Origin of the sequence: Plesiocystis pacifica SIR-1 (assembly GCF_000170895.1) — a bacterium.
In the GTDB taxonomy this organism is placed as follows: Bacteria; Myxococcota_A; Polyangia; order Nannocystales; family Nannocystaceae; genus Plesiocystis; species Plesiocystis pacifica.
On record NZ_ABCS01000044.1, the window covers coordinates 1 to 57,671 of the forward strand.

General features: G+C 70.8%; 42 protein-coding genes. 24 read left to right on the forward strand and 18 right to left on the reverse strand.

Going from position 1 to position 57,671, the window contains the following annotated elements:
* Positions 1-134: 134 nt before the first annotated feature.
* Both PPSIR1_RS21605 and PPSIR1_RS21610 read left to right on the forward strand, forming a co-directional pair.
* Complete coding sequence (locus PPSIR1_RS21605) at positions 135-1,541, forward strand: sensor histidine kinase (RefSeq protein WP_006973284.1); 1,407 nt, start codon at positions 135-137, stop codon at positions 1,539-1,541.
* Positions 1,538-2,092, forward strand: coding sequence for a response regulator transcription factor (locus PPSIR1_RS21610; RefSeq protein ID WP_006973285.1), 555 nt, complete (start codon positions 1,538-1,540; stop codon positions 2,090-2,092). The genes PPSIR1_RS21605 and PPSIR1_RS21610 overlap by 4 nt, the downstream gene beginning before the upstream one ends.
* A gap of 32 nt (positions 2,093-2,124) precedes the next feature.
* Here PPSIR1_RS21610 and PPSIR1_RS21615 read toward each other — a convergent pair whose 3' ends face one another.
* Complete coding sequence (locus PPSIR1_RS21615) at positions 2,125-3,789, reverse strand: GspE/PulE/PilB domain-containing protein (protein ID WP_198154578.1); 1,665 nt, start codon at positions 3,787-3,789, stop codon at positions 2,125-2,127.
* Positions 3,790-3,997: 208 nt separating this feature from the next.
* On the opposite strand from PPSIR1_RS21615, the gene PPSIR1_RS21620 reads away from it, so the two are divergent.
* The gene (locus PPSIR1_RS21620; protein WP_006973287.1) at positions 3,998-5,197 is read left to right on the forward strand and encodes a cysteine desulfurase family protein; all 1,200 of its coding nucleotides are present in this window, start codon (positions 3,998-4,000) and stop codon (positions 5,195-5,197) included.
* On the forward strand, positions 5,197-6,300 hold the full coding sequence (mnmA, locus tag PPSIR1_RS21625) for a tRNA 2-thiouridine(34) synthase MnmA (protein ID WP_006973288.1): 1,104 nt from the start codon (positions 5,197-5,199) through the stop codon (positions 6,298-6,300). Before PPSIR1_RS21620 ends, mnmA begins: the two co-directional genes overlap by 1 nt.
* A gap of 12 nt (positions 6,301-6,312) precedes the next feature.
* Here the strand turns inward: mnmA and PPSIR1_RS21630 are convergent, their stop codons facing one another.
* Complete coding sequence (locus PPSIR1_RS21630; protein WP_006973289.1) at positions 6,313-6,726, reverse strand: tellurite resistance TerB family protein; 414 nt, start codon at positions 6,724-6,726, stop codon at positions 6,313-6,315.
* Positions 6,727-6,798: 72 nt separating this feature from the next.
* Here PPSIR1_RS21630 and rnc point away from each other — a divergent pair, with 72 nt between their 5' ends.
* On the forward strand, positions 6,799-7,593 hold the full coding sequence (gene rnc / locus PPSIR1_RS21635) for a ribonuclease III (RefSeq protein WP_198154580.1): 795 nt from the start codon (positions 6,799-6,801) through the stop codon (positions 7,591-7,593).
* A gap of 1 nt (position 7,594) precedes the next feature.
* Here rnc and PPSIR1_RS21640 read toward each other — a convergent pair whose 3' ends face one another.
* Positions 7,595-8,500, reverse strand: a complete 906-nt coding sequence (locus PPSIR1_RS21640) for a LysR family transcriptional regulator (RefSeq protein WP_006973291.1) — start codon at positions 8,498-8,500, stop codon at positions 7,595-7,597.
* A 78-nt stretch (positions 8,501-8,578) separates the two neighbouring features.
* Between PPSIR1_RS21640 and PPSIR1_RS43430 the strand changes: the two genes are divergently transcribed.
* Positions 8,579-9,460: a hypothetical protein gene (locus PPSIR1_RS43430; protein ID WP_157595809.1), complete on the forward strand. Its 882-nt coding sequence runs from the start codon at positions 8,579-8,581 to the stop codon at positions 9,458-9,460.
* 38 nt (positions 9,461-9,498) lie between these two features.
* Here PPSIR1_RS43430 and PPSIR1_RS21650 read toward each other — a convergent pair whose 3' ends face one another.
* Genes PPSIR1_RS21650 through PPSIR1_RS21660 form a run of 3 tightly spaced genes read right to left on the reverse strand, consistent with a single transcriptional unit; the run spans position 9,499 to position 15,664 of the window.
* Complete coding sequence (locus PPSIR1_RS21650) at positions 9,499-11,685, reverse strand: ABC transporter ATP-binding protein (protein ID WP_006973293.1); 2,187 nt, start codon at positions 11,683-11,685, stop codon at positions 9,499-9,501.
* Complete coding sequence (locus PPSIR1_RS21655) at positions 11,682-14,474, reverse strand: ATP-binding cassette domain-containing protein (RefSeq protein WP_006973294.1); 2,793 nt, start codon at positions 14,472-14,474, stop codon at positions 11,682-11,684. Before PPSIR1_RS21655 ends, PPSIR1_RS21650 begins: the two co-directional genes overlap by 4 nt.
* Positions 14,471-15,664 carry an HlyD family secretion protein gene (locus PPSIR1_RS21660; protein ID WP_006973295.1) on the reverse strand — a complete coding sequence of 398 codons (1,194 nt, stop codon included), beginning with the start codon at positions 15,662-15,664 and terminating at the stop codon, positions 14,471-14,473. The genes PPSIR1_RS21655 and PPSIR1_RS21660 overlap by 4 nt, the downstream gene beginning before the upstream one ends.
* Positions 15,665-15,982: 318 nt before the next feature.
* On the opposite strand from PPSIR1_RS21660, the gene PPSIR1_RS21665 reads away from it, so the two are divergent.
* Complete coding sequence (locus tag PPSIR1_RS21665; protein ID WP_006973296.1) at positions 15,983-16,189, forward strand: hypothetical protein; 207 nt, start codon at positions 15,983-15,985, stop codon at positions 16,187-16,189.
* Positions 16,190-16,306: 117 nt separating this feature from the next.
* Positions 16,307-17,638, forward strand: coding sequence for a radical SAM protein (locus PPSIR1_RS21670; protein WP_157595810.1), 1,332 nt, complete (start codon positions 16,307-16,309; stop codon positions 17,636-17,638).
* A 23-nt stretch (positions 17,639-17,661) separates the two neighbouring features.
* Here PPSIR1_RS21670 and PPSIR1_RS21675 read toward each other — a convergent pair whose 3' ends face one another.
* Entirely contained in the window at positions 17,662-17,991 is a 330-nt protein-coding gene (locus PPSIR1_RS21675; RefSeq protein WP_006973298.1) for a hypothetical protein, read from the reverse strand.
* Entirely contained in the window at positions 17,988-19,778 is a 1,791-nt protein-coding gene (locus PPSIR1_RS21680) for a DUF6178 family protein (protein WP_006973299.1), read from the reverse strand. Before PPSIR1_RS21680 ends, PPSIR1_RS21675 begins: the two co-directional genes overlap by 4 nt.
* A 91-nt stretch (positions 19,779-19,869) precedes the next feature.
* Between PPSIR1_RS21680 and tilS the strand changes: the two genes are divergently transcribed.
* The 5 genes from tilS (at position 19,870) to PPSIR1_RS48125 (ending at position 29,653) form a co-directional block, all read left to right on the forward strand.
* Positions 19,870-20,958, forward strand: a complete 1,089-nt coding sequence (gene tilS, locus PPSIR1_RS43435) for a tRNA lysidine(34) synthetase TilS (RefSeq protein ID WP_006973300.1) — start codon at positions 19,870-19,872, stop codon at positions 20,956-20,958.
* A gap of 175 nt (positions 20,959-21,133) precedes the next feature.
* A complete protein-coding gene (gene ftsH, locus PPSIR1_RS21690) occupies positions 21,134-23,089 on the forward strand; it encodes an ATP-dependent zinc metalloprotease FtsH (RefSeq protein WP_006973301.1) in 1,956 nt (651 codons plus the stop codon).
* Positions 23,090-23,142: 53 nt separating this feature from the next.
* On the forward strand, positions 23,143-23,850 hold the full coding sequence (locus PPSIR1_RS43440; protein WP_157595811.1) for a hypothetical protein: 708 nt from the start codon (positions 23,143-23,145) through the stop codon (positions 23,848-23,850).
* Between the two features lie 5 nt (positions 23,851-23,855).
* On the forward strand, positions 23,856-25,370 hold the full coding sequence (locus tag PPSIR1_RS21700) for a TIM44-like domain-containing protein (protein ID WP_157595812.1): 1,515 nt from the start codon (positions 23,856-23,858) through the stop codon (positions 25,368-25,370).
* Between the two features lie 176 nt (positions 25,371-25,546).
* The gene (locus tag PPSIR1_RS48125) at positions 25,547-29,653 is read left to right on the forward strand and encodes an SIR2 family protein (protein ID WP_006973304.1); all 4,107 of its coding nucleotides are present in this window, start codon (positions 25,547-25,549) and stop codon (positions 29,651-29,653) included.
* Between the two features lie 55 nt (positions 29,654-29,708).
* Here the strand turns inward: PPSIR1_RS48125 and PPSIR1_RS21710 are convergent, their stop codons facing one another.
* A complete protein-coding gene (locus PPSIR1_RS21710) occupies positions 29,709-30,215 on the reverse strand; it encodes a TlpA family protein disulfide reductase (RefSeq protein WP_006973305.1) in 507 nt (168 codons plus the stop codon).
* A gap of 145 nt (positions 30,216-30,360) precedes the next feature.
* The gene (locus PPSIR1_RS21715; protein WP_006973306.1) at positions 30,361-30,930 is read right to left on the reverse strand and encodes a sigma-70 family RNA polymerase sigma factor; all 570 of its coding nucleotides are present in this window, start codon (positions 30,928-30,930) and stop codon (positions 30,361-30,363) included.
* 154 nt (positions 30,931-31,084) lie between these two features.
* On the opposite strand from PPSIR1_RS21715, the gene PPSIR1_RS21720 reads away from it, so the two are divergent.
* A complete protein-coding gene (locus PPSIR1_RS21720) occupies positions 31,085-33,223 on the forward strand; it encodes a HEAT repeat domain-containing protein (RefSeq protein ID WP_006973307.1) in 2,139 nt (712 codons plus the stop codon).
* A gap of 21 nt (positions 33,224-33,244) precedes the next feature.
* Here PPSIR1_RS21720 and PPSIR1_RS21725 read toward each other — a convergent pair whose 3' ends face one another.
* Positions 33,245-35,077, reverse strand: coding sequence for a serine/threonine-protein kinase (locus tag PPSIR1_RS21725; protein WP_006973308.1), 1,833 nt, complete (start codon positions 35,075-35,077; stop codon positions 33,245-33,247).
* Between the two features lie 212 nt (positions 35,078-35,289).
* Positions 35,290-36,639, reverse strand: coding sequence for a HEAT repeat domain-containing protein (locus PPSIR1_RS21730; RefSeq protein WP_006973309.1), 1,350 nt, complete (start codon positions 36,637-36,639; stop codon positions 35,290-35,292).
* Positions 36,640-37,055: 416 nt separating this feature from the next.
* Here PPSIR1_RS21730 and PPSIR1_RS21735 point away from each other — a divergent pair, with 416 nt between their 5' ends.
* The 7 genes from PPSIR1_RS21735 (at position 37,056) to PPSIR1_RS21765 (ending at position 47,254) form a co-directional block, all read left to right on the forward strand.
* Positions 37,056-38,438: a VanW family protein gene (locus tag PPSIR1_RS21735; protein ID WP_006973310.1), complete on the forward strand. Its 1,383-nt coding sequence runs from the start codon at positions 37,056-37,058 to the stop codon at positions 38,436-38,438.
* Positions 38,439-38,735: 297 nt separating this feature from the next.
* On the forward strand, positions 38,736-39,461 hold the full coding sequence (locus PPSIR1_RS21740; RefSeq protein WP_157595813.1) for an SPOR domain-containing protein: 726 nt from the start codon (positions 38,736-38,738) through the stop codon (positions 39,459-39,461).
* A gap of 195 nt (positions 39,462-39,656) precedes the next feature.
* Positions 39,657-42,449: a DNA mismatch repair protein MutS gene (mutS, locus tag PPSIR1_RS21745; protein ID WP_006973312.1), complete on the forward strand. Its 2,793-nt coding sequence runs from the start codon at positions 39,657-39,659 to the stop codon at positions 42,447-42,449.
* 310 nt (positions 42,450-42,759) lie between these two features.
* The gene (locus tag PPSIR1_RS21750; protein WP_157595814.1) at positions 42,760-43,479 is read left to right on the forward strand and encodes a hypothetical protein; all 720 of its coding nucleotides are present in this window, start codon (positions 42,760-42,762) and stop codon (positions 43,477-43,479) included.
* A 92-nt stretch (positions 43,480-43,571) separates the two neighbouring features.
* Positions 43,572-44,081 carry an EVE domain-containing protein gene (locus PPSIR1_RS21755; protein ID WP_006973314.1) on the forward strand — a complete coding sequence of 170 codons (510 nt, stop codon included), beginning with the start codon at positions 43,572-43,574 and terminating at the stop codon, positions 44,079-44,081.
* A 102-nt stretch (positions 44,082-44,183) separates the two neighbouring features.
* Positions 44,184-45,170 carry a hypothetical protein gene (locus PPSIR1_RS21760; protein WP_006973315.1) on the forward strand — a complete coding sequence of 329 codons (987 nt, stop codon included), beginning with the start codon at positions 44,184-44,186 and terminating at the stop codon, positions 45,168-45,170.
* Positions 45,171-45,592: 422 nt separating this feature from the next.
* Positions 45,593-47,254 (forward strand): hypothetical protein, encoded by a 1,662-nt coding sequence (locus PPSIR1_RS21765; RefSeq protein WP_006973316.1) that lies wholly within the window; start codon positions 45,593-45,595, stop codon positions 47,252-47,254.
* Here PPSIR1_RS21765 and PPSIR1_RS21770 read toward each other — a convergent pair.
* The 5 genes from PPSIR1_RS21770 to PPSIR1_RS43450 form a co-directional block, all read right to left on the reverse strand.
* Positions 47,251-47,586: an RNA polymerase sigma factor gene (locus tag PPSIR1_RS21770; RefSeq protein ID WP_006973317.1), complete on the reverse strand. Its 336-nt coding sequence runs from the start codon at positions 47,584-47,586 to the stop codon at positions 47,251-47,253. The two genes, PPSIR1_RS21765 and PPSIR1_RS21770, sit on opposite strands and share 4 nt — an antisense overlap.
* Before the next feature lie 112 nt (positions 47,587-47,698).
* On the reverse strand, positions 47,699-48,091 hold the full coding sequence (locus tag PPSIR1_RS21775) for a hypothetical protein (RefSeq protein ID WP_006973318.1): 393 nt from the start codon (positions 48,089-48,091) through the stop codon (positions 47,699-47,701).
* A gap of 65 nt (positions 48,092-48,156) precedes the next feature.
* A complete protein-coding gene (locus PPSIR1_RS21780; protein WP_157595815.1) occupies positions 48,157-48,786 on the reverse strand; it encodes a hypothetical protein in 630 nt (209 codons plus the stop codon).
* Between the two features lie 473 nt (positions 48,787-49,259).
* A complete protein-coding gene (locus tag PPSIR1_RS21785) occupies positions 49,260-51,659 on the reverse strand; it encodes a penicillin-binding protein 1A (RefSeq protein ID WP_006973320.1) in 2,400 nt (799 codons plus the stop codon).
* A 91-nt stretch (positions 51,660-51,750) separates the two neighbouring features.
* Positions 51,751-52,941 carry a hypothetical protein gene (locus PPSIR1_RS43450; RefSeq protein ID WP_157595816.1) on the reverse strand — a complete coding sequence of 397 codons (1,191 nt, stop codon included), beginning with the start codon at positions 52,939-52,941 and terminating at the stop codon, positions 51,751-51,753.
* 855 nt (positions 52,942-53,796) lie between these two features.
* Here PPSIR1_RS43450 and PPSIR1_RS21795 point away from each other — a divergent pair.
* The gene (locus PPSIR1_RS21795; protein ID WP_006973322.1) at positions 53,797-54,627 is read left to right on the forward strand and encodes a hypothetical protein; all 831 of its coding nucleotides are present in this window, start codon (positions 53,797-53,799) and stop codon (positions 54,625-54,627) included.
* A 256-nt stretch (positions 54,628-54,883) separates the two neighbouring features.
* Positions 54,884-55,687: a ribulose phosphate epimerase gene (locus PPSIR1_RS21800; protein ID WP_232296526.1), complete on the forward strand. Its 804-nt coding sequence runs from the start codon at positions 54,884-54,886 to the stop codon at positions 55,685-55,687.
* A gap of 29 nt (positions 55,688-55,716) precedes the next feature.
* Here the strand turns inward: PPSIR1_RS21800 and PPSIR1_RS21805 are convergent, their stop codons facing one another.
* Positions 55,717-56,316 carry a hypothetical protein gene (locus PPSIR1_RS21805; protein WP_006973324.1) on the reverse strand — a complete coding sequence of 200 codons (600 nt, stop codon included), beginning with the start codon at positions 56,314-56,316 and terminating at the stop codon, positions 55,717-55,719.
* A 396-nt stretch (positions 56,317-56,712) separates the two neighbouring features.
* Here PPSIR1_RS21805 and PPSIR1_RS21810 point away from each other — a divergent pair, with 396 nt between their 5' ends.
* Entirely contained in the window at positions 56,713-57,657 is a 945-nt protein-coding gene (locus PPSIR1_RS21810; RefSeq protein ID WP_006973325.1) for a hypothetical protein, read from the forward strand.
* The last annotated feature ends 14 nt before the right edge of the window (positions 57,658-57,671 follow it).

Sequence of the window (57,671 nt, forward strand, 5' to 3'; positions counted from 1 at the left end):
GCGGCGGCGACGAGCACGAGCACGACGACCACAACCACAACCATAGCCACAGTCCCTGAGCACGCATCTTCTTCGGGCGTCCAGGGAGGGCGCCCGTTGGCGGACCTGGCCGAGATTTGGGACAACCCACGACGATGACGCCGATCGGGGTCGAAGACGAGGGGCGGGCGAGCGCCCGGATCACCATGCGCAACGCGATCGCGGCGCGCTGGGTGTTGGTCGGCCTCGCGGCCTCGCTCGCGGCCCTGGTCTACCTCGCGGGCGACGCCCTCCCGGCGGGCTTGCTGCCCGGGAGCCAGCGCCCCTGGGGCGTGCTGGTGACCATCGCGTGTTGGGCCGGGCTGAACCTGGGCAGCTCGTGGGCGGTCCGCCAGGGGCACGCGAGCGAGCGCCTGGCCGGGGCGCACCTGCTCGTCGACGCCTCCGCGCTGACCGTGCTGCTCGCGCTCTCGGGCGGCCCGGCCAACCCCTTCACGGTGCTCTATTTCTTGCCCATCACCCTGGCCACGCAGGTGTCGCCGCGGTGGACCTGGGCGATCGCGGGGGTGTGCGTGCTGAGCTTCGCCAGCTTGTTCGCGCTCAGCCCCGTGTTGGAGGGAGGCCTCGCCCACGCCGAGCACGGCCACGCCGCCATGGGCCACGGCCACGATCATGGTCATGGTCATGGTCACGGCCACGCAGCCGCGCCGACCGACGCCTCGCCCTTCGAGGGCCACATGCGCGGGATGTGGGTCGCCTTCGGCCTCGCCGGGCTGCTGGTCACGGTGTTCGTGCATCGCATCGCCCTGGCCCTGGCCCGTCAGCGCAGGGAGCTGGCCCGGCTGCGCCGCGTCGCCTGGGAGGACCGCCACCTCACCGCGATCGGGACCCTCGCGGCCGGGGCCGCCCACGAGCTCGGGACCCCGCTGGCGACCCTCAAGGTCCTGACGGGCGAGCTCACCCACCTCGAGGGGCCACAGCTGCGCGAGGCCCAGGCGGCCATGGACGCGGCCCTCGATCGCTGCAAGCTGATCGTCTCGAAGATGGCCAGCCCGGAGCTGCGGGTCAGCGCCCTGCCGGCGGGGGAGGGCTGGCCGCTGGTCGACCTCGCCGGCGCCGTCGAGGGCGAGCCCCTCGTGGTCCCGGTCCACTTCGAATTCGACGCAGACGCCGAGGCCCGGCGCTCGCTCCAGCCCTTCGAGGTCCTCGCCCAGCTGCTCCGCGAGCTGATCCACAACGCCGTCGAGGCCTGCCGCGGGGCCGAGGGCGAGGCGGCGGTCACGGTCCACTTCGGGCTGCGCGACGACGAGCGAGGCGCGACGACCCTCGCCGTCGAGGTCGTCGACTCCGGGGTGGGCATGGACGCCGACGCGCTCTCGGCTGCCTTTGATCCTTTCCGGACGACGCGGGCCGAGGGCGCGGGCATGGGCCTGGGCCTCTACCTGGCGCGGGCGCACCTGCGTCAGCTCGGCGGGCGCATCGCGCTGAGCTCGACCCTGGGCGCTGGGACCCGGGCGCGCTTCGAGCTGCCTCTACGCGAGCCGCGGGAGGCCAAGGCATGAGCGCGCCGAGCGTGATGGTCGTCGACGACGACCGAGACTTCTGCGCGGCCCTGGCCGCGGCCCTGCGCCGGCGCGGGCACGCGACCGTCGTCGCTCATGACTACGCCGAGGCCCTCGCCGAGGCCAAGGCGTGGCGGCCGGAGCGAGCGGTCATCGATCTGCGCATGCCCGGCCCGAACGGCCTCGAGCTCGTCGCGGCCCTGCGCGAGGCCTTGCCCGAGCTGCGCATGGTCGTGCTCACGGGCTTCGGCTCCATCGCGACCGCGGTCGAGGCCATCAAGCTCGGCGCGGTGCACTACCTGACCAAGCCCGTCGCCGTGGACGAGCTGCTTGCGGCCTTCGAGCGCACCGAGCCCGCGCTGGTCTCGCCCCCGGACTCCACCCAGCCCGCGCCCCTCGACACCGTCGAGTGGGAGCACCTGCAGCGGGTGCTCGTGGACGCGGGCGGCAACGTGTCCGAGGCCGCCCGGCGCCTGGGCATGCACCGGCGCAGCCTCCAGCGAAAGCTCGCCCGGGGAGCGCCGGGCGAGCGCCGCGGCGGGGAAGACTAGTCGGCCCCGTAGCGAGGCCGCCCCTAGCCTCGCTAGCCTCGCCGGGAGGCTGCGATGATCCGCAGGATCGCAGCGCTGACCGCGTTGGACAGCTCCTTGATCGAGTGCGGGTCGACGGCGTGCGCGGTGCCGTGGGCCCACAGCAGCAGCGGGATCTTGCTGCCGACCTTGATGGGCAGGATCAGCACGTTGCCCTTGACCCCGCCCAGCGCCGCGGCGAAGGCCACGTCGATCTTGTTGGTCGTCGGCGTGGGCCCAAAGAAGGGCATGCCGCGCTCGATCACTTGGGAGAAGATCGACTTGCCGGTGCTGGGGATCCGGACCTGACGCACGGCCTCGACGAGCAAGTCCTTGCCGCGGGCGTCGAGGCCCCGGAGCTCGTCGCGGCTGTGCACGAAGAGGATCACCCGGTTGAAGCCCGCGCCGAGGAAGTCGAGCAGCAAGGTGGTGATGTCGTCGCGGTTTTGCGCGGCCTCGACGGCCGGGAGCACCTGGGCGAAGGCCTCGGGGGACAGCGGCGTCGGGGTGGTGTTGAAGGCGCGCAGCGGGGGCGACCAGCCTGGCGAAGCCTGGGGCGCAGCCGGAGCGGCGGGGGCTGGGGCGGGGGCTGGATCCGGGGTCGCCGCGGGCTCGGCCGAGCCCATGGGCGGCGTGTGCCGCGGCGGCGTGCGCCGGTGGACCTGCATGGCGCTCGCGCGCTGGGTCTCGACCACGGTCGGGCGCTCGTGCTCGTCGATGTCGGCGATCACCGTGGGCGAGAGGCCGGCCTCCGTCGCGGAGGGGTCGGCGGGCGGATCGGGATCGGGCGGCACGACGGGGGCCGCGACGCCGGCGTTGGTCGGGCTGCTGATCGGCCGCTCCTTGGGCTCGGGGGGCTCGGCGAGGCCCGCCGCGGGCGTCATGTAGGGCGCCATCGGGGGGCGTCCGGGCGCAGGCTGGGCTGTTGGAGCGGGAGCGGGCGCGGGCGCGGGCGCTTCGGGTTCGAAGGGCGCGTCGTCGTCGTCGGAGGGGATGCCGTAGGTCCCCGAGGGCTCGCGGCGAGGCGCCGGCGCGTCCGCGGCCGGTTGTTCGGGGGGGCTGGCGAGGGGCGGGGCCGCAGCCGGGACGACCTCGGCGGGCGCGCTGGGCTGCTCGGCCTGGACCGGGACCGGGACCGGAGCTGGTTCGGGGCTCGGGGCTGGCTCGGGGCTCACGGCCGCCATCGCCGGCTGGGTCGGTCGTCCGGCCTCGGTCGTCGCCGCCGTCGCGGCCGCGGCCGCGACCGCCTTCTCGTCGCCGTAGATCCGCTCGAGCGCCCGGCGCAGCTCCGAGGGCTTGGCGACGGCGCGCACGAGGTAAGACCCGCACTCGGCCGAGACCGCGCGCACGGCAGACGCGCTCGTCGGGTCGGCCATGGCCAGGGTCAGGTTGCCCGCGTCGTCCGAGCTGACCGGCAAGACCTGCTGCTCCCACGCGAGGGTCGGGGACACGCGCCCCGCGGTCGCCGCGTCCACGCGCTCGAGCACGTTGCGCCGGACCCGTGGAATCATCAGCTTGCTGGCCAAGAAGGCGACGAGGGTGTCCTCGTCGGCGAGTCCGAGCTCGAGCAGCGCGTCCACGTGGGAGACGGCGCGGCTCGAAGCGTGCTCGTTGACCGCGTCGGCTTCCCCGTCGGAGAGCAGGCCTGCGCGAAGCATCAAGGTTCCCAGCACACTCATGGAGGCTGGGGTGATCATCGTTCGAAAGGCGGCGAGAGGTCAAACGAATCCGGCGAGCAAAATCCGTGCTCGGGTCCACGCCCCTGGACTCGGGTGCCGGGGAGGGCGGTCGCCTCCGCCCCCCTGGCTGGACGAGTGCACAGGCTCTGGCCGATCCACGATGGCCGAGGCTCCGAGTTCAGGTGCGAACGCGTGCTAAAGGGAGGGGGTGATCGACCTCGACCACAACGCGACGACGCCCCTCGACGCGCGCGTGCGGGCAGCCATGATCGAGCTCCTCGGGGATCCGCTCCTCGATGGTAATCCGTCCAGCGTCCACGGCCGAGGTCGCCGCGCCCGGGCCGTGGTCGAAGATGCGCGCCGGGCCGTGGCTCGGGCTGCCGGCTGCGAGCCCCTCGGGGTGACCTTCACCAGCGGCGGGACCGAGGCCGACGCCCTGGCGCTGCTCGGCTCGTGCCGGGCCCTCCAGGCGGCCGGGCGGCCGAGCGCGCTGATGCACACCGTCATCGAGCACCCGGCGGTGCTCGGGGCAGGGGAGCGCCTGCTCAGTGAGGGCATCGGCCGGGTCCACCTGCCCGTCGACGAGCAGGGGCGGTTGAGCCCCGAGGCGCTGACCGAGGCCCTCGCGCGCCACCCCGAGGTGGGCGTGGTGTCCATCGCGACCGCCAACCATGAGCTGGGCAACCGCTACGCCATCGCGGAGCTCGCGGCCGCGGCTCGCTCGGTCCGCGCCGACCTCGTGATCCACACCGACGCGGTCCAGGCCTTGGGCAAGGTGCCCGTGGACTTCGCGGCCTGGGATGTCGATCTCATGAGCGTGTCCAGCCACAAGATTTACGGGCCCAAGGGCGTGGGCGCGCTCTTGCACCGTCCGCACCACGGCGCCGAGGCGCTCTCGACCCTGTGGATCGGCGGCTCCCAAGAGCGCGGGCGCCGGGTCGGGACCGAGGCCGTGCCGGCCATCCACGGCTTCGGCGTGGCCGCGGGCCTGGTCCACGCCGAGCTCGGCCAGCGCATGGAGCACATCCAGGGCCTGCGCGCGCGCTTGCTCGCCGGCGTCCAGGCCCTCGAGGGCGTCACCGTCCACGGCGACGACCGGCCCGGGGCCAACCTCGGCAACACCGTGCTGATGAGCATCGAGGGCTGCCTGGGCGAGCTGATGCTCATCAACCTCGACCTCGAGGGCATCTACGTGTCCACGGGCTCGGCCTGCAACAGCGGCAAGTTCGCGGCCAGCAAGGTGCTCGTCGCCCTCGGTCGACCCCCGGCGGTGGCGGGCTCGGCCCTGCGCCTGTCCCTGGGCAAGGGCAACACCTCCGCCGACGTCGAGGCCGTGCTCGAGCGCCTGCCCCCGCTGATCGAGCGGGTGCGCGCGGCCAGCAAAGACGCCCTGGGAGCGGCGGGCTGATGCGGGTCGTGTGCGCCATGTCTGGAGGCGTCGACTCCTCCGTCGCCGCCGCGCTCATGGTCGAGGCCGGCCACGAGGTCATCGGCCTGACCATGGCCCTCTACGACGCCAAGGGCGAGCGCAAGGGCCGGGGCGGCACCTGCTGCTCGCCGGCCGAGATCGATCTGGCGCGCCGGGCCTGCGACCTGCTCGGGGTGCCGCACTACACCGTCGACGAGCGCGAGCGCTTCCAGGCCGCCGTGATCGACGACTTCGCCCGGGAGTACCTCGCCGGCCGCACCCCCAACCCCTGCGCGCGCTGCAACGAGCACGTCAAGTTTGGCCCGCTGCTGGCCCGCGCGCGGGCCCTGGGTGCCGAGCTGTTGGTCACTGGACACTACGCGCAGATCGTCGACGGGGAGGCCGGTCCGGCCCTGCACCGCGGCGTCGATGCGAGCAAGGACCAGAGCTACTTCTTGTTCGCGATGGGCCGCGAGACCCTGGCCGAGGTCGCCTTCCCCCTCGGGGCCTGGTCCAAGGCGCAGGTGCGCGAGAAGGCCCGGGAGCTCGGCATGCCCAACGCCGACGCGCCCGACAGCCAGGAGCTGTGCTTCGTGCCCGGGGGCGACCACGGCGAGGTCGTCGAGGCGCGGGCGAAGGCGCTGGGTCTCGACACCGCGCGCCTCGAGCCCGGTCCGATCCGCGACGAGAGCGGGGCCGTGCTGGGCGAGCACCGCGGCATTCACCGCGTGACCGTGGGCCAGCGCCGCGGCCTCGGCGTATCCGCCGATCGTCCCCGCTACGTCCTGCGCGTGCTCCCGAGCGAGCGCGCCGTGGTCGTCGGCGATCCCGAGGGCCTCGAGGTCCGCGAGCTGATGGTCGGCGACTTTCGAGCGCTCGCGGACCTGCCCGTCGGCGAGCCGATCGCCGCGCGCGTGCAGGTCCGCCACCGCAGCGCCGCCAGCCCGGCGACGGTCGAGATCCTGGGCGAGGGCGCGCTGAAGGTGCGCTTCGACCAGCCGATCCGCGCCGTCGCGCCCGGCCAGGCCGCGGTCGTCTACGCGGGCGAGCGCGACGCGGGCGATCGAGTCCTCGGCGGCGGCTGGATCCGCAGCGCGAGCTAGCTCGCTGAGGGCCTACAGCCCCAGGGTCTCGCCGAGGATGCCCTCGAGCTCGTCGATCTCCTGGAAGTCCACCAGGAGGTCCCGAAAGCGCTTCTCCGCCAGGCCCATGGCCTCGGCCAGGCGCCGCAGGTAGCGGTCCTCGGCCAGATCGATCTCCTCGTCGGACTCGGACACCGCCGCGACCATCTCGAGCACCTTTCGCCGGTCACCGCCGAGGGTCGAGAGCGTGCGCCCTGCGGCCTCGACGTCGAAGGCGGCCGGCGAGAAGGACTTGAGCCGGGCCTCGATGGTCGGCGGCAGCTCCTTGCCACCGAGGAGCTTGGACAGCAGCGAGCGGATGGTGTCGAGCTCGCGGCCGGCGAGGTGCTTGTCGGCGAAGGCGGCTCCGAGCAGGCAGTCGGTGATGGTCTCGATGTGACGTTTCATGGCGGCGGCCCGGTCTTTATATCGAATTTGGCGCGCTCAGCGGGTGTTCATCGGGCGAGAGTTGGCTCCATCGTGATAGGGTCCGAATCCGTGGCGTCGAGCTTGCCCGAGGTGTTGCGCAGTCTCCCCGGAGTGTCGGGCGAGGAGGCCTCGCAGCTCGATCCCTTGATGGCCACCCTCGGCCACGCCTTCGCCCAGCCCCAGCTGCTGCGGGTCGCGCTGACCGTCGGGTCGTGGGCCAACGAGAACCGCGACGCCGGCTGGCCGAGCAACGCCTGCCTCGAGTTCTTCGGCGACGCGGTCCTCGACCTGGTCGCCGCCGATGCGCTGTGGCGCCGCTTCCCTCGCCTGGGCGAGGGCGCGCTGACCCGCCTGCGCGCCTCGTTGGTGTCCGAGCGCTCCCTGGCCAAGGCGGCGCGGAGCATCGATCTGGGCCGGTGGATCTACCTGGGCCGCGGCGACGAGCAGCGCGGCGCCCGGGAGCGCGACGGGACCCTCGCCGACGCCCTCGAGGCCGTGCTCGGGGCCGCCTTCCTCGACGCGCGGGAGGCCGGGGGGGACCCCTCGGTCGCGGCCGCCCAGGTCTTCGAGCGTCTGTTTGGCGAGCGCGTCCGCAGCCTCGCCCCCGAGGACGGCCTCGACCCCAAGTCGCGCCTGCAGCAGCTGGTCCAGGCCGAGCGCCGGCTGACGCCGGTCTACGTGGCGATCGGCGAGCCGCCCCCGGCCGACGATCCGCACTGGCGGGCGCGGGTCGAGCTGCGCCCGGCGGGCAAGCCCGTCGAGGTCTTGGGCGAGGGCGAGGGCCGGAGCCTGCGAGCGGCCGAGCGCGCCGCCGCCCGAGCGGCCCTGGCTGCTCTCGAGCCTTGAGTTATTGAAGCGGTCGGGCGCGGAAGGCCTCGGCGAGCTCGAGCAGGGCCTCGCGGCGGGGATGATCGCTGCGCCACACGAGGCGAAACCAGTCGCTGGCCAGGCGCACCTTGGCCATGGCCTGGACCATCGCGCCCGCGTCGAGGTCGGCCTGGACGAAGTAGCGCGGGAGCACGGCCACGCCGGCGCCGTCGAGGACCCGGTGGCGCACGGCCGCGATCGTGCCGAGGTACTCGTGGGCGCCAAAGGTCCAGGTCTGGCGGGCCGGGGCCGCGTCGACGAAGTAGCGAAACAGCGGCAGGTCCGGGAGGGTGTCGAGCAAGGTGTGGCCCGGCGCGTCCTCGGGCTTGCGCAGGGGCTGGGCGTCGAGGCGTTCGGCCGAGCCCACGAGCACGTAGCGCTCTTCGTGGAGCAGGGCGTAGGACAGGTCGGCCTGGGTCAGGCGAATGCTGGCGATGAAGCAGTCGATGCTCCGGCCCAAGGTCGCGGCGATGAGCTCCGGTCCGTCGGCGAAGTGGATGTGCAGGGTCCGGCGGGGCTGCTCGTCGCGCAGCTCGGCGAGGGCCGGCACGATCCAGCTCATGCCCAGCTCGAAGCGCGTGCCGAGGGTGAGCTCGAAGGGCGGCTGCGCGTCGAGGTCGTGGATGTGCTCGCGCAGGCCTCGGGCGTCGCGGAGCAAGGCCTCGGCCCGCGGGCGCAGGCGCAGACCCGCCGCCGTGATCTCGACCTTGCGAGTCGTGCGGCGAAACAGCTCGGCCCCGAGCTCGTCCTCGAGCCGACGGATGCGCTCGCTGAAGGCCGCGGAGGACAGGCCGACACTGCGCGCCGCGGCGCGGAAGCTGTGGTGTTCGGCGAGCGCCACGAAGCAGCGCAGGGAGTCGAGATTGGGCAGCCAGGTGTCGCGCATGGTCGTTCGGGATTCCCTGACGATAACTTTCGCATTGTTCTGATTATCTTGGTTGGAGGGCTGCGCTAGGTTGGGTACATGAAGCTTTGGATTGGGTCTCAGGTGGCCGTTTCGGCCGTATTCGTGATGTTTGGAGCTGCTTGTGCGGACGACGGGCTCTTGCCCAACGACGACGGTGGCGCTGATGGCGGCGATGAGGTCGGGACGGAAGAGGAGTCCGAGGAAGAGGAGTCCACGGGCTCCGAGGAGGCGGGCACGAGCACCGAGGAGGAGTCGAGCACCGAGACGTCCGAGGGGGAGGAGGAGTCCGAGGAGGAGTCGAGCTCGGACGACACCTCCACGGAGGACGAGGGCGAGAGCACTTCAGAGGAGGAAGGCGAGGAAGAGTCGACCACCGGCGAGCCCCTGCCCGAGGGCTTTTGCGAGGACGCGTGCACCATGTTCGCGCAGGGCGGGTGCTTGACCGAGGAGGCCTGCGCGGACCACTGCGCGGCCGAGAGCCCGGGCTGGAGCGAGGCCCTGGGCGAGGCCTTCGTGACCTGCGTCGAGACCAACCCGCTGTGCTTCATGACCATCGACGACTGCATGCTCGAGGAGCTCCACCCCCCGGGCAGCGCCTTCGACCTGGCCCTCACCGGGGCGGGCTTTGGCGACTATGAGGGCCGCACGATCCTCGCGTGGCACGACTCCGGCCCGCTCGACCCCTTCGAGGGGGAGGCGCAGATCGAGGCCGGGGCCTTCGCCCTCGAGTGGTCCGAGGACTTCAACGGCTTCGGGGTCATGGGGCCCCTGGTGCTCTACTACGTCGACGTGGACGACGACGGCGGCTGCGACCCGGAGGTCGATCTGACCGGCTCGCAGCAGCTCGAGTGGGACGGCGACTTCGTCACGCCGCGCTTCGCCCTGGAGGTCACGCCGGCGACCAACCCGGCGCCCTTCGTGTGCAGCTTCCTGCCCTGACCCCTGCCCCCGTAGGGGCGAGGGGTCGGCCCCGGCGGTCAGGGGTGGGCGATCACCAGCAGCGTGGGCGCGTGCTCGAAGGCGCAGCGCAGCGCCAGGGCCTGGTTGTCGGGGTCGAGGGCCGCGAAGCTCTCGTCGAGGATGACCAGCTCTGCGCCCTGGAGCAGCGCCCGGGCCAGGAACACGCGGCTGCGCTCGCCGTGGGACAGCTGCCAGCCGGTCTCGCCGACGTTTTGCTGCATCCCGGCGGGCATGCGCTCGAGCAGGGGCCCGAGGCCGAGCTCGCCGCACAGCTGCTCGGCCAGCTGCAGGTCCGCCTGGGTCGGCGGCCAGCGTCGGCCCATGAGCAGGTTGAAGGCGAAGGTATTGGTCAGGATGTGGTTGAGGTGAAACTGCGGGGCCGCGGCGACGCGCTCGCGCCAGCCCTGCTCGCCGTGGGTGGGGGCGTCGAGGCCCGAGAGCAAGAGCAGGCCGGCGCTGGGTCGGCGCAGGCCGGCGAGCACGGCGGCGAAGGTCGACTTGCCGCCGCCAGAGGGGCCCTCGAGCAGCAGGCGCTCGCCGCCGCGGAGCTCGAAGTCGACGCCGCGCAGGGCGGGGCGCTCGCGGCCGGCGTAGCGGTAGCTCAGGTCGCGGACCTCGATGACCGTCGGGGCACGCTCCGTGCCAGTCTCAGCTTCTGGTCGAGCTTCGGGGCCCGCGGGCTCGAAGCCGTGGCGGGGGCGGAGGAAGCGGGGCGGGACCGGTCGGCGGGCGCCGGCGCGGATCAGCGGGCCGACCTCGCGCCAGGCGATGGACAGATCGATGACGTCGGTGACGCCCGCCGCGAGGTTGGAGAAGCCCCCGCGGGCGAGGAGCAGGCCGCCGAAGGTCACGGCGAGGGCGGCCGTGGACGCCTGTCCGCCGACCAGCGCCGGCCACAGGCCGAGGACGCCGACGAGCATCCAGCCCCGGCGGGCGAACACGTCGAGGGCCACGGAGCTGCGATCGAGGGCCCGCGAGCGCCCGAGGTAGGCGGCCGTGCTCGCGTCCTCGCGGACGTGCCAGCTGCTCGGGGCCTCCTGGGCCAGCCGGGTGGTGTGCCCGACCATGCGCTCGACGAGGGCGTGGGTCATGGCCAGGCGCTCGCGGGTCCACGCCCGGCGCACGAGGGCGTAGCGCACACCCAGGAGCACCAAGAACACGACGCAGGCGAGCAGGAAGGCGACCATCACCCACGGCCCGGCGCCCTTGCTGAGCACCCAGGCGGCCGCGCCGAGGTCGACGAAGGCCGTGGCCGCGTAGAGCCCCGAGGACAGGGCCAGGCCCTCGACGGCCTCGGCCTCGATGACCATGGCGAGCATGCGCCCGACGCCGCGCTCGCGCAGCTCGTCGGGGTCGAGGGACAGGGCGCCGGCGAGCATGCGGCGCTTGAGCACCGATCCCAGGCGCAGGGCGAGCAGGCCGTTGTGCCAGCTCTGCAGGGCCTGGAGGGGGACCATGGTGACCAGCAGCAGGGCCCAGGCCGAGAGCCAGCCCAGGTCGCTGCGGCCCTCGAGCACGCTGCGGCCGATGAGCCACCACGCGGCCAGCAACAGCACGTAGCGCAGGGCGTTGGCGCCGAGCAGCAGGCCGGCCGAGCGCAGGGCCCCGTCCTCGACCAACAGGCGGCCCAGGCCGGCGTGGGGCGGGCGACGCAGCTGCCAGATGCCCCGCAGCGAGCGGCCCCCGAGGCGGCGGCGGATCAGCGCGTCGCGGGCCGCCGCGCGTCGCCGCGGCGGAACCATGGCGGTGTCGAGGAGGCGCTCGCAGTCGTCGCGGACCGGGGCGACGAGGCGCTCCGAGAGGAACGCGGCCAGGCGCGCGGCGGGGACCTTGCGCCGGCGCAGGTCGGGGCCGAGCAGGCGACCGCGGCCGTCGAGGGCGAGCAGGCGCGGCGGCGCGTCTTCGCCGTCCGCGTCCGTGATCAGGAGCAGGGCCGGGCCGAGGCGGCGCAGGCTGGACTCGAGGGCGCCCAGGGGCACGCGCAGCGCCTCGATCTCGAAGCCCATGGCCGAGGCGCGCAGGTCGAGCCAGCGGCCGAGCTCGTCGCGCAGGCGCTCGGGGCCGTCAGGGTGAGGCGGGGGAGGGGGCATCGAGCTCGAGGCGCCGCTGGGCTCGAGGCCCGCGCGCTCGGCCAGGGCCACCAGGGCGTCGTCGAGGCGCTCGAGCGGCCAACAGCTCGCGCGCAGATCGAGGGAGCCGCTCACGCTTCGCCCTCCGTCGGTGTGAACGCGCGCTCGAGCAGCTGCCCGTCGCGGAGCTGAACCCGGCGCCACTGGGGCCGGCGCCACAGCTTCGCGTGGACCTGCCGCTCACCGGCGAGCATGCTCGCGTAGGCGCCTTCGGTCCTGGCGGCGAGCTCCCGAGGGTCGCCGTCTTCGACGATGCGCCCCTCGTCGATGACCAGCACCCGGGGAAACTCGAGGGTCTCCTCGAGGTCGTGGGTCACGCACAGCAGGGTCGAGCCCGACCAGCGGCAGCGCATGCGTCGGAGCAAGGCCGCGCGTCGACCCCGGTCGAGGCCGCGCAGGGGCTCGTCGAGGATCACCAGGCCGACCTCCGGGCGGAGCAGGCCCCGGGCCAGGCGCACGCGCTGCCCCTCGCCCCCAGACAGCCGGGCCCCGCCTTCGCCCAGGGGCGTCTGCAGGCCCTCGGGGAGGTTGGCGACCAGGTCGACGAGCTCGGCGTCGGCGAGGGTCGGGCCGACGGCGTCGAGGGCCGCGTCGAAGTGCGCGCCGCCGTCGGCCGCGTCCGCGCTGCTGGTCACGCCGTAGAGCAGGTTGTCGACGAGCGGGTCGCTCCACAGCGCGACGGCGGGGTCGACCCAGGCGATGCGCCGACGCAGGGCCGCGCGCTGGGGTCCGTCGAGGGCCACGCCCGAGACCAGCACGCGGCCGTGGGCCGGGCGGTGCCAGCCGAGCAGCAGGCTCACGAAGGTCGACTTGCCCGCTCCGGAGGCGCCGACGATGGCGACGTGCTCCCCGGGCGCGATGTCGAGGTTGATGCCGCGCAGCAGCACGTGGCCGCCCGCGACCACGGCGACGCGATCGAAGCGCAGCCCGAGGGCGCCCGAGCTCGGGATGGACTCGGCCTCCCCCGCGTCTCGTGCCCCCTGGCCCAGCTGCTCTTCGTCCGGCGCGCCGAGGGGCTCGAGCAGACGCAGGGCGCGGCTGCGGTGGGCGGGGTACTGGCGCAGCTGCGAGCCGAGCTGCTGACCGAGGGCCGGGAGCTGCATGGACCAGTAGACCAGCAAGAGCATCGCCCCGACCTCCCCGGCGCCCAGGGAGTGGCGGGCGATCACGGCGATGACCACGGCGGCGCCGACGAGGCCCTGGAGCACGTCGACGGTGGTCGAGGCCCGGACCAGGTCGAGGCCCGCGCGCATCCACTCGACCAGCAATTGTTCGTGCTCGCGGCGCACCGCTCGGGTCGCGCCGTGGGCTCGGATCGGCCACAGGCCCAAGAGCGCGTCGAGGTAGACCCGGCTCAGCGCGCCGCCGTGGGTGCGAAAGCGAAGGTCTCGCTCGCGCAGCACCGGCAGGGCCCCGACGGCGGTCAGGCACAGCAGCGCCGCCCCGCCCCCGGCCAACAGCGCGCCGCCCAGATCGAGCCACGCGACGCCGGCGACGGTCAACACCAGGCTCGCCCCGGTCCGCACGACCTGCCCGCCCAGGGACGGCAGGCGCCGCAGGCCGTGCATGGCGTGGATGCGCTCGGCCATGTCGGAGCTGAGCCGGCTCTGGAAAAAGCGCGCCCCGAGGCGCGGGACCTTGGTCAGGAAGGCGACGCGCAAACGGGCCTCGAGCCGCCGACCCATGCCCCGGACCTCTCCGGCGATGGCGCCCTCGAGCACGAGCAGCACGAAGGCGAAGGCGACCAGGGCGATCCAGGCGACGAGGCGCTCGCGGACCAGGCCCAGCTGGGCCCCGATCTCGACCATGCCGCGGAGGATCGCCGCCTCGAGCAGCATGCCCACGCTGGCCGCGAACGAGGCGGCGACCAGGAGCCCAGGGCGCAGCCAGCCGTCGGCGCGGAGCATGGTCAGCAGCTCTCGGCCCAGGCGCGGGTCTTCGCTGGCCTCGGCGTCGACGAGGCTCGGGGGCAGGGGCGGGGCCTCGTCGGCTTCTTCGTCGGCTTCTTCGTCGGCTTCTTCGTCGGCTTCGGCTTGGGCGGGCGCGGGCCCACGCAGGCCGCGGACGCGGAGCACCACGGCCCCGGTCAACAGGACCTGCTCGCCGTCTTCGGGGTCGGCCTCGGCGAGGGCCTCGGGCGGGAGGGCTCGGGCGCACCAGCAGCGCGGGGGGATCCAGCTCGCGTCGGTCTGCACGCGCTCGAGCAGCCCCTCGATGGAGCCCTCGACCTCCCGGCCGCGGCGCAGCGCGCCGATCTCCACGAGGTCGTCGAGCATGCGCGCGGCGGCGTCGAGGCGGGCGAGGGGCTGCCAGCCCTGGCCGTCCTCGAGGGCCGCGCCGAGGTGGCGGTGGATGAAGGCGGCGCTGCAGCCGAGGCCGCGCAGCTGCGCGCGCAGGACCTGGGTGAAGTCTTCGCTGGCCGCCCACTCGTGCCAGGCCTCGGCGGGCACGGCCATGGTGTGGCCGTAGAGCTCGCGCATGAAGGTGTCGCGCCGCTTCCACACCCGGCCGCTGCCGGGATCCATGACCTGGACCCACGGCCCGAGCACGCGCCACACGACCACGAAGTGGGTGACGCCCGAGGGCAGGGCGACGACGACGATGGCCGGGAGCGCGTCGGCCTCGGGGCGCAGCAGGTGGTCCGCGGGGATGACGACCTGCTCGGCGTCGAGGCCCAGGGCCACGGCGACGTCCTCGAGGGTGTCGATGGAGGTGCCGTCGACGTCGGTCTGGCAGGCCTCGCGCAGGCGCCCGTAGGGCACGCGGCGCTCGAAGCCCTCGAGCAGGCAGCTCAGCGCCGCCGGCCCGCAGTCCATGGCCGAGCTCTGGACCACCTCGGGGGCGAGGAAGGTCGGCGCGCTCATGGCTGGGCGTCCGTGGGCGCGGGGGCCTGGCGCTCGGCTCCGCGGCCGCGCAGCCGTCGACCGGCGGCGCGCAGCAGCACCGTCGCCGGGTTTGTGCGCTCGAGCTCGATCTCGAGGCTCCCGGGCAGGCCGTGCTCGAGGGCGATGGCCTCGGGCACGGACTCGATGCTCAGCTCGACGAGGATGGCCCCGCCCCGGGGCTCGCGGGCGACGGCGCTCACCTGGGCGCCCACGCTGCCGTACTCGGCCCAGGGAAAGCCCGCCAGGCGCAGGCGCGCGGGCTGCCCGGCCTTGATGCGCCCGACGGCCTGGGAGGGCGAGAACTCGGCGACGACCTCGAGCTCGCCGGCGGGCACGACCGCGCCCAGGCGCTCGCCGCGGTCGACCCAGGCCCCGCGCTCGATCGCCGCCAGCTCGCCGACGGTCCCGGCCACGGGCGCGCGCAGGCGGTGCTGCTCGAGCTCGATCTCGAGGGCGGCGATGCGGCCCTGGGCGTCGGCGCGATCGACCGCGAGCACGGCGACCTCACCCTCGATGGCGACGATGCGCGCGAGCCGGTCGCGAACCTGGCGGTCGCCGTCGAGGCGGGCGAAGCTCGACGCCGATCGCCGCTCCCGGGCCTGGGCGCGCTGGCGCTCGGCCTCGGCCTCGCTGCGCCGGAGCTCCGCGGCCGTGGCGACGTCGGACTGCTCGAGCCCGCGGGTGTCCTCGAGCTCGGACTCGGCCAGGCGGGCCTGCGCCAGGGCGGCGTCGACCCGGGCGCGGGCCTCGAGGCGGGCCGCTCCGGCGGCGAGCTCGAGGGCCTCGAGGGCTTCGCGGCTGGCCGCGACCTCGCGCTCGCGCTGGACGATGACCGCGTCGAGGGACTCGAGCCGAGCCTCGGCGCGCTCGAGGGCGAGGGCGGTCTCGCGGTCATCGAGCTCGATGAGCAGGTCGCCAGCCTCGACGCGGTCACCAATGGAGACCCGCACGCTGCTCACGCGCCCGGCCCTGGAGGCCGCGATTTCCCGGCTGACTGCGTCGACTTGGACCCGCGCGATCTCGGTGGACTCGGTGACCTGAACGCGGGCGGCAAACAGCCACACTGTCCAGGCGACGAGGAGGATCGGTGCGAGCGCGAGCAGAGCGCGCCCTCCGGGGGCGCCGTCGACCTCGAGCGAGCGGAGGGTATGTGCAAAGGGCGTGGCCATCGCTCGGGGTCTCCGGCGGACCAAGCATCGCCGGCTGGGGACGCCATTGTCAAAGCGCCTCGGAAGTCTGACGGGCCGAGCAAAAATAATTCCGGCCGGCCTCGGCAGCTCTCGGGGCTGGGGGAGGCCCACGACATGGAGTGTGTATTGAGCGGAGTGCGCATTCGGTGACACCAAACCGTCGGGGGGGAGTTGGGCACAGAGTCACATTTTGTGCGCGCATTTATTTAAACCACCGAGTCAGATTTTAACGGGCTATGTCCAATGGAGCACCGCCGCACCGATGGTCGGTGTGGCTACTGGAGAACAATCACCACGATGAAAAAAATCAACACGAAACAGTCCGCCGCCAAGCGCACCGCCGAGGCCCTGAACGAGGTCGAGACCGCCATCTTCGGCGAGCCGACGGGTCGCTTCCGCACGGGTGTCCGCGCTGGTGGCAAGGACGACCCGCCCAAGAACACCTGCAAGCCCTGGCTGTGCCCGATGCCCATGTACGGCATCCCCCTGCCCACCGAGCTGTGAGCAATGCGCGGGGCGCCTTCGGGCGCCCCGCCGTCCCCAACTCTTCACACCACGCCCAACCCCAAACGACCTCGACCCTCACCCGACCGACGGCAGCCCAGGAGATCCACCATGCCCATGTCCGAGCCCGAATTCGCCTACCTACGGACTGCCTACGCGGTCTGGGAGCTCACCCTCAAGTGCAACCTCAAGTGCATCCACTGTGGGTCGCGGGCGGGCCCCAAGCGCCCCCGGGAGCTGAGCACCGCCGAGGCCATGGACCTGGTCCACCAGCTCGCCGAGGTCGGCATCAAGGAGGTCTCGTTCATCGGCGGGGAGGCCTTCCTGCGCCCGGACTGGCTGGACATCGCTCGGGAGGTCAAGGCCAAGGGCATGCGCCTGACCATGACCACCGGGGGCTTTGGGATGACGGACAAGATGGCCGAGGCGATGGCCGAGGTCGGGTTCGCGGGGGTCAGCGTGTCGGTGGACGGGCTCGCCGCGGAGCACGACCTGCTGCGCGGGCGCAAGAAGTCGTGGGAGTGGTGCTTCAAGGCGATCGAGTCGATCCGCAAGGCCGGGATGAAGACGGCCTCGAACACCCAGATCAACCGGGTCAACGCCGCCCAGCTCCCGCAGATTTTCCAGATGCTCCACGAGGCGCAGGTCTACTCGTGGCAGCTGCAGTTCACCGTGCCCATGGGCAACGCCGCCGATCGCCCAGACCTGCTGATGCAGCCCCACGAGCTCCTCGACGTGTTCCCGGTCATCCACTACCTGTGGCACCGCGGGGCCGAGCACAAGCCCTACGTCTACCCGGCCAACAACATCGGCTACTTCGGCCCCTACGAGCGCCGCTTTCGGACCCTCGGCGCGGCCGAGGCCGACGAGATGGGCTTTTGGAACGGGAGCACGGCGGGCGTGCTGACCCTGGGCATCGAGGCCGACGGGACCATCAAGGCCGACCCCTCTCTGCCCACGGACGACTACGCCGGCGGCAACATCCGCGACAAGTCCCTGCGCGAGATCGTGTTCGAGGCCGAGGAGCTGACCTTCAACGACGAGTTCAGCGCGGCGGAGACCTGGGGCTTTTGCGGGGGCTGCGAGTTCGCCGAGGTCTGCCGCGGCGGGGACACCTGGACCTCCCACGTGTTCTTCGATCGCCGAGGCAACAACCCCTACTGCCACCACCGCGCCCTGCACCACGCGGCCCGGGACGTGCGCGAGGAGACCCGGCTGGTCGAGCGCGCGTCGGGGGACCCCTTCGACAACGGCGTGTTCGACATCCGCGTCGTGCCCCGGGAGCAGTGGAGGGACGACCCCAAGGGCTTTCGCTTCGCCGACGTGCAGTGGCCCGAGGCGTGGCTGGCCGAGGACCCCGAGCTGCCACAGCGGCTGTGGTCCGAGCGCGAGCGCTCCATCGAGGTCTGGCGACAGACCCGGCTGGGCTGGCCCGGCGCGGCCGAGTAGGCCCGGCTACTGCTACCCCGTTCCTACCCCGCTCGGGGGCCGTAGGGATCGAAGCGCTGCACGCTGGCGCGCTCGCCGTTGAGCGCCTCGAGCTCGGCGGGCGTGTAGGCGTCGGCGCTGCCCGCTGGCGCGACGTTGCGGATGAAGCGAATGATCCGGTCCCGGACCTCCTGCCCCGCCAGCCGCCGCTGTGTGTCCAGGGCTGACTCGCTGTCCGGGGCGCGCTCGGGGTCGAACCCGTCGAGGTGCTCGGCGCATTCATCCCAGCGCTGGAACAGGAGCTGCCGGCGCGCCTCGACGCTCGACTTCGGGTCGCGCCACAGCTTCGCCAGCGAAACAGGCGTCAGCGTCAACCGGTGCGGGTCTTGAGCCACACGCCGACGTGCTGGATGGTCAGCAAGCCGCCGACCTTGGTCAGATCGGGCAGGCCGTCACCCCGGTCCTCGAGGCCGGCGAGCTCGGCGGCCAAGCGCGGCAGCAGGACCTCGGCGAGGGCAGGCCCGCGCGGCCCGACGCCCATGGCGTCGAGGCGGGCCTGGAGGTCTTCGGTGACCCCCGCGACGATGCGCCCGCGCTCGTCGAGGAGGTTCTCGTGGGCCCACAGCAGGTCCTGAGGCGCGAGCGGGCGCAGGCCCTCGGCGGTCGAGCTGCCCGGGAGCTTGGCGTGGATCAGCGCCGTGCGGACGAGGTCGCCCAGGCGGATCTGCGCGGGCACGTCGACGCGGTTGAGCCACACGGGATCGACGGCGCAGCCCTGGGCCGCGAAGCTCAGCGCAGCCAGGGCCCCGGCTTCGCCGATCAGCGCCGTCGCCCGGGCCAGGTCCGCGCGGCCGCGCAGCGGTCGGGAGCCGGCCTTCCCGTCGAGGGGCAGCTCGGGGTACCAGCGGCTCAAGGTCGCGAGGGCGGGCCCCCAGGGGCGGTCGAGGAGCGAGCCGATCGCGTCGAGGGAGACCTGCCCGCTGCGGTGCAGGGCCAGGGCGGCCTTGCGCAGCTTGGCGAGGGGTCCGTAGCCAAAGCGGAACAGCTGGCGCAGACCCACGGCGCGGACGCGGCCGGCGAGGAAGTCGAGATCGACGGTGGCGTCGACGTCCTCGCCCCGTGGGCTGACGGCGTCGAGGTTGGCGCTGGCCAAGAGCAGCTCGAAGGCCAGGTTCAGGGTGCCCTGGGCCTGGCCGAGGGCGCGCTCTTGGAGGGCCTCGTCCCCAGGCTCGAAGCGCTGCGCGGCCATGAGCTCGTTGACCAGGAGCAGGAACTCGCGCAGGCGCAGGTCGTACTCGTCGTCGTCGAGGTGACGCATGACCCGGCGCAGGAGGTCGCGCTCGCTGCCGGTGAGCTGGGGCGGGAGCGAGGGGCCCTCGGCGGGCGGAGTGCGCTCGACGTTGGGGTCGCCCTCGCCGAGCACGGCCTCCCGGGCCAGGGGCGCGAACAGGCGCATGGCCTCCTCCCACTCGGGGAAGCCGAGGTCGGCCAGCCGGCCCTGACGCCAGCGCAGCAGCTCTTCTTCGAGCTCGGCGTGCAGGCTCCACTTGATCGCGCTGACCAGCTTGCGGCCCTCGGTCAGGCTGTCGGTGTAGATCGCCTCGATGACCCGCTTGGTCTGGTGGCCGAGCTCCGTGTCGGGCACGCCGATGATGAAGAAGCCGTCGGGGGACTCCCAGGTGTGCAGCGCGGCCATCTCCTCGAACACCCGGGCCCGGTACTCGTCGTCGTCGGGGTCCTCGATCTCGGCCACGGCCGTGGCCGCGGCGTTGGCCAGGATCCACATCTCGGCGTCGGTGTCGTGGAGCAGGTCGACGAGGCGGCCGCGCTCGGCCCCGCTCTCGCGGTAGGCGTCGACGATGCGGTCGAGCCACTCCCGCGCGCGCGGGATCGCCAGGCGATCGCGGTCCCAGCCGTCGAGGTCGAAGAGGCCGACGATCTGCTCGGCGGTGGCGTGAGGCAGGGCGAGATCCAGCCGGTTCTCGTCGCGAAGTTTGCGCGCGACGGTCACGAAGCTCTGGACCGGGAGCTCGACCACGAGCTGGGCCGCGTCGTCGCGCAGCTCGAGGCTCGTCGGATCTTCGATGACCAGCTGCACCTCTTCGGGCAGGGACGCGAGGGCGCGAGGTGCCGACTCCGACGATTGCTCCGCGTTGCTCATGAGCCCGGCAGAGTAGTCCGGATTTGTCCGAAGGGAAGAGCGGTGATGCGCGTCGATGGACGCGGGGGAACACCAGAGGTACATCGGGGCCGTGCTCGACCGCCTCCCACGGCTCTCGGCCCTGCGCTCGAACCCGCCGCGCAACCCGACGATCGGCGCCTCCCTCGGCCCGGTCCGCGGTGCGCTGAGCGCCCTCGCCGAGGGCTCTGGCCGCTCCCTGCTCGTCGCCTGTTCGGGGGGGGCCGACTCCGTGGCGACCCTGGGCCTGCTGGTGCTGCTCGAGCGCAGCGAGGGCCTGACCTTGAGCGTCGGCCACGTCGACCACGGCCTGCGCCCCGAGTCCGCCGACGAGGCCGAGCTGGTCCGCGCGCTGGCCGAGGGTCTGGGCTTGCCCTGCTTCGTCGAGCGGGCCGAGCTCGCGCGCGGCCCCGGTCTACCGGCGCGGGCCCGGGCCGCCCGCCGCGGCGCCCTCGAAGCCATGGCGGAGCAGGCGGGGGCCGACGCGATCGTGCTCGCGCACACGGCGACGGATCAGGCCGAGACCATGCTCATGCACGCCACCCGGGGCGCGGGCCTGGTCGGGCTCGCGGCCATGCCCGTGCTCGATGGGCCGTGGCTGCGCCCGGTCCTCGACCTGACCCGGATGCAGACCCGCGAGCTCGCCGAGCTCCTCGAGCTACCCTTCGTCGACGACCCCACGAACGAGGACCGCGAGCAGCTGCGGACCTGGCTGCGCCACGAGGTCCTCCGCCCCCTGCGCGCCACCAACCCGCGGGTCGAGGTGCTGATGGCGGGGCTGGCCCGGGAAGCCCGCGACGCCCAGGAGGCCGTGGAGGTCTGGGCCATGCGTGAAGTCGATTCGCGCCGCACGAGCCTCGAGCCGGGATCGGAGTCGTGGACCCTCGACGAGTTCGACGCCTTGCCCCGGGCGATCCGAATGCGCGTGATGCGTCGCTTGTGTGAGCTCGCGGGCGCAGACCTTTCGAGGCTGCACAGGCGCACCGTCGCGGCCATGGAGCAGGCCTGCGTCGACGTGTCCGAGGCGACGAGAGCGGGGAGGGGGGCGCCCCGACCGGCCCCGCGGCGTTGGCAGCTGCACCCCGGTCGCGAGGTGATCGTCGACAAAAACGGCGTTCGTTACCAATCCACTGCCGGTCTGGGGAGCGACGACGCGCGCTGAGGGGCTTTGACCGGCCCCAGGGCCACCGCTATGATCTGGATCGGCGTCATCGGCTCTAGCGCGGTCCTGGGGCTCGACAATCCAGGCCAAATCCGGCAGATACGGCCTTTCCTGCGCTAGGCAGGTCACGCGGGTCCGCTCGCGCCAACCGCCGCGGACTTCGAGAGCGAACGACGTGAAACAGCAGACCAAGACCCTCCTCGTCTGGCTCGGCATGATCGTAGCCGTGCTCTTGTTGGCGAATCTGATCAACAAGAGTCAAAAGCCCGAGCAGATCACCTACACCGAGTTTCGAAAGCAGGTGATCGGCCAAGAGTTCTCGGCCGAGAAGGCGGCCGTGTCCGTCGAGCTCGAGGTCCACCCGAGCCACGTGGACATTACCTACGAGCCCAAGGACTCCGAGGGCTCCGAGTTCCACGTGGTCGCCCCGGCCACCGACGAGCTCTACCAGCTCCTCCAAGACAACGGCGTCCAGTACAAGGTCGAGCCCGAGGACGAGGGGCTGTTCTTCCAGTTCGCCCTGATGTGGCTCCCGGTGCTGCTGATCGTCGCCGTGATGATCATGTTCATGCGCCAGATGCAAGCCGGCGGCGGCAAGGCCATGAGCTTCGGCAAGTCCAAGGCGCGGCTGCTCAACGAGCACCAGCAAAAGGTGACCTTCAAGGACGTCGCCGGCGTCGAGGAGGCCCGCGACGAGGTCGAGGAGATCATCGACTTCCTCCGCGACACCCGCAAGTACATGCGCGTGGGCGGCCGCATCCCCAAGGGCGTGCTGCTCATGGGCCCGCCCGGAACGGGCAAGACCCTGCTCGCCCGCGCCATCGCCGGTGAGGCTGGGGTCGCCTTCTTCTCCATCTCCGGCTCGGACTTCGTCGAGATGTTCGTCGGCGTCGGTGCCAGCCGCGTGCGCGACCTGTTCGAGCAGGGCAAGAAGAACGCGCCCTGCATCATCTTCATCGACGAGATCGACGCCGTCGGTCGCCACCGCGGCGCCGGCCTGGGCGGCGGTCACGACGAGCGCGAGCAGACCCTCAACCAGCTCCTGGTCGAGATGGACGGCTTCGAGGGCAACGACGGCGTCATCCTGGTCGCCGCGACCAACCGCCCCGACGTCCTCGATCCTGCGCTGCTCCGCCCCGGCCGCTTCGATCGCCGCATCGTCGTGGGCCTGCCCGACGTGCGCGGGCGCGAGGCCATCCTCGGCGTGCACACCCGCAAGGTGCCCCTGGGCGACGACGTCGACCTGGCCACGGCCGCGCGCGGGACCCCGGGCTTCTCAGGCGCGGACCTCGAGAACCTGGTCAACGAGGCGGCCCTCAACGCCGCCCGCTGCAACCGCGACCGGGTCACCCACGACGACTTCGACCACGCCCGCGACAAGGTCATGATGGGCGCCGAGCGCAAGAGCGTGCACATCTCGGTGGCCGAGAAGGAGACCACCGCGTGGCACGAGGCGGGCCACACCCTGGTCGCCGCGCTGCTGCCCAAGGGCGTCGTCGACCCCATCCACAAGGTCACGATCATCCCGCGCGGGCGCGCCCTGGGTCTCACCCACTTCCTGCCCGAGGGCGACAAGCTCAGCTACGACCAGCACAACGCCGAGGGCCACATCGCCGTGAGCCTCGGGGGTCGCATCGCCGAGGAGATCAAGTTCAACGGGCTCAAGAGCACGGGCGCCGGCAACGACCTGTCCAAGTGCAGCGAGCTCGCGCGCAAGATGGTGTGCGAGTGGGGCATGAGCGACCGCCTCGGTCCGATCACCTTCGGCAAGGAGGACGGCGAGCCCTTCCTCGGCCGGGACATCAACCGCCAGGCCAACTACTCGGAGGCGACGGCCCAGGCCATCGACGACGAGGTCCACCGCATCATCACCACGCAGTACAAGCGGGCCCGCAAGCTGCTCGAGGACAACTTCGACGCCCTCGAGCGGGTCAGCCTGGCGCTGATCGAGCGCGAGGTGCTGTCGGCCGACGAGGTCGGTGAGCTCATCGCGGGTCGTCCGCTCCCGCCGGTGGGCACCAAAAAGCGCCCGGTCGCCAACTGGAGCGGGGACGGGGCGTCCCAGCCCGCGAGCCCGGGTCGGGCCCCCGGCGCCGCGCCGACGGGCTTCCCCGTCCCTGATCCGGGTTGATTCCAAGCTAGGCTTCACCCCGCGAAGACACGGCGCCCGCTATGATCGGCGCCGTGTCTTTTTCGTCGCAGTCGAGCCGGGACCGGCTCCAAGCCGCGGTCGAGGCGGTCGAGGCGGTCAGCCGCGCCGAGGTCGTGATCGCCGTGCGAGCCCAGGCGCGGGACTACCTGGGCCGTGACCTCGCGGTGGGGTGCGCGTTTGGCATGGCCGCGCTCGCCTTCCAGCTCTACTCGTCCTTCGTCTTCGAGCTGCACTGGATCCTGCTCATGCCCGCGGCGGTGATCCTGGCCGCGACCATGGGCCTGCGCGCCGTCCCGATCCTGCGCCGGCTCTACCTGCCGGAGCCGCTCATGGCCCTCGCGGTCCGTGACGCCGCGGCCGCGCTGTTCTTCGAGCGAGGCGTCCGCTACACCCGCGAGCGCACCGGCGTGCTGGTGTTCGTGTCGTTGCTCGAGCGTCGGGTCGAGGTGCTCGCGGACAGCGGCGTCCTCGGGGAGGTCCCCGGCGAGGAGTGGGACGCCGCGACCGCTCGGCTGCGCCACGTCCTCGACGGCGAGGGCGGGGGCGGGTCCTTGGCTGAAGCGCTCGCGGAGGCCATCGAAGGGCTCGCGCCGGTGCTCGGCGAGTATTGCGAGCGCCGGGAGGACGACGTCAACGAGCTCGGGGACCTCGTCGACTTGGGCGAGCCCTCCGACGCGCAGCCGGAGCCCGAGGCCGAGGAGCCCGAGACAGAGGCCGAGACCGAAGGGGAGGGACAGTGATGGGCTTGCTGCGAAGGCGTCTTGGATTTGGTCTGGCCCTCGCCGGGCTGGCTCTCCTGGCCCTCGGGCTCTACTTCGGCCTCGAGCTCGACGCCCTCGCGCGCCCGGGCGGCGGGCAGAGCTACTCGGGAGGCGGGGGCTACTCGGGGGGCGGCGGCTATTCGGGAGGTGGTGGCTACTCCGGCGGGGGCGGCTACTCGAGCGGAGGGGGCGGGGGCTCGGGCGACGCGAGCCCGGTGCTCGTCTTTTTGGCGATCATCATCTCGATTCCCCTGGCCATCATCCAGCACCAGCGCGAGAACCAGGCCCAGTGGGACAGCGCCCCGCCGATGCCGCCGCCTCGCTACACGCCGCCGCCCAAGCGCCGCATCGACTGGGACGTGATCCGGCGCCACGACCCGAACTTCTCCGCGGTCGTGTTCGAGGACTTCATCACCAACTTGTTCGTCCGCGCGCAGCAGGCCCGCTGCGACGCTCAGGCCCTCGACGCTCTCGCGCCCTACATCAGCGCGCCTTCCCGCGAGGCCCTGGCCCGCCGGGCCCCGCGGGGCGTCCGCCTCTCGCACGTCGTGATCGGCCGCGTTCAGGTGATCGGCGCGCGCGTGGCGGAGGGGCGCTGCGTCGTGCAGGTGCTGTTCGAGGCCAACTTCAGCGACGAGGTGGGCGAGCGGACCTGGTACATCCGCGACCGCTGGCGCTTCGAGCGGGACGCCGCCGTCACCAGCCGCCCGCCCGAGGCCGTGCGCGCGCTGAGCTGCCCCAACTGCGGCGCGCCTTTCCAGGCCGCCGACGAGAACCGCTGCCAGTACTGCGGCGAGGTCGTCGACACGGGCCGCTTCGACTGGGTGGTGACCCGGGTGCGCCAGCGCGAGCTGAAGCAAACCCCGCCCGCCCTCGGGGGCTACGCGCCGGAGGTGGGGAACGATCGCCCGACCCTGGTCGATCCGGGCTTCAAGCGCGCCATCGCCAGGCTCTACGAGGAGGACCCCGCGCTCAACCGCCACACCCTCGAGGCCCGGGTCGTGTACGTGTTCGACGTGCTCAACGCGGCCTGGACCGCCCGCGACCTCGGGCCCGCGCGCGGGGTCCTGTCCGAGGGGCAGTACGACTCGCTGCGCTACTGGATCGAGGCCTATCACCGCAACGGGTTGATCAACGTGCTCGAGCAGCCGCAGGTCGAGTCCATCCGCCTGGTCAAGCTCGTCCGCGACGCCCACTTCGACGCCCTGACCGTGCGCGTGTTCGCGTCGAGCATCGACTACACCGTCCGCGACGACCCGAGGCGCACCCCCGTCGGCGGCGACCGTCGTCGACCGCGGCGCTACACCGAGTACTGGACGCTGATCCGCGGCGCGGGCGTGCGCGGCCCGACCCACATCGACGGCGGCTGCCCGAACTGCGGCTCCCCGCTGGTCATCAACCAGGCCGGGAACTGCGACCGCTGCGGGGCTCACCTCAGCCGCGGCGAGTTCGACTGGGTGCTCTCGAAGATCGAGCAGGACGAGAGCTACGAGGGCTGAGATGCCAGCTTGCCCTACTCGGCGGCGGGGGCAGCTGCGCAAGCGCTCAGGAACTGTCTCGACGTTCGACAACGCACTCAGCCCGACACGCAATCGCTGGCTGTTGATGCCACGCCATCATGGTGACCCAAGCCGGAGGTAGCCCCTGCCATCGCGTGGCATCATGGCCCGGCCCGATGGACGAGACACACTTGATCGATCTGCTCTGTGATGTGTTCGATGACGAGCAGTTGTACTGGTTCATCGGTGAAGGGCCCCAGGGATCTGAACTGCTCAGCCTTTTGCGCGCGGCCGTAAGCTTGCAGGAGCTGGCGGAACTCGTGGTCGAAGAGCTGCGTTCTCGTGGACTACTCAACGCCCACTTCTTCTGGCGTTTGCGGATGGCGCGACCGCGGGCAAAGCCGCAGATCCTTGAGTTGGAGGCTCAGGCGCTGGGTGAAGTGGGGGCCACGGTCGAAGCTGCTATTGGCGTTGAGGCACGAGAGGAGCCGACCGGGCCAGGGGAAGAGGTAGAGTCATATGTCGACGTGCGTCGGCTATCTACGGCGGAGCTGGGGACCACCGTGTGGATTCGCCGCCTCGCGCGGCTAACAGGGTTCGAACGGGATCGCGTCCGTGAGCTCCTGGATGGAGCTCGGCCTGGTTCCAAGGTTGCGGACCTCCTCGCGGACGGGTGGCCGACACCGAGCGAGCTCGGAGCGATGTCTGTTGCGCGGGTCCAGCGATTCGGTCTCTTGCCCTGGCTCGCAGAGGTCGTCGAGTTCTCGTGCGTTGAACTCGAGGACCTCTTCGCTGTTGTCCACGGGCGCACACAGGTTCGGACTGCGCTCGGTTCCCGTTGGCCTCAGGAATTGGATGAAGACATGGAGGAAGAAGAGGAAGAAGAGGAAGAAGAGGAAGAAGAAGTCGACATTGCTACCTGCACGGCGAAGCAGGCGATTGCCAGCGAGCTATTCAACGAGATCGCGCTCGTCACTGGGCTGAGCGAGCGAGTTGTTGCCCGGCGCCTTCGCAGCTTCGACCCCCGAACGCGAGTCCGGAACGTGTTTGCACGCGAGTGGCCGAGCCTCGCCGATCTCGGTGACTGGTCCGTTGCGCGGGCACGACAGCTCGGGCTGTTTCCGACGATCGCCCACCAGCTCAAGATCGAACAGGTAGTTCTAGAGACCAAGCTCGAGGGGGTGCACGGGCGGACGCAGGTTCGCAACGCTCTCGGAGAAGTCTGGGGGAAGGAAGACGAAGACGAGGACGTCGCAGGTGCTCCGCTGAGCGCTGAGACACTTCTGATCCAGAGTCCGTTTTGTGAGCTCCGGGCGTCGCAGGTGCGTGCATTTGGGCTAGAACGTCGACTTGCCGCGATTACGGGTCATGAGCGGCAGTACGTCGAACATACCCTCGGGCATTTCGATCCTCGCACGCGCGTCAAGAATATTTTTGTCGACGAGTGGCCTTCGCTCGTGGAGGTTGGAGCTTGGTCGGTAGCGCGCGCGCTACGTTTGGGACTCGTCGGAGAGCTCGCCGCTGACTTGGACCTCGACCCCAAGGCGGTTTGGGAGGCGCTGAGTTCTGTTGAGGGTCATACTTGGGTACGTACCGCACTTCTCGAGGATTGGTACGACGAGGAGGACGAGGAGGACGAGGGCGAGGAGGACGAGGAGGACGAGGAGGGCGAGGAGGGCGAGGAGGGCGAGGACGAGGAGGGCGAGGAGGACGAGGACGAGGGAGGTGAAGAAGCTGGGGCTCCGGGGAGCGCTTGTATCGCCAAACTCCGTGTGAACCAGCTGCGTGGGACAATCTCGAGCGTGGTGTTGGCCGAAGTCACTCAGCTCAGTCTGGACCGCGTGGAGGCTCGGCTCCGAAAGGCACATCACCGCAGTTTGGTAGGGAAGGTCTTTGCTGATGAGTGGCCAACGAGCGAGGATCTCGCCAGTTGGCCGGTGGCCAAGGTGCTGCGCCTCGGGCTAGGTGATGAGGTCGCGCGCGTGCTTGGGCTGGAGGTCCAGGAGGTCGAACGAGCGCTCCAGGCCTCGTTGTGGAGCAAGAGCGTCAGTGAGGTGTTTGCTGAGGAGTGGAGTGGCCCAGTGGTCACAGCGGCCAACATCATGAGCGAGCGCCCTGGAGCGTCGAGCCGGTCGGACGAGCCCGCGCTTAGTGGGCTACGAATCGCACAGTTGCGTGCAGGTTTAGGGCCCGTGATCGTGGCGGAGTTGACAGGCTTGCGGCTGGCAGAGGTGCGGGCCCGTCTCGAGGACGCCCACGCACGCAAGCGGGTGACAACCGTGTTCGCCAACGAGTGGCCGTCGCAGGAGGACCTTGGCGAGTTTTCAGTCGCTCGCGTACTACGCCTCGGTCTCATCGGTGATATTGCCGAGGCGACTCATCTCGAAGCTGAGGAGGTCGATCGGCGGCTCCTTGGAGCGCGGGGGTACCAACAGATATGGGAGGCCTTTCCTGACGAGTGGCCCTACGTCTACGAGGAGGAGGAAGCGCGCGGCGAGGGCGATTCGGATGAGACGAGTGAGGGAGCGTTCGAACTGGGCGGGTTGTCGGTGGCTCAGGCCCGGCGGCGTGGGCTCGCGCGAACGATCGCTGCAGTTACGAGCATGGACGTGGAGGAGGTCACTCGTGACCTAGCGTCAGTCCATGGACGCACACGGGTCAAGAATCTGTTCGCTGACCACTGGCCGACGAGTGATGTTCTGGGTTCATGGTCGGGAGTTCGGGCTGCCCGCCATGGTCTCGCCCGGACGATCGCCGAGCTGACGGAGCTCGATCTCGAGATCGTACAAGCACGCCTCGCTGAAGCTCGCGGACGGACAATGGTCCGAACCTTGTTTGCCGACGAGTGGCCCGAGTGGGAGTGGGACGTCGAAGACGAGTACTGGGACGAGGAAGAGGAAGAGGAAGAAGAAGAAGAAGAAGAAGAAGAAGAAGAGCTTGGTGAGGCCGGTGACGGTGACCGAGGTGACGACCAGGCGGATGTTCGGCGGCCCAAGGGCGAGAGTCCGCTCACCGAACGCACCGTAGCTCGTGCATTGCGCGATGGGCTGACGCCGACGATCGCAGAGCTAGCCAATTTGGGCCATCAGGCCGTTGAGCGTCGGCTGCGGGCGACGGATGGGCGTCGACGACTCCACGCGGCCATCCCAGAGCTTTGGGATGGGATCGAGGTGATCGGGCAGCGCACGGCCGGCCACGTTGTACGCAATGGGCACGTTACGGTCACTGCGGAGGTCGTGGGCGTGCCGTACGACCAAGTGCACCGAATGCTTCGTGACGCCGACAGTCGAGGGGTTGTTGCACGAGTTCTCTCCGAGTGGTGGCCTGACGTCGACGCAGGGCGACGAAAGTCTGGTTCGGAGCGAAGCAAGCCTACACCGCTGCCAGAGGAGCCATCGACGGAGCCTGAACTGGAGAGCATCGTCGAACCGACGAAGGCTGCCGGGATCATTAACCTCAGCGAGCGGAGTTGGGGCCGACAGTTTGCCGACCTCGTCGCCGAGTTTCACAGCCGGAATTTGATCGCCTTCGTCGGCGCTGGTGTGTCTCTGGGGGCGGGACTGCCATCGTGGAGCGAACTGTTGCGGAAAGTCGTCGCGGAGATCCGGGATGTCACCGATCCGCAGAGCATTGCGGAGATCGAACAGCTCGAATCGAACAAGCGGCTGATTGACGCAATGTCGGCCGCGAGGCTCGGTGCTGGAGCGCAGACATTTGATCGCTTGGTGGAGAAGTTCCTTGCCGACGCAGACCGGGAGCCGCCGCCGACTGCGAAAGCGATCGCTGCACTACACCCAGAGCTCCGTGCAGTGATGACGACAAACGTCGACACCCTCCTCGAGCGGGCGTTTAAGGGGCGCTGGTGGTCAACTGCGAAGATGTTGCCCGACATCGGGCGGCGCAAGCACTACATCCTCAAACTCCACGGCACCTTGCAGGATCGCAGTACCTGGGTGTTCACCCGCGAGCAGTACGATCGGGTCATGTACGCCGATCCGCACTATCGAGGCATGTTCACTACGATTTTCAGTACCTCGCCCTTGATGTTCGTGGGCTATGGTCTCAGCGACGGGGACTTCGATCAGATCCTCGGGCACGTGCGTGCGTATGCCGGCGCGCAGCCACCAACCCACTTCGCGCTGGTCGACTCGGAGATGGCGACGCCCTACCGTCGGGCGCTACTGGAGTCGAGCGGGATTCGGCTCTTGCCATACTCGTCGGCCAACAACCATGCTGAGCTCGTCGAGATCCTCGAGCTGTTGCGCGAGAGCCAGCCACGCTGATCGCTCCAAGGTCCTCGAGTGAGCCGCGACAGGCTCGTCATTGGGAGGCGAGACCCTAGAGCAGCTGTTCCAAGGCGCGCATGAACTCGGGATCGTTCTCGACGATCACGCCCTCGCGCTGCCAGCGGATGTTGCCCTCGCGGTCGATCAGGAAGCTCGTCGGGTAGCCGTTGAGCTCGAAGGCGACCTGGGCTTTGTTCTCGAAGTCGACCCAGACGGGGTAGGGGATGCCGTTGTGGGCGACGGCCTTGCGCACGGCGACGAGCTTGCGGCGGCTGTCGGCGTTGAGGCCGATGACGGTGAAGCCCCGGGGCTCGAGGGAGCGGTGCAGGTCGGCGAGCACGGGGAGCTCGCGCATGCACGGCTCACACCACGTGGCCCAGGTGTTGAGCAGGACCACGGTGCCCTTTAGATCTTCGAGGGAGACCTCTTCGGCCTCGAGGTTCTTGGTCTCGAAGGTCGGCGCGGGGCGGCTGGGGAGCCCGCTCGGGTCTGCGCCGGCGCCTTCGGCCTTCGCGCCCTCGCCCTTGGTGCAGGCGGAGGCTCCCAGGGACAGCGCCAAAGCTGCGCCGAGTGCGATCAGGGCAAGGGGGCTCGTACGGGTCAAGGCAAGCTCGATCTACCGCGGGGAGCCGAGAGCGTCCACCGCCCGGCCCGCGAGGTCGACCGCCAACATGGAGACATGGACAGCAAGGATCCGCAGCTCCTCACGCGGCCTGGGCCATGCCGAGGCCGTAGTTGGTGGCGTAGTCGGCGAGCTGCTCGCGCAGCTGCTTGCGGGCGCGGTGCAGCCGGCTCATGACCGTGCCCACGGGGCAGCCCAGCTCCACGGCGGCCTCCTTGTAGGCCATGCCCTGGACGTCGACGAGCTCGATGACCTGGCGGTAGTGGCTGGGCAGCTCGGCGAGGGCGCCGAGGACCTCGTCGGAGAAGTGGGTGCTGTGCCAGTGACCCTCGGGGGCGTGGGCCTCCTCGAGGCGGCGGGGATCGTAGAGGTACTGGAGCAGGTCGGGGCGCGCGGCCGCGGCGTCGACGACCTTTTGGTGGCGGTGGCGAGAGATGAAGGTGTTGATGAGGATGCGCGAGAGCCAGGCGCCGAGGCTGCTGTTGCGCTCGAAGCGGTGCCAGTTCGTCCACGCCTTGGTCAGCGCCTCCTGGACCAGGTCCTGGGACTCCGAGGGCTGGTGGGTCAGGCGCATGCCGATGCGGAACAGCCGGGGGAGGTGGGGCTTGGTGAGGGAGGCGAACTCGATGGAGGCGGTGGCGGTCGCGGTCATGCCCCCTTGCAAAGCAATGCCTTCGCCATCTATATAAAGTCAATGATTTCATGTGCTTGACTCAAAAGACGGGATTCGTTGATCCGTGATGTTCGGATAAGTTGCAAGCGCGAACGAAATTGCAGCGGGCCACCAAACCAGACAGACTGGCGGAGTGAGTCGCTCCCGCCTGCCCGCGCTGCTCCTCAGCACGCTCCCTGCCTTCGCCGCGGGCGTGGCGAGCTCCGCGGCTAGCGAAGTCCGCGCCGCTCCGGAGGCGGACGCTGCCCAAGGGGACGCAGAGCCCGAGGACGACTACGGCCGCTACCCCATCTGGCCCACGGAGATCGAGCGCATCGCCGCGCCGCTTCGGGATCCAGCGATGACCACCGAGAGCGGGCGCATGGCCGCCCTCGAGGAGCTGCGGCCCTACGCGACGCGGGTCATCTCGGCGGAGATCGAGTTCGCGCTGACGGACCCTGCCCCGGAGGTCCGCAACTTCGCCCTCGGGATCTGCGTCGAACGGCGCCTTGTCAGCTGCGTCGACGAGGCCGAGGCGATGTGGGACTCGGGCGAGCCGGGGGTGCGCTTCATGGCGCTCTCGCTGCTGAGCTTCGACCCGAGCGAGGCGCACCTCGAGCGCCTCTACGAGGCGATGCGCGATCCCAACGACATGATCCGCGAGCACGCCATCGACCGCCTGGTCGACGCGCCCCTCGACGAGCAGGCGGCCGCGTCGGCGCGGCGCGAGATCGTCGGTCAGCTCGGCGACGTGTCCGCGCGGGTGCGCCGAGCCGCGGCGCGAGGCTTGGGGCGCCTGGGGCCGGGGGAGGGCGCGCTGGCGCTGGTCCGGCTCCTCGACGACGTGGACGTGGGGGTCGCCCGGGACGCCGCCGAGGCGCTGGGCAAGCTCCGCGACGAGCGCGCGGCTCCGGCCTTGCTGCGCGCCCTCGACAGCCCGCCGACGCCGGAGTTCGCCCGCGCCGGGCTCGGGGCCATCGCCGCGCTCTCGGGCGAGGAGCTCGACCAGGCCCTGCTGGACTTTCTCGACACGCCGCCCCGCAACGCCCGGCGCTCCGACGTCGCCTGGGCCGTGGGCACCCGCCTCGAGCCAGGCGCGGCGCTCATCGCCGGCCTCGTCGAGCGCATGCGCGACCCGGATCTGCGCGAGCACTGCACCCGGGCGCTGCTGTGGATGGGCGAGCGGGCCGTGCCCTTTTTGGAGGCGGCGATCGAGCGCGGGCTCGAGCCGGACGTGCGCCTCGAGGTCGATCGTCTGCTGGCCGCCCGCAGCTTGCCGGCGACGCGCCGCGACGAGCTCGACATCATCGAGACCCAGCACAGCGAGGGCGGCTCGACGCGCGCGGCGGCGATGGCTTGGCCCGAGCCCGTCGCGTGGCCCGAGGCCGACGCGCGCGAGGCCTGGTTCGAGCGTCTGGCTGAGCCGAAGGAGCTCGAGGCGGGGGCGGCCCTGGCCGAGCTCGCCCGGCGTGAGGAGCTGTCTTGGTTCGAGGGCGCGATCGGCTGGACCCTCGAGCGCGCCGGCACGGCCGAGGCCGCTGGCCCTTGGCTGGTCGCGCTGGCCCTCGCCCCCGAGGGCACCCTCGGCGGACGCGGACACACCATCGCGTGGGGCCAGGTGGCCAACTGGGCCGCGAACGCGGGCGGGGGCGCCGAGGGGCGCTGCCTGGCGACGCTGGCCCTGGGCAGCGCCGCCGGCACGCGCCACGAGGACACGGTCCACGCCGAGCTGGTCCGCCTCGCGGGGGCGCACCTCGAGGACGTCCGGGCCTGCGCCGCCATGGCCCTGGTTCGCTTTGGCGACGACGCCGTGCTCGACGCGCTGTTGGCCGACCCCTCGCCGCGGGTGCGCGCGATGACGGCCGTGGCGATCCGGTCGCTGCGCCGCCCGGCGGCCGACCTGCGCATGCGCCTGGCGGTCCAGGCCGACCGCGATCCCCACGCGCGGGCGCGGACCGGCGCCGCCGCGACCCTGGCCAAGCTCGAGGCGCCCGGCCGGGGATCCCGGCGCGCGCGCAAGCAGCAAGCGCCGCTGGTCCTGCTGCGCGCGGAGCTCTCGATGTTCGCCGCTGTTTCCGACGCCGACTCCAAGCGCGAGGCCCTGCACTGGCAGCGCTTCGAGCTGGACGGCCAGACCATCGACCTGCCGGTGTTTGGCAGCGCCCGGCCCGGGCGACCGATGCCCTGGACGCTCGCGCCGCTGGCGGGGGCCCAGGTCGTCGACATCGACACCGGAGCCGCAGGCGTGCGGCCGCGTCCCTACACCTACGACGTGTTCGAGATGCACATGTAGCCGGGGCCCGGCCAGTTCAGGTCAGCTCATCGCCACGGCGACGACGCCGATCGCCAGCGCGACGGCGAGGACGGTGATCAGCACCCACAGCCCGGTCCGCGAGCCCTGCTGCGGCGCGGGCGAGGCCGTCGGCGGGCGGGGCATGGGCCGGACCACGCTCTTGTCGACCTCGGCGGCGCGCTTTTCGAACAGCGGGCGCAGCCCGGGGAGGTCGACGGCGAGGAATTCCTCTCCGCTGCTCGCGTCGGTCACCGTGTCGACGCTGCGCAGCTTGCCCATGGGGATGAGCTGCTCGAGCTGGGCGAGGTCGTAGGGGCCGAAGGTCTTGCCCTTGCGGGTGATCGTGAAGTTGCGCGGGCCCTGGCCAAAGGCCGCCATCACGCTGCCGTCGGGGGCCGGCATGACGATCGAGACCTCGGTGTCGCCGAACATCGGGGCGGGGCGCCCGATGGGGCCGGACGCGCTCGCCGAGGGCCCGGCCGTGGCCGTGGCGGTGTCGAAGTTCATGGCGGCCGGGGCTGCGGCGGGGGGGCTCGCGGCCGGGGCCGTATCGTCGAAGTTGATCGGGGCGGGGGCGGCCGGGGCCGCGCCGGGTCCAGCCCCGAACACCTTGGTGCGCGCGGCGGTCCGCTGCGGAGGGGGAGTGCTCGCGGGTGGCGGAGCGACCGGGGGCGGAGGTGGAGCGTGGGATTGCACGGGGGCTCGGGCCGGCGGCGGGGCTGGAGGGGGTGCCGGGGGGGCCGGCGGCGCGGTGGGCTGGCCAGGGCCGGGGATGTTCCAGGCGCCGGAGCCCGGGGTGGGGGCGCCGATGTTCCAGGCGCCGGAGCCCGGGGTGGGGGCGCCGATGTTCCAGGCGCCGGAGCCCTGGGTCGGCCCCACGTCGCCCGCCCACGGCGGGGCGGCGGGCGGCGGCGGTCGCCAGGGTCGGGCGCGGACCGTCGGCGAGCGCGGGTCCGCCTGCTCGCCGTACTGCACGGGCTCGAGCACCGCGCTCGGCTCGACCGGATCCTCGCCGAGGCCCACGGCCGCCTGCAGCCGCTTGGAGAACATCGAGAGCTCCTGGGGGCGCTCGTCGGGGTTGGGCCGGCTGGCGACCTCGAGGATGCGCTGGAGCCGGGGCGGCAGCCCAAAGCGCTCGAGCGACATGCCGGACTCGAGCGGCTGGCCCGTGAGGATCTCGAGCACCAGCCCTGCGGCCCCGAGCACGTCCGTCTCCACCCGAGGCATGTGCGGCGACTCGAACAGCTCCTTGCCGGCCATGGGCAGGTAGCCGGCCTTGGCGTAGGGCTCGAAGCCCGGCGCGAAGGGCAGCAGCGGCCCCTCGCCCGCGGCCGACAGCAGCGCCTGCGGCATGCCCCCCGTGGGGTACATGAACACGTTGTCGACGGTCACGAAGCCGTGCACGGCGCGCTCGTGGAGGGCCTTGAGGGCCTCGCAGACCTGCACCGCGATGGCCACGGCGTTGAGCGGATCGAGGGTGTGTCCGGCCTGCCAGACATCGTGCAGCCACGCGCGCAGGGTGGGGCAGCCAGGGTCCGGGCGGACCATGAAGAAGGTGTCGAGGCCGTCGTCGCCCAGGGGCAGGCGGACGATGCCGTAGGTCGGCAACAAGTTGGGGTGCACGATCTCGCCGACCTGCACGACTTGGTGGCTGAGCATGTCGCGGAGCTCCCGCTGCATCACGCACTCGGGGGCGAGCACGGTGAGCAGCAACAAGCTCTTGCCCTGCCGCGCCCGAAAGCGCTGACCGTGGGCCTGCTCGCCGAGGTCGTCGAGGATGACGATGGGTGTCCCGAACTGCTCGCCGGGAACGCGCAGATTGTCGGGATCGATGATGGCGCCCGGGGCCAGCACGGTCCGCGAGCATAAGCCAAGGTCAGCCAAAATGGAGCATGGTTGACGAATTTCCTCGCCCCCGGCCGCGAGCCCGGGCGTCGAAGTGGGCTCGCGCGGCTCGGGGGCTCGCTCGTGCGCGCTGGACCGCGCCGCGGTGGCGCATTTTGGCCCGGCGGCACACGCAGGGCCGGGCCACTCATCGGGCTCTGGCGGGGTCCCGGCCGGGCGAATCAGTCCGTGACGCGATCGTTGCGCTGTTGGCGGATTCCGCTGAGGAGCGACTGGGCCGACTCACGCACGAGCGGATCGGTGTTTCCGTCCGCGATCACGCCCTCGATCCACGGCTCGACCTCTGCACGGATGGCCGGGGTGGTCGCCCGCATGGCCCCGAGGCCGTGGATGACCTTCATCCCGAAGCTGTCCTGGGGCATCAGCAGATCCTCGCGGTCGTACTCGCCGTCGGGGGAGATGAACACCGAGATGCGCTCGCAGGTGGTCTTGCGCTGCTCCGGGGTGGCGGCGTCGTAGGCGTGGATGAGCGCGAGGTTCGAGCGCTCGTCGGTCAGGATGCCGAGGCCATGGATGATCGCGCACTTGGTCAGGAGCGGCGCGGCCGGGAGGCGCTGCTCGAGCAGGTCGGCGGCTTCGCGGCCCTTGCCGCTGTCGCGCTGCTGGGAGAGGGCCCAGGCCGCCATGCGCTGGACGTCCTCGTTGGGGTGCCACAGAGCCTTGTCGAGGACCTCGAGGGTGTCCGGGTGCTGCAGGTAGCCCAGGCCCCACAGCAGCCGGATGTCGACGGCGCCCTCGCTGGGCGGGCGATCGAGCTCGAGCGTGAGCGCGGCGGCGACCTCATCGGCGGCGGCCTGGTGTTGGAGGCGGGCGAGGGTCACGATGGCCTCGCGCTGGACCTCCGGCGCGCCGTGGCGCATGCGGTCGACGAGCGGGGGGATCCGGTGCCGGTTCATGGACGCGTTGTCTTTTTGACGCCCCATCGCCCAGGTCGCGTAGGCGGCCACCTCGGGCTCGGCCTCGAGCATGGTCTGCTCCAAAACATCCAGCACTTCCGGGCGGTTGTGGAGCGAGAGCTCGCGGACAGCTTCACGCTTGTGGGGGAGGCTGGTGTCCTTGGATTTGAGGGTGTGGACGTACTGGCCGATGTCCTTCCACCACCCGTTGAAGCCGCGGTTGACCAGGTTGAACAGGCCGTAGGTCAGCACGCAGCACAGCAGGACCATGACGGGGAAGCTGGTCGTGCTGCGCTGCATGGACGCGGCGACGTCCTCGACGGCCTCGTTCTTGCCGACGAAGCGGCCGGTCTTGCCCTGGAGGTTGCGCCGAAAGGCGCCCTTGAACACGATCTCGTCGAGCCAAAAGGCGTCGGCGAGGCCCGCGAGTCCGAGGGCGCCATAGTAGATGGCGAACATCACGTCGGGGTTGCCGGCGCCGGCCCGCAGGTAGCTCGACACGTAGACCGCCGCGAACAGCCCGATCATGTTGGCCGAGATCACTCCGAGCCAGAGCTTGACGCCGGTGCGCCGGGGGTCGTTGGAGCGGTAGCCTGGGGGGACCTTGGCGGCCATGGCTGGAGTCATACCCCGCGCATGACCCCGATGGCACGTGAGGGTTCCAGCTCCCGGGCCCTGCAGGCTGCGAGTCGAGGCGGGCGCGCCCGCCGATCGCCGTTTTTTTGCGCTTTTTTTGGCCCCGAGCGGGGGGGGCCCTAGCGTGGCGAGCGGTGAACGCCCACGCTGCCAACGGAGCCAGCCTACGCGTCGGCGCGGGGGAGCCCTCCCGAGCGCGTCGACCTCGTCGCGCCCAGGCCCCGAAATCGGGGACCCGGCGGAGCTCCAAGCGGAGGCGATCGCAGCGAGAGGGGCCCGCTCCCGACGCTGAAGTTGAGGCGGACGCCGAGCGCCGCGAACAGCCTGATCCGGACGGACAGGAGCCTCCCCGTTCGCCCTGGCGCGCGGCCCTGGCCGGCGCCGAGGCGGTCACCATGCTCGCCGCCGGAGCGGTCGCCGCGGCCATGCTCGCGGGCGCCTGGGAGCAGCGCGCCGAGGCCGAGCCCCTCGTCGCCGACGGGGTGACCCTGGCCGGGGAGCCGATCGGCGGGCTCTCGCGCGCCGAGGTCGAGGCCGTGGCGGCGAGCGTCGCCGAGCGCGAGCTCGATCGCGCCTTGACTCTTCGCGCCGGTCCGGCCGAGCGCTCGACCTCTGCCCGGGCCCTCGGCGCGGTCCCAGCCCCCGAGGCCGCCGTCGACGAGGCCCTGCGCTTTGGCAACTCCGGCGACCTCATCGATGACCTGCGCGCCCGCTCCCTCGCCCGCTCGGGCGCCGTGGACCTGCGCGTGGGCATGCGCTTTGACGAGCAGCGGGCCCTCGACCAGCTCCTCGAGCTCGCCCCGGAGGTCGACACCCTGTCCCTGCCGACGCGCCTGGACCTCGAGGCCCGGCAGGTGCTCGGCGCGACCCGGGGCACGGCCTTGCTGCCCTACGACTCCCTGTCGAGCGTGGCCCTGGGCCTGGCCTCGGGCTCGGAGACCATCGAGCTCGCCGTCGCCCACAAGGCCCCGGTCGAGGACCCCCTCGGGGTGATCGCCGATCAGCTCGACGTCGGCGTGGTGCTCGGCTCGTTCTCGACGCCCTACTCCATGGACGCGGCCAAGGCCGACCGGACCGCGAACCTCAAGGTCGGCGCGGCGGCCCTCGACGGCCACGTGCTCATGCCGGGGGAGACCTTTTCGTTCAACGAGGTCGTCGGCAACCGCAGCGCCGAGAACGGCTACCGCTACGCCCCGGGCATCTCCGGCGGGCAGATCATCGACGTGCTCGGGGGCGGCATCTGCCAGATCGCCAGCACCCTGTTCGGCGCCGGCTTCTTCGCCGGCCTCGAGGTCGTGCACGCCCGCCCGCACAGCCGCCCGAGCAGCTACGTCGACATGGGCCTCGACGCGACCGTGGTCTGGGACAGCGTCGACCTGGTGCTGCGCAACCCCTACGAGTTCCCGGTCGTCGTGCACATGTCGGTGAACCAGGGCCAGGTCCACGGCGAGGTCCTCGGCCCGCGCCGGCCCTATCAAGTCGCCTTCGAGCGCTCCCTCGTCGAGTCCATGCCCTACGAGACCGTCGAGCGGGCCGACCCGCGCCTGCGCGCGGGGACCTCGGTCGTCGTCCAGCGGGGCATGCGGGGCTTCAAGCTCGAGCGCGTCCGCAAGCTCTACGCCGGCGGCGAGGTGGTCGACGAGCACAGCTGGGACCTGACCTATCCGGCGACCCGCGAGATCATCCGGGTGGGCACGAACCCCGCCGGTGCCGAGCCCGAGAAGAAGTCCCTCGCGGCCCTGCGCGACCCGGCTGCGTCCATGCGCATCATGCAGTAGCTTTGACCCCCCGCAGGCGGTTTCGCCTGGGGCCGCAGCGGACCTGCTGCGCAGGTCCTCTCCTCGCTGCGCTCGTCGGGCGGGGTCATTCGTGGGTTCGATGACGCATGGGGTGCCCCCCTGGGAGGGGGGCTGGTTTGACGGAGATGAGGGACGCTCTGGGAGCCCGCGCTTTCGCGGTTTTTTTCGTTTTCAGCCGGGACTGTTCTAGGCCGATTAGCAGAGATCTCTGAGCGATCCCGCCGCGATCTCCCGATTTTCCGCAGATTTCAAACAGGAGACGAACACATGCGCGAAATGCATAAATGGAAGGACAAGGTCGAGTTCTCCCTGGACAACCGCCAGATCTTCTTCCTGTTCTTTGGCCTCTCCGTCGTCGGCTGCTTCGTGTTCGCCCTCGGCATCATGACCGGGCGCCGCTTGCAGTGGGACCCCGGTGAGCAGGTCGCCGCCGTGGGTGATCAGAACTCCCTCGACATGCTCGAGGGCGAGGAAGAGGACGAGCGCTTCGCCTTCAAGCGCGGCCTGTCCGAGTCCGACACCGAGGCCATCCCCCCGACCCGCGACCCGGGCGTTCCGCCCCGGGACGAGGACGAGGTCAAGGCCGAGAAGAAGGCCGCCGCCGAGGCCCTCGCCGCGGCCAAGGCGGCCGCCAAGGCCGAGCAGGTCGAGCAGCGCGAGGCCCAGCTCGCGGCCGTGGACGCCCAGGTCGACGCTCACGAGCGGGTCCTGGCCCAGGGCGAGCCCGCCGCGGCGCAGCCCCAGGGCGAGACCGCCGAGGCCGACGGCAAGCGCCAGTTCACCCTGCAGATGAAGGCCTTCTCGCGCATCGAGGACGCCGAGAAGCTCGCCGAGAAGCTCCGCCACAACGGCCACGACGTGCGCATCGAGAGCGACGAGGCCCGCGGCCGCACCTGGCACCGCGTCCGCCTGGGCGTGTTTGAGGACTGGGCCACCGCGCTCGAGGCCAAGACGGCCTTCGAGGAGTCTGAGAAGATCATCGCCTACGTCGTCAGCGTGTGAAGATCGCGTGGGCCTCGCTCCGAGGTCCGACGCCACCGAAGGGGAGCCCGTGCGGCTCCCCTTCTCGTTTTTGGCGTTCCAAAGCCCTTGCGCGGGGTTTTCGGCCGGCCCGACCGCGGGTTTGGGTTCTCGCCGGGCGATGGCGTACAACCAGCCACCGTGCCCGCTCCGCACAACTCGGCCGATAGCCCAGTGATGCGCCAGTACCTGGACATCAAGAGGCGCTACCCCGACGCCATCGTGATGTTCCGGATGGGGGACTTCTACGAGCTCTTCTTCGAGGACGCCGTGACCGTCGGCCCCGTCCTCGACATCGCGGTGACCACCCGCGACAAGAAGGCCGAGGACCCCGTCCCCATGGCGGGGGTGCCCTACCACGCCATCGGCGGCTACCTGCGGACCCTGGTCGAGCGCGGCTACAAGGTCGCGATCGCCGAGCAGATGGAGTCGCCGGAGGAGGCCCGCAAGCGCAAGGGCCCCAAGATCGTCCGCCGCGAGGTCGTGCGCGTGGTGACCCCGGGGGCGCTGCTCGACGAAGAGCACCTGCGCGGGGGCGAGCCCAACTACCTGGTCGCGCTGATCCCGGGGCCCAAGGGCGCGGCCATGGTCGACGGCGAGCTGCCGGCGCTGCCGAGCGCGCCCGCGCCGGGCAAGCCCAAGTCCCGCAAGAAGTCCAAGGCGCTCACGAGCGCCAAGCCCAAGGGTGAAGGGGAGGGGATGGCCGCCGCGCTCGCGGCCCTCGACATCTCTTCGAGCGAGTTCGTGGTCATGGCCTGCGGCCGCCTCGAAGACCTGCGGGCCGAGCTCGCTCGCCTCGCGCCCCGGGAGATCCTCGCCCCGGAGGCCGTGCACGAGTGGCTGCGCAGCGAGCTGGGCCCAGACTGTCCGGCCCTGGCGCCCGGGGCCTCGCTCGCGGGCGCGGCCGACCCGGCCAGCTTGCTTCCGCGGGTCGGCCACCTCTTCGACGAGTCCGGAAGCCGCCAGCAGACCGGGCTGCGCGACGAGGAGGCCTACGCTGCGGCCACGGCCCTGGCCTACGCCGAGGCCACGCAGCCGGGGCAGACCCTGCTGCTGCACCGCCTGCGTCGCCACGAGCCGGCGCGCCACCTGGTCCTCGACGAGACCTCGCTGCGCAACCTCGAGGTGTTCCGGACGCTGCGCGACGCCAAGCGCCGGGGCTCGCTGCTGTGGGCCATCGATCACACCCGGACCTCCATGGGCGCGCGCATGCTGCGGGCCTGGTTGGGCGCGCCGCTCCTCGACATCGCGGCGATCCGCGCGCGTCAGGACGGGGTCGAGGTGCTCATCGCCGAGGCCCGGCTGCGCGCGGAGCTGCAGTCGCGGCTCAAGGACGTGCGCGACGTCGTGCGCCTGGCCGCCCGCGCTCGCCTGGGCACCATCAGCCCCCGGGAGCTCGGGGCCCTGCGGACCAGCCTGGGCGCGGTGCCGGAGCTGGCCGAGCGCCTGTCCGAGCTCGGCTCGCGGCGCACCGATCGGGAGCTGCCCGCGGTCCTCGACCTCGGCAAGGACCTGCTCCGCGACGTTTACAAGCTCCTCGACGACACCCTCGTCGACGACCCGCCGGCGGTCGCTCGCGACGGCGGCATGATCCGCTCGAGCGCCGACGAGGTCCTGGCCGAGCAGCGCGAGCTGGCCAGCGGCGGCCGGGACAAGCTCGCCGCCATCGAGGCCCGAGAGCGCGAGGCCACGGACATCCCCAAGCTGCGCATCAAGCACAACAACGTGTTTGGCTACTTCCTCGAGGTCTCCAAGGCCCACGTGAAGAAGGTGCCCAAGAACTGGGTGCGCAAGCAGACCCTGGTCAACGCCGAGCGCTACGTGACCGACGAGCTGGCCAAGCTCGAGGCCAAGATCCTCGACGCCCAGACCATCGCGCTGCAGCGCGAGCAGGCCCTGTTCGAGAGCGTGCGCGCCAAGGTCAGCGACGCGGGCGAGCGCCTCGTGGTGCTCGGCGACGCGCTCGCGCGCCTCGACGTGCTCGCCGGCCTGGCCGAGGTCGCCGAGGCCTACGACTACGTCCGCCCCGAGCTCGCCGAGGAGCCCGTGCTCGACATCAACGAGGGCCGCCACGTCGTGGTCGAGCGCATGCTGGGGGCGGGGCGCTTCGTCCCCAACGACACCGAGCTCGCCGCCGGCACCCACGGCAGCGTGGACGCGGCGCGCCTGTGGGTCGTGACCGGGCCCAACATGGGCGGCAAGAGCACGATCATGCGTCAGGTCGCGCTGATCGCCATCTTGGCCCACGTCGGCTCCTTCGTGCCCGCGGCGGCGGCGCGCGTGGGCCTCATCGATCGCGTGTTCACCCGGGTCGGGGCCGCCGACGATCTGGGCCGGGGCGAGAGCACCTTCATGGTCGAGATGCGCGAGACGGCGCAGATCGTCGCGCAGGCGAGCCCGCGCTCGCTGGTCCTGCTCGACGAGATCGGCCGGGGCACGGCGACCTTCGACGGCCTCGCGCTGGCCTGGGCCATCACCGAGCACCTCCACGATCAGGTCGGCTGCCGGACCATGTTCGCGACCCACTACCACGAGCTGTGCGGCCTCGAAGCTCGGCTCGCGGGGGTCCGCAACGTGCACGTCGCCGTGCACGAGCACCGTGGCAAGATCGTCTTCTTGCACCGCGTCGAGCAGGGCGCCGCGGGGCGCAGCTACGGCATTCAGGTCGGGCGCCTGGCCGGCCTCCCGGCACGTCTGCTGCGTCGAGCCCAGCGCATCCTCGAGCGCCTCGAGGCCCAGGAGCGCGCGGCCCCGAGTGCCCAGCTCGATCTCTTCGCGCCGCGGGCCGGGAGCGAGGACGAGGCGCCCGTGACCAACCCCGCGACCGATGGCAGTGATCCCGAGCGGGCTCACGCGGTGCGCGAGGTGGTCGACGCCCTCGAGGCCTGCGACCCCGACACCCTGAGCCCGCGCGACGCCCATTCGCTGCTCTACCGGCTCGTCGACACCCTCGTCGATTCGCGCACCTGAGACCGCCAAAAACTGCGCACATCGGCGGTACGCAATCGCGGTCATGAGTTGCGCGCGTCATCGCGAGTGCGCGCATCGTGGGGCCGAACACGCACCTTGCTTCGATTGCGCCGATCCCCACCGCGCGTGTCTCGTAGAACAAAGCCAAGCTTGCCCCAGCAGGGCCTGGAGCCGGTTGAGCAAAGTCCCAGGCGGGCGCTCGGTCGAGTCGAAAAACGCTGCTCGATTCAGGTCAGCTATGTTAGATTGCCGCCGCGACCCGGAGACACGAATGCGCAAATTCCCCCTTTTGTCTGCATCCTTCCTTGCATTGACCATGATCGCTGGCTGCCCCTCCGACGACGGCGGTGACGACTCGACGAGCAACGCCGACAGCACCGCTGGCGACGAGAACGGCGAGAACGACAACGGCGAGAACGACAACGGATCCGAAGGGAGCGAGTGCTTCGAGGCTCCCGAGCTCGAGATCTGCGAGCGCTTCATCGCATGCCTCGATCAGATTGCTCCGGGGCAGGGCGCTTCGCAGGTGGACAAGTATGGCCCCGACGGCACGTGTTGGTGCAACAGCACCGAGGAGGAGGCTCTCGAGTGCCTCTCGACGTGCCAGGAAGAGATCGCGAAGGCCCTGGTCAACTTCCCCACGGCCAACGCCTGCCACGAGAGCTACTGCACCCTCGACGAGCTCGACCCCGCGCAGCCCTACGGCCTGCCCGAGGGGGGTTCGTGCGCGGACTTCGACTGGAACGGCGCCCCGTACCCGCAGATCGAGATCGCCAACCCCCTCGGCGTCCCCGGGACCTTCTGCTCGCCGGCGTGCTCGGGCATCGCCAACGCCTGCCCCGACAGCGCGCAGACCTCGGCCGAGGGCACCTGCTTCATCGCCCAGGGCGACACCAACTACTGCATCTCGCGGTGCTACGTGGACTCGACCGTCATCGGCGGGACGCAGTGTCAGTGCGGCGCGACCTGCCAGCCCTACGGTGGCCCCGACGGCGAGGGCAACATGCGCGGCATCTGCACCTTCGAGTAGGGTTGCGGCCGAGCATCGTCGTCGAGGGTCTCTCCGTTGGGGAGGCCCTCGCGGCAATTGGGGGCCAAGAGCGCGTGGCGTAGAGTCGGGCCATGCCGCGACGCAAGCGACGCTACTGGCTGATGAAGAGCGAGCCCGAGGTCTACTCCATCGAGGATCTCGAGCGCGACGGCCAGGAGCCCTGGGACGGGGTGCGCAACTACCAGGCCCGCAACTCCATGCGCGACGAGATGGCCGTCGGCGACCTGGTGCTCTTTTATCACTCCAACGCCAAGCCGCCGGGGGTCGCGGGGGTCGCCCGGGTGTGCACGGCGGCCTATCCCGACCCGACCGCCTTCGATCCAGGCTCGGACTACTACGACCCCAAGAGCGACCCCGAGGCGCCCCGGTGGTGGATGGTCGATGTCGAATTCGTCGAACGCTTTGACGCCCTGGTGAGCCTCGATGCGCTCAAGGCCGAAGGTGACGGAGCGGACGCGCCGCTGGCCGGAATGCTGGTGATTCGTCGGGGCCAGCGCCTATCCGTTCAGGCTGTCGAGGCCGCGCATTTTGCCCATGTCTTGAAGATCGCCAGGGCCCGAACCCGCGTTCGCGTGCGTTGAAGCGTGCTCGGCACGGCGCCTCGGGGTGCCTCAAAAGTAGGGCAAACCATGCTAGCGTGCGCGCCTAGAGGACTCATGAAGCGGTCTACCTGTGCATCCCTGATGTTCCTGTTTGGTCTGACGCTCCAGCTTGGATGTCGTCCCCCCACCGAGACCGACGATCCCGAGCTCCGCAACGAGGAGTCCCTGGTCGGCTCGCGCACGTCCTATGAGGATGAGGACGAGGACGCCAACTTGGACGCCAGCTACGGCGAGCGCCCCGAGCTCCCGGCCCTCAAGTCCCCCGAGGAGAAGTGCAAGGGCAAGGGCGACAAGCGCACCTGCGAGATGGTCGACCCCCAGCCCGACGTCACCGCCGCCCACGGGGCGCGCAAGCTGATGGGTCGCTACCGCTGGGGCATGGACGTGCGCACCGTGATGGCCCAGCTCGAGAAGGACATCGAGGACGAGTACGCCGAGAGGCAGGCCAAGACCACCGACGCGGTCGAGCAGGACAAGAACCGCGAGTGGAAGCGGGAGCAGATCGCCGAGATCGCCAAGAACCACGTGAAGTTCGAGGAGGCCGCGCACCACCGCTGGGGCGTGTCGCTCATCGGCCACGAGTTCGTGGACAACGAGGGCGAGGAGATGGTCTGGGTCAAGACCGCGACCCTGAAGAAGTTCTACTTCTTCAAGGACGACGAGCTCTACAAGATCATCTACGCCTACGGCATGCAGGCCTGGCCGGGCCAGACCTACCAGCAGATCCTCGACGACAAGTTCAAGAAGTGGTTCGGCGTCAACCCGGAGCGCAAGGCCGAGATCGACGAGGAGACCCAGATCAAGCTCATCGACTACGTGCAGTGGGACTCCCGCGACAATGACCGCGTGCGCGCCTTCGACATGACCGCGGTCCACGGGGCCTTCGTGGTCTCGGTGGTCAGCGGCGAGGCCGAGGAGCGCTACGGCGTCCGCCTGCCCACGCGGCAGGACCAGGGCGAGTTCTCGGGCGACGTGGCCGACGTCCTCGGTGGCAGCGACATCTGCTACGACGAGGAAGGCAACATGATCGAGGACGAGGCCCGCTGCGAAGAGCTGCGCGGGTACTAGTTTTGCCCCCACAGTCGTCTGGGACTGGGGCGCTTCGTCGCTCCGCTCCTTCGCTTTGGCTTGGTGGGCAATGACGTTCGTGCCTTTGAGAAGGCTGGTGGTCGCCCCCGCTCGCGGGGGCGTGGATTCGTTCTCAGCCCTCTGATACGAAACTGACCGCTCGGTCGTCCGCGGGGGGCTGTTTCATCCTTGGCAGGCCGAAGCCTCGACTTCGGTGATGGCTGATCTGAGTCGTGGATGTGGGGGCTGGGAGGGTGTGGCGTCCACGACGGCTAGGAAGTCAGAGACTGTGGATTCATTCACAGGGCTCTGAGCTCGAGTCGAGCCGCTGACAACGGGAGGAGCCTCGGGGCTCCTCTTTTTGCTTTGCGCTGAATCGGGCGCTTTCGGGGGCGAGTTCGGGGGCTTGCTAAGGTGATGTAGTGCAGCGCACCTGCCTCGATTGGCTCGGACACGCCCGCGCGGCAGAGGACCCCGAAGCGCTGCGGCGCTGCCTCGACGCGGCCATCGCCGAGGCGAAGGACATGCACGATTGGCGCGCGGTCTTGTTGGCGGCGGCCGACATCGACGCGGTGCCGCGGACCGAGCTGGCCGAGCTCGCGGATCGCACCTTCGAGTTGGCGGCGAGGGGGGCGGGGATCTGGGAGTTCCGTGACGTCGCCACCGTTCGCAAGCAGCACCTCGACGACGAAGCGGGGGGGCGCGCGGCCCTCGAGGCCTGTCGCGCGGCCTTCCTCGCGTCGGGGCGGGGGCCGAACGACTACGAGTGGGTGCTCTTGGCCAAGGGCTTCGTCGAGACCCTCGGCGACCAGGCGGGGGCGCGGGAGGTGCTGGCGCTCGGCCTCGACCAGGCCCGGGCCGCGGCCTCGGCCGCGCAGCTGTGCTGCATCGCCACGGCCTGGGCCGAGCTCGTCGACCGCGAGGCTGGCGTGGCCTTGCTGCGCGAGGCCGAGGCGCTGGGCAGCGACGGATCCGTGCGCCCCTGGGCCCTGGCCAACGCCTGGCGGGCCGTGGAAGACGCGGACGCCGTGCGCCGCGTCCTCGATGGTGCCCTGGCGCGGGCGCAGACCCACGAGGCCGCGATCGAGGTCGCGCGGGCCTGGGCCTCCCACCGGCGCCGAGAGCAGGCCGCTGGTGCGCTGGTGCGCGTCGAGGCGCTGGCGTCCTCGGTCGAGGAGTGGCTGGCGATCGGCGAGCTCGCCCTGGACGCCGAGCTCGGGGTCGAGCGGATACGCCGGGCCGTCGAGCGCGCCGAGGCGGCGGTCTCGGCCTCGATGGGGGCGGACGCGGCCCGCGTGTCTGCGGCCTACCTGCACTGGCTGGGCGATGGCGAGGCGGCCGAGCGCGTCGGCCCCCGGGGCGCGCACCCGTCCTCGCTCCGATCCGTCGTCGACCCGGACTTTCTCTCGAGCTGGGCCCCCTCGGCCACGGCGCTGTTCGACCACATGCGCGCGACCGTGACCGAGGAGGAGCTGACGAGCATCGCCAAGGCGGACTACGGCATGGGCGCGGCCAAGCACCTCGCCGCGCTGCGCGACATCTGCGAGAGCGGCCGGGTGCCCACCAAGAGCGCGTGGGTGCCCCACGAGGTCCTCGAGCTCAGCCGCTGGGCGGAGGGCGAGCGCGTCAACCACGTCGAGCGCGCGCTGTCGGCCTTGCTGCTGTGCTCGTCGCCTCCGAGCTTCAGCGAGATCGTGACCAACGGGGTGATCCTGGCCGAGAGCTGCCTGGCGCTGGGGCCCGAGGTGGTCGCCCTCGGGGAGCGGTTCTTCGCGTGGTTCGGGGCGAGCGTGGCCATGGATGAGGCGGGCGAGGTCGAGGAGGGCGACGAGCTGGACTCGGATCGGGCCTTGGCGCTGCTCTTGCTCTTCATCCTCCGCGCGGCGACGAGCGCCACGCCCGGCCGGGATCCGCAGCTCATCGAGCTCGCCGAGCGGCTGACCCAGCCCGCCGAGCCCCTCGAGTTCGCCTCGATGTGCATCGAGGGATCCATGCGCGAGGCGCTCTGGGAGCGGCTGCTCACCGAAACGCTGCGCGCCGACGATCCGCCGTCACGCAAGCTGCTCGTCGCCCTCGGTCGCTAGCAGTCGCCCACCCCGGCCGCGCCGGGACCCATGATCCACGAAAGCATGGTCCAGGGACTGTGAACTTTCACAGTCCCTGGACGCTTTAGCCGTCGTGGACGACGCCAGGCCCAGGTCCGGAACTTGGAGCGACCTTCGAACTTGGCGAGCTGGGTGGCGATGCGGATCAGCGCCTCTTGGCTCACGTCCTCGGCGTCGGTGAGGTGGCCGAGCATCCGCAGCGCGAGCCCGTAGACGTCGTCACGAACCTCGCGCAGCACGGACTCGAGCGCGGCGGCGTCGCCCTCGACGGCCCGGGTGGCCCGTTCTTCGATGGTGCCGGTCATGGTCATTGGACACGCCATCTTCCCAGGTTGTGACCGGTGCCGGTCACAACCTTCGCCGCGGGTGTGTCGAAAGAGCTGCCCTCAACGAGGAGACCGCCGGGCCCTGGGTGCCCAGCCCTCAGTCGTCGAGCAGGGCGGCGCGCTCCATGAAGGCCGCGCCGAGGGTCAGGCTGAGCACGGCGCTCATGCCGAGCCCGAGGGTGAACCACGGCGACAGCAGGTCGTGGAGCGGTGTGCCGCGCAGGACCAGCTCGAGGGTCAACATGGCGGCGAAGCTGCACACGCCCAGGCCCATGGCGACCATGCCGCGAAAGCGCAGCTCCGGGGGCTCGAGGAGCTCGAGGCGGCGGTACCAGGCGTAGCGGCGCAGGTGCAGCTGGGCTCGGTTGGTCTCGAAGGACAGCGCGACGGCGACGATCAGCACGAACAAGAGCGCGAAGCTGACGACGATGAGGCCGCGGCTGAACTCGGCCGCGGGGCCGAGGGCGAGGTCGACGAGCAGAGCAAACATCCCCCGACAGCATTGCTGCCGGGGGATGGCGTGACAAGGGCCGACTGGGGAGCCCGAGTCGTGGTCTAGCTGGCGACCAGCCGCTGGCCTTCCTGGGCCCCGTAGCGGGCGAGGACGGCGTCGATCCAGGCCTGGGTCTTCGCCTTGGCCATGACCACCTTGTGGCCCTCGCCGCCCTTGCCGACGACGCCCTCGAGGCTGACCCCCGGCAGCGCGCCGTCGCGGACTCGTTCGACGAGGGCCTCGGTCCAGTCGTGCTCGCCGAGGTAGGCGGGCACGAGCGGGGCGTCGAGCTGCCCGAAGAGCTCGAGGAAGCGCGCGGGCCCGACGAAGCCGCGCCGGTGCGGGGCGATGTCGAAGAGCGTCAGGTGCTTGGCCGCGGCGGGGTCGTGGCGACCGGCGAGGCTGCCGGGGCCCCAAAACTCCGCGTAGGCCGTGAGCGCGTCCCAGCCCTGGTCGACGGCGACGCGGGCGATGGGCTCGGCGAGGGTCGACTCGAACAGCGCCATGGCGCCGCCGAACATGGTGTGGCGCTCGTCGATGACCTGGCGCCGGGTCCCGAAGCGGGTCCAGCCCTGGGCCCGACTCCACTCGAAGCGCAGGTTGCTGCCGTCGAGCTTGTCGAACAGGTGGAGGCGATGGATCTTGGTCTTGCGGCCACGAATCTTGCGGCCGATGGATGGATAAGTCTTCATGAGGATCTCGGGGAAGGAGGGGAGGGCGCGCGCGCCCAGGCGAGCCCGACCCCAGCCCAACTCGGGGCGGGGCCGTGGGCCTGCTCGTGCCTTCGACCGCACTCGGCTCGTCCTGCGTCGCGCTCGCAAGCCCAACGCTAGTGAGCGCGGGCGCGGAGGCAGGCGGTGCGGCTTCCTTCAGACCATCATGGTGAGCCTCGATCTAGCACCGAGGCCTCGAGGCGCAAGGCGTTCAGCCTGCGCCGGCTCAGGATTCGGCCAAAACGAGTGCTGGCCGACCCCCTGCCGTGGATGACGCCCGCCTCTCGGCCCCACGTCCACGACTCTGAGACCGCAACGAATCGAACCCACGCCCCCGCGAGCGGGGGCGACCACGAGCCTTCTCCAAGGCACGAACATCATTGCCCACCAAGCCAAAGCGGAGGAGCGGAGCGACGAAGCGCCCCCGGTCCCAGGCGGCTATGGGGGCAAAATCAGAGCTCGGGGGGCAGCTCTTCGCGGTCGCGCAGGTCCCAGCGGAAGTAGATCGTCGCCGCGGGCATGCCGGCCCGGGGATCGCCGCCCTTGGTCGCGTCGACGAGCTTCTTGCCCACACCCTCGGGGGTCTCGCCGGGGATCCGGGCGTGCTCGAGGCCGTCGACGCGCGCGGCCATGAAGCGGGTCCACATCGGCGTGGCCGTGGTGTAGCTGGCCTCCTCGTCGCCGAGGGAGCGCTCGCTGCGGTCGTCGAAGCCGACCCAGGCGGTGGTCACGTGCCGCGAGGTGTAGCCGACGAACCACGCGTCGGTGGTCAGGTCGTCGAGGCGACCGTCGCGGTAGTAGCGGCCCGAGGAGGTCCCGCTCTTGCCGGCCGCGGGCGCGCCGATCGAGCTCGCCCGGGCCCCCGTCCCCGAGGTCACGACCTCGCGGAGCAGGCGGCTGATCAGGAAGTTGGTGCGGTGATCGAGGAGCTGGTCGGGGGCGTCGAGGACCCGCGCGGCCATGCGATCGATGCGCCCCGCCAGGTCGACGCCGGCGTCCCGAGGGTCGCGGTTGTCGACGCGCAGCGCCCCGCGCTGGTCGACGACGCGGCGCAGGTAGACCGGCCGCTGGAGCGAGCCGCCCCGGGCGAACACCCCGAACGCGGCGCTGAGCTCGTCGGTGCGCACGCACGAGGCCCCGAGCGAGAGGCCCTTGTCGGCGATGAGCTCGGTGGTGAAGCCCAGGCGCCGGGCGAAGGTGATGGTCTCGCGGATGCCGACGGCGAGGAACAGGCGGATCGAGGGGGTGTTGAGCGACTTGATCAGCGCCGTGCGCAGCAACACCTGACCGTCGAGGGTCTTGTCGATGTTGCGAGGGTTCCACTCCTCGCCCGGCTCGGGGACCCACGGCTTGGCCTCGAGGATGTCGTCCATGTGCCAGCCCTGGTCGAGGGCGAGGGCGTAGTAGAAGGCCTTGAACACCGAGCCCGGCGAGCGGCAGGCCTGGGTGGTGCGGTTGTACTGGGAGCGGTCGTAGTCCCGGCCGGCGGCCATGGCCTCGACGTAGGCGCTGTGGTGGTCGAAGCTGTACAGCGCGCCCTCGACCGCGGGGACTTGGCCCAGCTCGACGAGCAGGTCGCCGCTGTCGGCGTCGAAGCGCCGCTCGCCCTCGCGGTCGAGGAGCGGGCGGACCCAGATGACGTCGCCGACCTCGAGGGCCTCGTCGAGCTCCTTGATGGTCTCGCCGTTGAGCCCGCTGCGCCGGTCGTAGGGCGCGGCCCAGATGGCCTGGCGGAAGGGCAGGCGGGCGCTGCGGATGCCGGCCTCGACGCGGGCGTAGTGGCGGTGGACCTCCGTGACCTGGGCGAGGATCCAGCGCGAGGGATCGCCGAAGGGCCGCCCGGCGTACTCGGCGGTCATCCGCTCGCGCAGCGCCGCGCGCTCGGCCTCGGTGCTCAGGTGGGCCTCGGCGCCGCGCCAGCCCTGGCGCTTGTCGAGCCTGCGCGTGCCCTCGTCGACCTGAGCCTCGGCCAGGCGCTGCACGGGCAAGGACACCGCGGTCTCGATGCGCAGGCCGTCGGTCAGCAGGGCCTCCTCGCCGAGCTCGCTGGCCACGAGGCGCCGGGCGTGCTCGGCGTAAAAGGGCGCGCGCCAGCGGAAGGGGTCGCGGAGCTCGACGAGCTCGAGGGGCTCGGCGTTGGCGGCCGTAGCCTCCTCTTGGGTGATCGCTCCGGCCTCGACCATGTCGGCGAGGACCACCGCGCGCCGGCGCAGGGCCAGGTCGGGGTTGGCGACGGGGGACCAGCGGCTCGGAGCCTGGGCCAGCCCAGCGATCATCGCCGACTCGGCCAGGGTCAGCTCGTCGAGGCTCTTGTCGAAGTAGCGGCTGGCCGCCGCGCGCACGCCGTAGGCCCCGTGCCCGAGGAAGATCTTGTTCAGGTAGATCTCGAGGATCGGCCCCTTGCCGAGCTTGGCCTCCATCTCGAGGGCGAGGATGGCCTCCCTGAATTTGCGCTCGAGGGTGCGATCTTGGTCGGCGAGGAAGCTCTTGGCGACCTGCTGGGTGATGGTCGAGCCGCCCTGGACCACGGTCCCGGACCGGATGTTGGCCCGCATGGCCCGGGCCAGGCCGCGGTAGTCGAGGCCGGCGTGGGTGAAAAAGCGGCGATCCTCGGCGGACAGGAACGCAGCGATGAGCGGCTCGGGGATGTCCTCGAGGCGGGCGTAGGAGCGGTGCTCGCGGGCGAACTCGGCGAGCATGGTCCCGTCATCGGCGTAGATGCGGGTCACGCCCGGGGCCTGCGCCTGGTAGGACTCGACCGTCGAGAGCTCGGGCAGGCCCTCGGCGAAGTAGCGGTAGGCCGCGCGCCCGATGAACAGCAGGCTCAGGCTCGCCGCGATGACGAGGACCACCAGATAGCGAAAGAGCCAGCCAATCAGGCCGGCTCTCGCTGGGTTCGTGACCCAGACTCGGGCGGGAGTCTGGGTCACGGGCGGGCGGTCTTCAGCCACCACCGTCCAGGTTGGGGTTCTTGGTGTAGTTGGCCACGCCCTCGAGCGCGCCGTCCTTGAGCTTGACCATGGCGTCGAGCTCACCCTTGAGCTTGCCCATGCGCAGGTCGAAGTAGCCCTTGGCGTTGGCGTTGGGGCTCTGGCCGATGGCGTAGTTGTACATGGCGCCGGTGGGCGTCAGGTAGAAGGCCTGGCCGCCGGGGACGAGGCGGGTCTCGCCGCCGATCTCCGTGCGCACGAGGTAGGCCTTGGCCTTGAGGATGTCGTCCTTCTCCTTGTCGCACTTCTTGAGCGAGTCGGGCTTGAAGTCCTCGGGCCGGGGGTCGGGGATGTCCTCGCAGATGGCGGCGACGTACTCGGCGAGCACCGAGCCGCCCGCTTGCGGGTTGGCGATGACGACGTAGCTCGACGGGCCCGAGATGCGCTCGGTCAGCACGTCCTTGTACTGGGTGACCCAGCCCTTGAGGATGCCGACGTCGATCTGCATCGAGTTGTTGGCCTCGGCGAGGTCGAAGATCTTCTTGACCACGGCGGGGTCCATGGCGGCCATCTGCCAGCCGAAGATGTCCCCGAGCTCGATGAAGGTGGGCTCGAGCTCGTCGAGGGCCGCGACGGCGTCGTCGCCCTTCTTGGCCGTCAGCGCCTCCTCGGCGTCGCCGATCTTCAGGGCGATGAGCGCACGAGTCTTCTCGATCTCGTTGATCTTCTCTTCGATGGTCTTGGCCTTGGCGATGGCCGCGTCGAAGCGCATGCCGCCGTCGTTGGCCTTGTGGGCCATCCAGCCGAGGCCCATGCCGACGACGATGCCGATCACGGCCGCGAAGATGGGCAGACCCACGCCACCTTTGGGCTTAATCTCGCCGCCGACGTCGTCGATGATCCCCGCGTTGGGGTCAAAGGACACGCCGCCCGAGAAGGGGTCCTCGGCGATGTCGCCCTGGGGCTCCGGCTCCGGAGCGGGGGCGGCGGCAGCCGGGGCTGCGACCTCGCCAGGGGCGGGGATGTCGGCGGGCTTGGACACCTCGCCAGGGGCGGGGATGTCGGCGGGCTTGGACACCTCGCCGGGGGCGGGGATGTCGGCGACGGGGGGTTTGACCTCACCAGGTGCGGGAATGTCCGCGGCCGGCTGCTTGACCTCACCGGGCGCGGGCACATCTGCCTGCGGCGCACCAGGTGCGGGCACGGCAGCAGCTCCGGGGGGAGGCACGGCCCCTCCGTCGGGCTTAGCAGCCTTCTTGGCAAGACGCGCCTTCAGGGCGCTGAGGTCTTTTCCTTTCTTCGGTGCGCTCAAAGCCGGCTCCCTCTGGATTGTGGCGGACGGTACGAGTCCGCGGACGGCGACGCGCAGCATAGGGACAAGCCGGTTGGAGTGTCAACGATGGATCTGCCGCGTGGAATGCGGTCTACGCGGGAATTCGTGGCAAGAGCAGCTTCGATGGGAGCGCGGTCGATCGGCGCGGAGGGGATCGGCTGTCGTGGGCGTGGTCCGGCCCACGCAACCAGTCGGACAGGCCCGCTCACCGGTCGTGAGCAGGGAGCGATCGCTCTCGAACTCGCGCGGGGCTCGGGCGCGGATGGGGCCGACCTCCAGCGAGGTCACGGCAGTGCGTCGGGCCGGTGACGCTGGGAGCTCGAAACGATCGAGCGCACGCGAGCGCGACCCGAAGGGTGCCAGCGAAGTTTCTCTATCGGTATTCCAGGGCGAGATCGCACCGGTGGAGGTATATGTGCGCAAAATCCTGTAGTGGAGCTAGTTTTTGTATGCTCAGCATCGAACATTTCCATCAATGATGGCGATTGGAGTCAGGTTTTTGTCTAGAAAAATAGTTTTGTAAGCTGAGTTTTGGGTTGCCATGTTTGGTTTCACCATGTAAAAGAATCGCAACCGGATGTTGTCTCACTTGGCGTATTTTGCGCCATTGCGGTTAATTCCGCGCATCCATGAGTGGCTGACGTGAGACGATGTAGGCATCTGCCCCCCAACAAACACGACAGGTTCAAACCGAGGGACGACATGAAGAAGACGCTTGCACTTTCGATGCTGCTGCTGGGCGCTGCCAGCTTCTCGCTGACCGGCTGCACCAAGGACGACCAGACGGGTGATGACAGCACCACCACGAACGCCGACGGCGACGACGACGTTGGTGACGAGGAGGAGGAGGAAGAGGGCGAGGAGGATGACGGCATCACCTTCATCCCCGAGGACGACTTCGCGGCGGCTTCCGAGTGCGATCCCTTCCTTCAGGACTGCATGGAGGGCGAGAAGTGCGTCCCCTACGGCAGCACCGGCGGCAACTGGGACGCCAACAAGTGCGTCGTCGTCGAGGGTGACGGCCAGCCGGGTGACGAGTGCACCTGGGCCGGCATCGTCGAGGCGACCGACAGCTGCGGCGCCGACTCGGTCTGCTGGGACGTCGCCGACGTCGAGGGCCAGCTCATCGGTGTCTGCACCGAGTTCTGCACCGGCACGCCCGACGATCCGCAGTGTCCCCCCGACACCTCGTGCCTGATCGCCAACTCCGGCTCCATCAACCTCTGCATCCAGTCCTGCGACCCGCTGCTCCAGGACTGCGAGGGTGAGGGCCTGGCCTGCTTCTGGGCCGGCAGCGACTTCCAGTGCATCTTCACCACCCAGGACATCGCCACCGGCGAGGTCTGCGGCTTCATCAACGACTGCTCCCAGGGTAACCTCTGCGCCAACGCCGAGAACGTCCCCAACTGCGCCGGTTCGGCCTGCTGCGCCGAGTTCTGCGCGCTGAGCGACCCGCAGTGCACCACCGACGGCGTCGAGTGCGTCGAGTTCTTCGAGGAGAACACCGCTCCTCCCGGACTCGAGGACGTCGGCCTCTGCATCATCCCCGGCGCCTGAGCCAAGCTCGAGCGAGGAAAGGGCCACCCGTCGGGTGGCCCTTTTTCGTGGTTGAGACTCATGAGAAAGCCCCGAGAAATATGTGTTTTTCAGGAGGGTGCTCAAACTGATGCCCAAAGACTCGATCGGCGTTTTTGCGGCGTACTATGCATTGCTTATTAGTTTTATTAGTTTTTAAATTTGAAATGTAAGTTTGTTTTGTCATGTTTGTTGAGTGATGCGTCAGTCCATCTCGATGACCTTTCCCTGCCTCTTCGTGCTCGCTTCCCTCGCGACCGCGCCTGCCTGCCTGAGCGATGTGCCCAACGACGACACCTTCGTCGCCGAGGACGAGACCAGCGCCGACGAGGCCCCCGAAGAGGAGACCGAGACCTTCATCCCTTCGGACGACGAAGGGGACGGCCCGATCAGCACCTGCGACCCCTTCGAGCAGGGCTGTCCGGACGGAGAGAAGTGCGTTCCCTATGCCTCGACTGGGGGCAACTGGGACGCGAACAAGTGCGTGCCGGTGCTCGGCGACGGCGCTCCGGGAGACGAGTGCACCTGGGACGGGGCCGTCGAGGCGACGGACTCGTGCGACGCCTCGAGCCACTGCTGGGAGGTCGCCGAGGTCGACGGCATGCTCGTCGGCACCTGCACGTCCTTTTGCGAGGGCTCGCCGGACGATCCGCAGTGCAACCAGGGGACCTCGTGCCTGATCGCCAACACCTCGATCAACCTGTGCGTGCCGAGCTGCGATCCGCTGCTCCAGGACTGCCAGGAGGGCCAGGGCTGCTACTGGGCGGCCAACGGGGACCAGCAGTTCCAGTGCATCTTCCACTCGGGCTCGGAGATCGCCACCGGTGAAGCCTGCGGCTTCATCAACGACTGCCAGCCTTCGAACCTGTGCGCCGACGCGTCGCTGCTGCCCGCCTGCGACGGCTCGTCGTGCTGCGCGAGCTATTGCGAGCTCGGCAACGCGGACTGCGGGGAGGGGACGGAGTGCGTGCCCTTCTTCGAGGACAACACGGCCCCGCCGGAGTACGTCGACGTCGGCGTGTGCATCATCCCTGGCGCCTGAGCGGGGAGCTCGGGCGTGTCACTGGCCGCTCAACGAGCGACGTGCAGGGGAAAGCCGATCTCGTTGAGCGGCCGGTGATCGGGGGTTTGGGCCTTCCACATCAAGGTGGCGTGGTTGGCCGTGTCGCGGACATCCTCGAAGTAGAGGAAGCCGCGCATCTGGGTCCCGGGGAGCAGGGCGCCCCAGGGCAGGGCCAGGCGCCCGAGCTCGCCGTCGGGGGTCGAGATCGTCTCGAAGCGCAGGTCTGCGCCGGGGTCGTAGGGGATGGGGTCGACGGGGGCGCCGGCGGCCTGGGCGGGCACGGCCCGGAACGCGCCTCCGGCGTCGTAGAGGGTGTAGCGGAAGCCCCGGCCGTCCTCGAGGCTGAAGTCCCCGGGGGCGAGCAGCACGGTCTCGCTGCCCATGTTGGAGACCAGCACGTGGACGATGGTCAGATCGTCGGCGTAGGCCGAGTCGCCCGGCCAGGCCTCGGTGGTCAGGACCATGGTCAGGCCGCTGGTATCCCGCGCGATGAGCCGATGAGAGCCGTCGGAGGCGACGAGCTGGCCCGGGCCGGAGCAGGCGGGCAGGGCCGCGAGGGCGGCGACGAGGAGAGCGGAGGAGCCCCAGCGGTCACGCAGCGCGATCACGAGGGCATGCTAGCAGCTGCCCGTTGCGCTTGCCCGGACTCGTTGGCGCAGCCGTGTGCGCGCTCGCCCGGGGTCGCCCGGACGACGTGGTGGATCCCAATGAGGGCGGAGACGGCGACGAGGCGAGCTCGAGCTCGACGTTGACGGACACCGAGGATGACTCGGAGTCGGAGCTGGACGAGGGCTTCGAGTTCGACCTCGGCGAGGGCGACTCCCCTCGCGGGGGCGACTGCAGCACTGCTCGGCGGACGTTCATCAAGTCCTCGATTGCCGGGGCGAGGTGCTCGAGAGCTGCGCGGCCGAGGAGGTCTGCGATGCGCTCGACTGTCCGATGCCCTCGGCCACGCCTTCTTGGTGTCGAGCCAGGACGGGCGGCCAGTCTGGTAGGGTTGCGCCGTGCGACGCATCGCTCCGACTCTCCTGAGCTGTACCCTGCTTTTCTCCCTCGCCTGTGACAAGCCGGCCGAGCCCGCAGCCGAGGGCGCGAAGGCGGACGCCAAGGCAGAGGGGGGCGACGCGAAGGCGGACGCCAAGGCAGACGGGGGCGACGCGAAGGCGGACGCCAAAGCAGACGGGGGCGACGCGGAGGCCGAGGGCGGCGAGCCCGCAGCCGAGGGCGACGCGGGCGCAGCCAAGGACGACACCGTCGGTCTGGGCGGCGTCGTCCGAGCGATCGCCGGGGACACCACGGCCGCCGAAGGGGCCGAGGTCGGCGAGGGCTACGACACCTCTCAGGACGCCGGCGGGCTGATCGGCCACGTCGCCTCGGGCCTGTCCCACGACGAGGCCCTCGAGGGCTCGAAGACCCGCGCCGAGCTCGTGGTGCTGGCGGGCGAGAAGGACAAGTCGCCCTCGGACTCGGCCATCTGCGGCCACGTGTGGGCCGAGGTCTTCGCCAAGGCCTACGCCGACAAGGTCTCGCGCAAGGACGCCTTCGACGAGGACTGCAAGCACGAGGTCGAGAAGGAGCGCGTCAAGCTCGGCGTCGAGATCTTCGCCCAGCACGCCGAGTGCGTGCTCGCGGCCAAGGACCTGGCGGCCCTCGACGTCTGCGACGCCAAGGAGCAGGCCGCGGAGGACCACCTGCACGCCAACCCCCACGGCGACCGCCCCGAGGAGAAGGTGTGCACCGCGGCCGTCGAGCAGATGTTCATCCTCATCTCCCGCGACATGATCGACGACCCCGACATGCTCGAGATCCTCGACGAGGACATCGAGAGCATCAAGGAGGACGCCAAGCTCGCGTGCCGCGACGAGGGCACCAAGGAGGAGCTCGCGTGCATCATGAAGGCCGCGGTGCTCGAGGACCTCGAGGGCTGCGTGGTCAAGCCGGCCGAGTGAGGCCGCGCCCTCGC

Excerpts from the sequence above, each read along its gene's own strand:
- PPSIR1_RS21775 (WP_006973318.1), bottom strand. The coding sequence starts at position 48,091 with ATGTTTGCTCTGCTCGTCGACCTCGCCCTCGGCCCCGCGGCCGAGTTC.
- PPSIR1_RS21780 (WP_157595815.1), bottom strand. The coding sequence starts at position 48,786 with ATGAAGACTTATCCATCCATCGGCCGCAAGATTCGTGGCCGCAAGACC.
- PPSIR1_RS21640 (WP_006973291.1), bottom strand. The coding sequence starts at position 8,500 with ATGCGCGACACCTGGCTGCCCAATCTCGACTCCCTGCGCTGCTTCGTG.
- PPSIR1_RS21605 (WP_006973284.1), top strand. The coding sequence starts at position 135 with ATGACGCCGATCGGGGTCGAAGACGAGGGGCGGGCGAGCGCCCGGATC.
- mnmA (WP_006973288.1), top strand. The coding sequence starts at position 5,197 with ATGCGGGTCGTGTGCGCCATGTCTGGAGGCGTCGACTCCTCCGTCGCC.
- mutS (WP_006973312.1), top strand. The coding sequence starts at position 39,657 with ATGCGCCAGTACCTGGACATCAAGAGGCGCTACCCCGACGCCATCGTG.
- PPSIR1_RS43430 (WP_157595809.1), top strand. The coding sequence starts at position 8,579 with ATGAAGCTTTGGATTGGGTCTCAGGTGGCCGTTTCGGCCGTATTCGTG.
- PPSIR1_RS21630 (WP_006973289.1), bottom strand. The coding sequence starts at position 6,726 with ATGAAACGTCACATCGAGACCATCACCGACTGCCTGCTCGGAGCCGCC.
- PPSIR1_RS21735 (WP_006973310.1), top strand. The coding sequence starts at position 37,056 with ATGCTCGCCGCCGGAGCGGTCGCCGCGGCCATGCTCGCGGGCGCCTGG.
- PPSIR1_RS21610 (WP_006973285.1), top strand. The coding sequence starts at position 1,538 with ATGAGCGCGCCGAGCGTGATGGTCGTCGACGACGACCGAGACTTCTGC.
- PPSIR1_RS21665 (WP_006973296.1), top strand. The coding sequence starts at position 15,983 with ATGAAAAAAATCAACACGAAACAGTCCGCCGCCAAGCGCACCGCCGAG.
- PPSIR1_RS21740 (WP_157595813.1), top strand. The coding sequence starts at position 38,736 with ATGCATAAATGGAAGGACAAGGTCGAGTTCTCCCTGGACAACCGCCAG.
- PPSIR1_RS21655 (WP_006973294.1), bottom strand. The coding sequence starts at position 14,474 with ATGAGCGCGCCGACCTTCCTCGCCCCCGAGGTGGTCCAGAGCTCGGCC.
- PPSIR1_RS48125 (WP_006973304.1), top strand. The coding sequence starts at position 25,547 with ATGGACGAGACACACTTGATCGATCTGCTCTGTGATGTGTTCGATGAC.
- PPSIR1_RS21795 (WP_006973322.1), top strand. The coding sequence starts at position 53,797 with ATGCTGCTGCTGGGCGCTGCCAGCTTCTCGCTGACCGGCTGCACCAAG.
- PPSIR1_RS21730 (WP_006973309.1), bottom strand. The coding sequence starts at position 36,639 with ATGGCCGCCAAGGTCCCCCCAGGCTACCGCTCCAACGACCCCCGGCGC.
- PPSIR1_RS21670 (WP_157595810.1), top strand. The coding sequence starts at position 16,307 with ATGTCCGAGCCCGAATTCGCCTACCTACGGACTGCCTACGCGGTCTGG.
- PPSIR1_RS21715 (WP_006973306.1), bottom strand. The coding sequence starts at position 30,930 with ATGACCGCGACCGCCACCGCCTCCATCGAGTTCGCCTCCCTCACCAAG.
- PPSIR1_RS21755 (WP_006973314.1), top strand. The coding sequence starts at position 43,572 with ATGCCGCGACGCAAGCGACGCTACTGGCTGATGAAGAGCGAGCCCGAG.
- PPSIR1_RS21660 (WP_006973295.1), bottom strand. The coding sequence starts at position 15,664 with ATGGCCACGCCCTTTGCACATACCCTCCGCTCGCTCGAGGTCGACGGC.
- PPSIR1_RS21760 (WP_006973315.1), top strand. The coding sequence starts at position 44,184 with ATGTTCCTGTTTGGTCTGACGCTCCAGCTTGGATGTCGTCCCCCCACC.
- PPSIR1_RS21615 (WP_198154578.1), bottom strand. The coding sequence starts at position 3,789 with ATGAGTGTGCTGGGAACCTTGATGCTTCGCGCAGGCCTGCTCTCCGAC.
- PPSIR1_RS21770 (WP_006973317.1), bottom strand. The coding sequence starts at position 47,586 with ATGACCATGACCGGCACCATCGAAGAACGGGCCACCCGGGCCGTCGAG.
- PPSIR1_RS21680 (WP_006973299.1), bottom strand. The coding sequence starts at position 19,778 with ATGAGCAACGCGGAGCAATCGTCGGAGTCGGCACCTCGCGCCCTCGCG.